General features: G+C 67.2%; 47 protein-coding genes and 1 tRNA gene (1 of these 48 cut by a window edge). 17 read left to right on the forward strand and 31 right to left on the reverse strand.

Going from position 1 to position 57,671, the window contains the following annotated elements:
• The 3 genes in view from mazG to nudE are tightly spaced (at most 14 nt apart) and all read right to left on the reverse strand, a layout consistent with a single transcriptional unit that may run on beyond the window.
• Positions 1 to 220, reverse strand: partial view of a nucleoside triphosphate pyrophosphohydrolase gene (gene mazG / locus QOL57_RS07825; RefSeq protein WP_089236522.1) — the start only. The gene continues 617 nt to the left of window position 1, outside the view; the window shows 220 of its 837 coding nt (coding positions 1-220); it begins with the start codon at positions 218 to 220; its stop codon lies beyond the left edge, outside the window.
• A gap of 14 nt (positions 221 to 234) precedes the next feature.
• Positions 235 to 1,038: a 3'(2'),5'-bisphosphate nucleotidase CysQ gene (gene cysQ, locus QOL57_RS07830; protein WP_089236523.1), complete on the reverse strand. Its 804-nt coding sequence runs from the start codon at positions 1,036 to 1,038 to the stop codon at positions 235 to 237.
• On the reverse strand, positions 1,035 to 1,598 hold the full coding sequence (nudE, locus tag QOL57_RS07835; protein WP_088100969.1) for an ADP compounds hydrolase NudE: 564 nt from the start codon (positions 1,596 to 1,598) through the stop codon (positions 1,035 to 1,037). Before nudE ends, cysQ begins: the two co-directional genes overlap by 4 nt.
• A gap of 77 nt (positions 1,599 to 1,675) precedes the next feature.
• On the opposite strand from nudE, the gene bioA reads away from it, so the two are divergent.
• The gene (gene bioA / locus QOL57_RS07840) at positions 1,676 to 3,067 is read left to right on the forward strand and encodes an adenosylmethionine--8-amino-7-oxononanoate transaminase (protein WP_220387513.1); all 1,392 of its coding nucleotides are present in this window, start codon (positions 1,676 to 1,678) and stop codon (positions 3,065 to 3,067) included.
• On the forward strand, positions 3,058 to 3,795 hold the full coding sequence (locus tag QOL57_RS07845; RefSeq protein ID WP_089236525.1) for a 16S rRNA (uracil(1498)-N(3))-methyltransferase: 738 nt from the start codon (positions 3,058 to 3,060) through the stop codon (positions 3,793 to 3,795). Before bioA ends, QOL57_RS07845 begins: the two co-directional genes overlap by 10 nt.
• Before the next feature lie 101 nt (positions 3,796 to 3,896).
• Here the strand turns inward: QOL57_RS07845 and QOL57_RS07850 are convergent, their stop codons facing one another.
• From QOL57_RS07850 to pilG, 7 genes are all read right to left on the reverse strand, one after another.
• The gene (locus tag QOL57_RS07850) at positions 3,897 to 4,361 is read right to left on the reverse strand and encodes a chemotaxis protein CheW (protein WP_089236526.1); all 465 of its coding nucleotides are present in this window, start codon (positions 4,359 to 4,361) and stop codon (positions 3,897 to 3,899) included.
• The gene (locus tag QOL57_RS07855) at positions 4,358 to 5,689 is read right to left on the reverse strand and encodes a chemotaxis protein CheB (RefSeq protein ID WP_089238062.1); all 1,332 of its coding nucleotides are present in this window, start codon (positions 5,687 to 5,689) and stop codon (positions 4,358 to 4,360) included. The genes QOL57_RS07850 and QOL57_RS07855 overlap by 4 nt, the downstream gene beginning before the upstream one ends.
• Positions 5,676 to 12,332: an Hpt domain-containing protein gene (locus QOL57_RS07860; RefSeq protein WP_089236527.1), complete on the reverse strand. Its 6,657-nt coding sequence runs from the start codon at positions 12,330 to 12,332 to the stop codon at positions 5,676 to 5,678. Before QOL57_RS07860 ends, QOL57_RS07855 begins: the two co-directional genes overlap by 14 nt.
• Positions 12,333 to 12,432: 100 nt before the next feature.
• On the reverse strand, positions 12,433 to 14,469 hold the full coding sequence (locus tag QOL57_RS07865) for a methyl-accepting chemotaxis protein (protein WP_089236528.1): 2,037 nt from the start codon (positions 14,467 to 14,469) through the stop codon (positions 12,433 to 12,435).
• Between the two features lie 41 nt (positions 14,470 to 14,510).
• Entirely contained in the window at positions 14,511 to 15,041 is a 531-nt protein-coding gene (locus QOL57_RS07870) for a chemotaxis protein CheW (protein WP_025877750.1), read from the reverse strand.
• Positions 15,041 to 15,403, reverse strand: coding sequence for a response regulator (locus tag QOL57_RS07875; RefSeq protein ID WP_025877749.1), 363 nt, complete (start codon positions 15,401 to 15,403; stop codon positions 15,041 to 15,043). Before QOL57_RS07875 ends, QOL57_RS07870 begins: the two co-directional genes overlap by 1 nt.
• 18 nt (positions 15,404 to 15,421) lie before the next feature.
• Positions 15,422 to 15,823, reverse strand: a complete 402-nt coding sequence (gene pilG / locus QOL57_RS07880; protein ID WP_005418455.1) for a twitching motility response regulator PilG — start codon at positions 15,821 to 15,823, stop codon at positions 15,422 to 15,424.
• A gap of 240 nt (positions 15,824 to 16,063) precedes the next feature.
• Here pilG and gshB point away from each other — a divergent pair, with 240 nt between their 5' ends.
• Positions 16,064 to 17,011 carry a glutathione synthase gene (gene gshB, locus QOL57_RS07885; RefSeq protein WP_089236529.1) on the forward strand — a complete coding sequence of 316 codons (948 nt, stop codon included), beginning with the start codon at positions 16,064 to 16,066 and terminating at the stop codon, positions 17,009 to 17,011.
• The gene (locus tag QOL57_RS07890; protein WP_089236530.1) at positions 17,011 to 17,895 is read left to right on the forward strand and encodes an energy transducer TonB; all 885 of its coding nucleotides are present in this window, start codon (positions 17,011 to 17,013) and stop codon (positions 17,893 to 17,895) included. The genes gshB and QOL57_RS07890 overlap by 1 nt, the downstream gene beginning before the upstream one ends.
• Before the next feature lie 528 nt (positions 17,896 to 18,423).
• On the opposite strand, the gene tsaB is transcribed toward QOL57_RS07890, so the two are convergent.
• The 4 genes from tsaB to mrcB form a co-directional block, all read right to left on the reverse strand.
• Positions 18,424 to 19,137, reverse strand: a complete 714-nt coding sequence (gene tsaB / locus QOL57_RS07895; protein WP_089236531.1) for a tRNA (adenosine(37)-N6)-threonylcarbamoyltransferase complex dimerization subunit type 1 TsaB — start codon at positions 19,135 to 19,137, stop codon at positions 18,424 to 18,426.
• A gap of 9 nt (positions 19,138 to 19,146) precedes the next feature.
• Positions 19,147 to 21,195, reverse strand: coding sequence for an ATP-dependent DNA helicase (locus tag QOL57_RS07900; RefSeq protein ID WP_089238064.1), 2,049 nt, complete (start codon positions 21,193 to 21,195; stop codon positions 19,147 to 19,149).
• Positions 21,196 to 21,777: 582 nt separating this feature from the next.
• A complete protein-coding gene (locus QOL57_RS07905; protein WP_089236532.1) occupies positions 21,778 to 22,314 on the reverse strand; it encodes a hypothetical protein in 537 nt (178 codons plus the stop codon).
• The gene (gene mrcB, locus QOL57_RS07910; protein WP_089236533.1) at positions 22,311 to 24,749 is read right to left on the reverse strand and encodes a penicillin-binding protein 1B; all 2,439 of its coding nucleotides are present in this window, start codon (positions 24,747 to 24,749) and stop codon (positions 22,311 to 22,313) included. Before mrcB ends, QOL57_RS07905 begins: the two co-directional genes overlap by 4 nt.
• A gap of 95 nt (positions 24,750 to 24,844) precedes the next feature.
• Between mrcB and QOL57_RS07915 the strand changes: the two genes are divergently transcribed.
• A complete protein-coding gene (locus QOL57_RS07915) occupies positions 24,845 to 26,944 on the forward strand; it encodes a glycosyltransferase (RefSeq protein WP_089236534.1) in 2,100 nt (699 codons plus the stop codon).
• Here the strand turns inward: QOL57_RS07915 and QOL57_RS07920 are convergent.
• Together QOL57_RS07920 and QOL57_RS07925 are read right to left on the reverse strand one after the other, a co-directional pair.
• Complete coding sequence (locus tag QOL57_RS07920) at positions 26,941 to 28,506, reverse strand: hypothetical protein (protein ID WP_089236535.1); 1,566 nt, start codon at positions 28,504 to 28,506, stop codon at positions 26,941 to 26,943. The two genes, QOL57_RS07915 and QOL57_RS07920, sit on opposite strands and share 4 nt — an antisense overlap.
• A 30-nt stretch (positions 28,507 to 28,536) precedes the next feature.
• The gene (locus QOL57_RS07925) at positions 28,537 to 30,693 is read right to left on the reverse strand and encodes a bifunctional (p)ppGpp synthetase/guanosine-3',5'-bis(diphosphate) 3'-pyrophosphohydrolase (protein WP_089236536.1); all 2,157 of its coding nucleotides are present in this window, start codon (positions 30,691 to 30,693) and stop codon (positions 28,537 to 28,539) included.
• 129 nt (positions 30,694 to 30,822) lie between these two features.
• On the opposite strand from QOL57_RS07925, the gene QOL57_RS07930 reads away from it, so the two are divergent.
• On the forward strand, positions 30,823 to 31,359 hold the full coding sequence (locus QOL57_RS07930) for a hypothetical protein (RefSeq protein ID WP_089236537.1): 537 nt from the start codon (positions 30,823 to 30,825) through the stop codon (positions 31,357 to 31,359).
• Positions 31,360 to 31,466: 107 nt separating this feature from the next.
• Here the strand turns inward: QOL57_RS07930 and hrpA are convergent, their stop codons facing one another.
• The gene (hrpA, locus tag QOL57_RS07935; protein ID WP_089236538.1) at positions 31,467 to 35,552 is read right to left on the reverse strand and encodes an ATP-dependent RNA helicase HrpA; all 4,086 of its coding nucleotides are present in this window, start codon (positions 35,550 to 35,552) and stop codon (positions 31,467 to 31,469) included.
• An 86-nt stretch (positions 35,553 to 35,638) separates the two neighbouring features.
• Between hrpA and QOL57_RS07940 the strand changes: the two genes are divergently transcribed.
• The 6 genes from QOL57_RS07940 (at position 35,639) to QOL57_RS07965 (ending at position 42,559) form a co-directional block, all read left to right on the forward strand.
• Positions 35,639 to 36,187 carry a Dps family protein gene (locus QOL57_RS07940; protein ID WP_089236539.1) on the forward strand — a complete coding sequence of 183 codons (549 nt, stop codon included), beginning with the start codon at positions 35,639 to 35,641 and terminating at the stop codon, positions 36,185 to 36,187.
• Between the two features lie 557 nt (positions 36,188 to 36,744).
• The gene (gene recQ / locus QOL57_RS07945) at positions 36,745 to 38,550 is read left to right on the forward strand and encodes a DNA helicase RecQ (RefSeq protein ID WP_089236540.1); all 1,806 of its coding nucleotides are present in this window, start codon (positions 36,745 to 36,747) and stop codon (positions 38,548 to 38,550) included.
• A gap of 164 nt (positions 38,551 to 38,714) precedes the next feature.
• On the forward strand, positions 38,715 to 39,101 hold the full coding sequence (locus tag QOL57_RS07950; protein ID WP_089236541.1) for a CopL family metal-binding regulatory protein: 387 nt from the start codon (positions 38,715 to 38,717) through the stop codon (positions 39,099 to 39,101).
• A 75-nt stretch (positions 39,102 to 39,176) separates the two neighbouring features.
• Positions 39,177 to 40,988: a copper resistance system multicopper oxidase gene (locus QOL57_RS07955; protein WP_089236542.1), complete on the forward strand. Its 1,812-nt coding sequence runs from the start codon at positions 39,177 to 39,179 to the stop codon at positions 40,986 to 40,988.
• Entirely contained in the window at positions 40,985 to 41,965 is a 981-nt protein-coding gene (locus QOL57_RS07960) for a copper resistance protein B (RefSeq protein WP_089236543.1), read from the forward strand. Before QOL57_RS07955 ends, QOL57_RS07960 begins: the two co-directional genes overlap by 4 nt.
• Before the next feature lie 81 nt (positions 41,966 to 42,046).
• Positions 42,047 to 42,559, forward strand: coding sequence for a GNAT family N-acetyltransferase (locus tag QOL57_RS07965; protein ID WP_089236544.1), 513 nt, complete (start codon positions 42,047 to 42,049; stop codon positions 42,557 to 42,559).
• Between the two features lie 6 nt (positions 42,560 to 42,565).
• On the opposite strand, the gene QOL57_RS07970 is transcribed toward QOL57_RS07965, so the two are convergent.
• Entirely contained in the window at positions 42,566 to 42,889 is a 324-nt protein-coding gene (locus tag QOL57_RS07970; protein WP_089236545.1) for a zf-TFIIB domain-containing protein, read from the reverse strand.
• Between the two features lie 143 nt (positions 42,890 to 43,032).
• On the opposite strand from QOL57_RS07970, the gene QOL57_RS07975 reads away from it, so the two are divergent.
• Both QOL57_RS07975 and QOL57_RS07980 read left to right on the forward strand, forming a co-directional pair.
• Complete coding sequence (locus QOL57_RS07975) at positions 43,033 to 43,806, forward strand: CPBP family glutamic-type intramembrane protease (protein ID WP_176429829.1); 774 nt, start codon at positions 43,033 to 43,035, stop codon at positions 43,804 to 43,806.
• A 92-nt stretch (positions 43,807 to 43,898) separates the two neighbouring features.
• Positions 43,899 to 44,321: a response regulator gene (locus tag QOL57_RS07980; protein WP_089236547.1), complete on the forward strand. Its 423-nt coding sequence runs from the start codon at positions 43,899 to 43,901 to the stop codon at positions 44,319 to 44,321.
• Between the two features lie 102 nt (positions 44,322 to 44,423).
• Here the strand turns inward: QOL57_RS07980 and QOL57_RS07985 are convergent, their stop codons facing one another.
• Entirely contained in the window at positions 44,424 to 45,362 is a 939-nt protein-coding gene (locus QOL57_RS07985) for an alpha/beta hydrolase-fold protein (RefSeq protein ID WP_089236548.1), read from the reverse strand.
• Positions 45,363 to 45,449: 87 nt separating this feature from the next.
• Positions 45,450 to 46,295 carry an alpha/beta hydrolase-fold protein gene (locus QOL57_RS07990; RefSeq protein WP_089236549.1) on the reverse strand — a complete coding sequence of 282 codons (846 nt, stop codon included), beginning with the start codon at positions 46,293 to 46,295 and terminating at the stop codon, positions 45,450 to 45,452.
• A 748-nt stretch (positions 46,296 to 47,043) separates the two neighbouring features.
• On the opposite strand from QOL57_RS07990, the gene QOL57_RS07995 reads away from it, so the two are divergent.
• Both QOL57_RS07995 and QOL57_RS08000 read left to right on the forward strand, forming a co-directional pair.
• Positions 47,044 to 47,400, forward strand: coding sequence for a hypothetical protein (locus QOL57_RS07995; RefSeq protein ID WP_089236550.1), 357 nt, complete (start codon positions 47,044 to 47,046; stop codon positions 47,398 to 47,400).
• A gap of 80 nt (positions 47,401 to 47,480) precedes the next feature.
• Entirely contained in the window at positions 47,481 to 47,789 is a 309-nt protein-coding gene (locus QOL57_RS08000; protein WP_089236551.1) for a hypothetical protein, read from the forward strand.
• A gap of 73 nt (positions 47,790 to 47,862) precedes the next feature.
• On the opposite strand, the gene QOL57_RS08005 is transcribed toward QOL57_RS08000, so the two are convergent.
• Positions 47,863 to 47,938: transfer RNA gene (locus tag QOL57_RS08005), tRNA-Lys, on the reverse strand.
• Between the two features lie 174 nt (positions 47,939 to 48,112).
• On the opposite strand from QOL57_RS08005, the gene QOL57_RS08010 reads away from it, so the two are divergent.
• Positions 48,113 to 49,126 carry a DUF2268 domain-containing putative Zn-dependent protease gene (locus QOL57_RS08010; RefSeq protein WP_089236552.1) on the forward strand — a complete coding sequence of 338 codons (1,014 nt, stop codon included), beginning with the start codon at positions 48,113 to 48,115 and terminating at the stop codon, positions 49,124 to 49,126.
• A gap of 87 nt (positions 49,127 to 49,213) precedes the next feature.
• Here the strand turns inward: QOL57_RS08010 and queC are convergent, their stop codons facing one another.
• From queC to ruvB, 10 genes are all read right to left on the reverse strand, one after another.
• A complete protein-coding gene (queC, locus tag QOL57_RS08015) occupies positions 49,214 to 49,879 on the reverse strand; it encodes a 7-cyano-7-deazaguanine synthase QueC (protein WP_089236553.1) in 666 nt (221 codons plus the stop codon).
• 77 nt (positions 49,880 to 49,956) lie between these two features.
• Positions 49,957 to 50,658, reverse strand: coding sequence for a 7-carboxy-7-deazaguanine synthase QueE (gene queE / locus QOL57_RS08020; RefSeq protein WP_089236554.1), 702 nt, complete (start codon positions 50,656 to 50,658; stop codon positions 49,957 to 49,959).
• A 139-nt stretch (positions 50,659 to 50,797) separates the two neighbouring features.
• The gene (gene ybgF / locus QOL57_RS08025; RefSeq protein ID WP_088100990.1) at positions 50,798 to 51,616 is read right to left on the reverse strand and encodes a tol-pal system protein YbgF; all 819 of its coding nucleotides are present in this window, start codon (positions 51,614 to 51,616) and stop codon (positions 50,798 to 50,800) included.
• A 3-nt stretch (positions 51,617 to 51,619) separates the two neighbouring features.
• Positions 51,620 to 52,138, reverse strand: a complete 519-nt coding sequence (gene pal, locus QOL57_RS08030; RefSeq protein WP_089236555.1) for a peptidoglycan-associated lipoprotein Pal — start codon at positions 52,136 to 52,138, stop codon at positions 51,620 to 51,622.
• 64 nt (positions 52,139 to 52,202) lie between these two features.
• Positions 52,203 to 53,522: a Tol-Pal system beta propeller repeat protein TolB gene (gene tolB, locus QOL57_RS08035; RefSeq protein WP_089236556.1), complete on the reverse strand. Its 1,320-nt coding sequence runs from the start codon at positions 53,520 to 53,522 to the stop codon at positions 52,203 to 52,205.
• Positions 53,523 to 53,772: 250 nt separating this feature from the next.
• Complete coding sequence (gene tolA / locus QOL57_RS08040; protein ID WP_089236557.1) at positions 53,773 to 54,828, reverse strand: cell envelope integrity protein TolA; 1,056 nt, start codon at positions 54,826 to 54,828, stop codon at positions 53,773 to 53,775.
• Positions 54,818 to 55,246, reverse strand: a complete 429-nt coding sequence (gene tolR / locus QOL57_RS08045; RefSeq protein WP_089236558.1) for a protein TolR — start codon at positions 55,244 to 55,246, stop codon at positions 54,818 to 54,820. Before tolR ends, tolA begins: the two co-directional genes overlap by 11 nt.
• Positions 55,247 to 55,270: 24 nt before the next feature.
• Positions 55,271 to 56,050: a protein TolQ gene (tolQ, locus tag QOL57_RS08050; protein WP_025874672.1), complete on the reverse strand. Its 780-nt coding sequence runs from the start codon at positions 56,048 to 56,050 to the stop codon at positions 55,271 to 55,273.
• Between the two features lie 10 nt (positions 56,051 to 56,060).
• A complete protein-coding gene (gene ybgC, locus QOL57_RS08055; protein WP_089236559.1) occupies positions 56,061 to 56,510 on the reverse strand; it encodes a tol-pal system-associated acyl-CoA thioesterase in 450 nt (149 codons plus the stop codon).
• Positions 56,500 to 57,540, reverse strand: coding sequence for a Holliday junction branch migration DNA helicase RuvB (gene ruvB, locus QOL57_RS08060; protein ID WP_089236560.1), 1,041 nt, complete (start codon positions 57,538 to 57,540; stop codon positions 56,500 to 56,502). The genes ybgC and ruvB overlap by 11 nt, the downstream gene beginning before the upstream one ends.
• Positions 57,541 to 57,671 lie beyond the last annotated feature (131 nt).

The following is a 57,671-nucleotide window of genomic DNA, read 5'->3' on the forward strand; positions in this document are numbered from 1 at the left end:
GGTCGCCCAGTTCATCGCAGAGGTCGTCGAGGTCGCCCCGATCGATCGCATCGGCCACTTCATAGGCTTCCTCGATCGTATAAGGGGCGATGGTGGCGAAGTTCTGTTCCAGGTCCCAGGGACAACCGCCCTGTGGGTCGCGCAGGCGCGCCATGATGGCCAGCAGGCGCTCCAGCTCCGCGCTGGCGTCGCCGGTGGCAGGGGTGTCGTGCGTGCTCATGCGTTTCTCCAGGATCAATCGGACAACCAGTCCCGCCACGGCAGGCTGGTATCGCCCAGCGCCATGAACTCACCGTTCAACAGCGTCGGCCGGCGGTTGTAGCGGAACGGCTTGCCGGTACCGACCGAAAGCACCGCACCACCGGCCGCGTGCAGCACGCACTGGCCGGCAGCGGTATCCCATTCGGAGGTCGGGCCCAGCCGCGGATAGACATCCAGTCCGCCTTCGGCGATCCGGCAGAACTTCAGCGAAGACCCCTGCACCACGGTCTCGATGTCGCCCATCCGGGCCAGCAACGCATTCGTCTCGGCTGAGCGATGCGAACGGCTGGCGGCGACCCGCAGCGGTGCAGTCGCGGGTGTACGGGTACGCAGTACGGTGTCATGTACGCCCTGCCGGCGATACGCCAGCTCGCCCCGCATCGCGTGCCAGACAATGCCGGTGACCGGCGACTGGACCACGCCGAAGGCCGGCGCGCCCTGGTAGATCAGCGCGATGTTGACGCTGAACTCGCCATTGCGCTTGACGAAATCACGGGTGCCATCGAGTGGATCGACCAGCCAGTACGCGCCCCAGTGCTGACGCTGCTCCCACGGCACCAGCGGCGACTCTTCCGACAGGATCGGCAGGTCCGGGGTCAGCTGGCGCAGCCCCTGCTGGATCACCCGGTCGGCAGCGAGGTCGGCAGCGGTGACCGGGCTGTCGTCGTCCTTGAGTGTCACGTCGAAACCATTGCTGTAGATCTGCATGATGGCCTGCCCGGCTTCCTGGGCGATGGCGATCGCGGTCTCGCGCAGTTCCGTGGTCAGCTTGATCATCGTGCTCCCTGCAGCCACTGGCGGGCGATGAACAGCGCCGCCAGCGAACGCCCTTCGGAAAAGTCCTCGCGCAGCATCAGCTGGTCCAGATCGGCTAGCTTCCACGGCACCACTTCCAGCTCCTCCGGCTCGTCTCCGGCCAGCTTCTCCGGATACAGGTCGCGCGCGACCACCAGCCAGGACTGATGGCTCATGTAGGTCGGTGCCAGGGTCATCGCGCGCAGCACGTCGACCTGCCGTGCGCCATAGCCGGCCTCTTCCTTCAGCTCACGGTCGGCGGCCTGCTCCGGCGTTTCGCCGGCATCGATCCGGCCCTTGACCAGGCCAAGCTCGTAGCGATGCATGCCGGCCGCGTATTCACGCACCAGCAGCACGGTTTCATCATCGAGCATCGGCACCACCACCACCGCGCCATGGCCACGGCTGACCAGGCGCTCGAAGCGGCGGCGTTCGCCATTGGAGAACTCCAGGTCCAGGTGCTGGCGCTGGAAGGGCCCGTTCTCCTCGTCGGTGATCCGATGGATGATCGGCAGAGGACGCCTGGCGCGGTCATCGTTCATGCGGAATCTCCGTGGCAACCGACGCATGCGCCGAGGCCGATAGAATGTGCAGGCAGCAACATGTTCATGAGCCCGAAATGCTAGCAGACCCAACCCCCTCTCCGCTGGTCCAGCACTGGCGGCAACGCGACCTCCAGGTCCTATGGCACCCGTGCACGCAGATGCGCGAGCATCCGCACACGTTGCCGCTGGTGCCGATCGCCCGTGGCGAAGGCGCCTGGCTGATCGATCACGACGGCAACCGCTACCTGGATGCCGTCAGCAGCTGGTGGACCAACCTGTTCGGCCATGCCGAGCCGCGCATCGGCGGTGCCATCGCCGCCCAGGCCGGGCAGCTGGAACAGGTGATGCTGGCCGGCTTCGGCCATGAACCGGCGATCACCCTGGCTGAACGCCTGCTGGCCCTGGCGCCGCGCCAGCCCGGCCGCGCGCCGCTGGCCAAGGTGTTCTACGCCGACAACGGCTCGGCCGGCGTCGAAGTGGCGCTGAAGATGGCCTTCCAGTATTTCCAGAACCGCGGTGAGAACCGGCGCACACGCTTCGTCTCGCTGGAGAACGGCTACCACGGCGAGACGCTGGGCGCCCTCGCACTGGCCGACATCCCGCTGTATCGCCGCGTCTATGCGCCATTGCTGGCCGAAGGCCTGTTCGCGCCCTCGCCCGACGCCTACCTGGCCGAGCCCGGGCAGAGTGCGGCCGACCGCGCACGCCAGGCCGCCGATGGCCTGGCCACGCTGTTCGACCAGCATCCGGGCGAAATCTGCGCGTTGATCCTGGAGCCGCGGCTGCAGTGCGCCGGTGGCATGCGCATGCACGATCCGGCCTATCTGCAGCGCGTGCGTGAGCTGTGCGATGCCCATGGCGCCTTCCTGATCGCCGACGAGATCGCCACCGGCTTCGGCCGCACCGGCACCCTGTTCGCCTGCGAGCAGGCCGGGGTGATGCCCGATCTGCTGTGCCTGTCCAAGGGCCTGACCGGCGGTTTCCTGCCCTTGGCTGCGGTGCTGGCCACGCAGGCGCTGTACGACGCATTCCTTGATGATTCGCGTGAACGCGCCTTCCTGCATTCGCACAGCTATACCGGCAACCCGCTGGCCTGTGCGGCGGCGCTGGCCACGCTGGACATCTTCCGCGACGACGATGTGATCGCGCGCAACCGCGGCATCGCCTCGGTGATGGGGACCCTGGCCGCACCGTTTGCCGACCATCCACACGTGGCCGATGTGCGCCAGGCCGGGATGGTGGTGGCCTTCGAACTGACCCGCAACGGCGACAAGCGCACGCCCTTCGATCCGGGGCTGAAGCTGGGGCTGCATGCCTACAAGGCGGCGCTGAAGCGCGGCGTGGTGCTGCGCCCGCTGGGCAACGTGCTGTACTGGATGCCACCGTACTGCGTGGACGACGAACAACTGGAGCTGCTGGCGCATACGACGCTGGCAGCCATCGACGAGGCGATTGCATGCGCGTGACCCGCTGCCCCATCGACCTGGCGCTGCACAGCGGCCAGACCGTGACCCTGCCGGAAGAGACGGCCAACCACCTGGTGCGGGTGATGCGCCTGCGCGAGGGCGACACCTGCGTGCTGTTCAACGGCGATGGCCACGACTACACCGCGACGTTGACGCTGGCCGGCAAACGCGAAGTGCAGGTGCGCATCGACCAGGTGCAGCCGATCGCCAACGAATCGCCGCTGACGATCACCCTGCTGCAGGGCATCGCACGCGGCGAGAAGATGGACCTGATCCTGCAGAAGGCCACCGAACTGGGGGTGAGCGCGATCGTTCCGGTGAATGCCGAGCGTACCGAGGTGAAGCTGGATGCAGCACGCGCGGAAAAGCGCGTGGCACACTGGAACAACGTGGTGCAGTCGGCCTGCGGGCAATCCGGCCGTGCGCGCATTCCGCAGGTCGGGCCGCCGCAGTCGCTGGCACAGGCCAGCGCGGCACTGCCAGCCGACACGTTGCGGTTGACCCTGGACCCGCTGGGAGCGCACCGGCTGTCGACACTGCAGGCGGCGCCGGCCGGCGGCGTGGTGATCGCCATCGGCCCGGAAGGTGGCTGGTCGCCGCGTGACCGTGAGCAGCTGGCGGCCGCAGGCTTCCAGGGTCTGCAGTTGGGCCCACGCATCCTGCGCACGGAAACCGCAGGTCTGGCCGCGATCGCGGCATTGCAGGCACGGCTGGGCGATCTGGGATAAGGCTCCGGTCCGGTGGCCGCTGCGCTCGCCGGGCATGGCCCGGCGCTACCCGATATCCGCAACGCCTGCGGTAGCGCCGGGCCATGCCCGGCGGATTCCGGTCAGGCCGTCAGCGAATCCAGCGCCGCTTCCAGCGCGTCGAGATTCGGCAACAGGGCGCTCTGTTCGCCCAGCAGCACGCGCATGTGCACGATGTCGGGCAGGGTTTCCTCGGATGCGTCGGCCAGCAGGCCATCGCGCGGTACCGAGATCAGCTGCGGGAAGCTCTGCGTCAACAGCGCGTAATAGGGGCGCTCCGGGTTGCCGCTGAGGGTCTTGAGCACCACCACCTTGTTGTGGCCGGCCACCGTCTCTTCGCCCAACCCGGAGAGCCGTGCGAACGACACCAGGGGCACCTGCCAGCCGTGCCAGCCGATCTCACCCACCAGCCAGCGCGGAGCGTCGGCCACCGCCTGCACCGGTACCCGCGACATCATCTCGGCCACGGTTGCATTGGGCAGCAGTACCCGTTCGGCACCGGCCGAGATCAGGACGCCACGGATCTCATCATTGCTGGCGTAGCTCATGCGGCATCTCCGTCGTCATCCAGGCCCCAGCGCGCGGCGATCACCTGCGCCAGTTCCTGCGGTTCACCGGCCACCATGCCGGCGGCGACCACGGCCGTCGCCGCAGCCGGGTCGTAGCAGCCTTCGCCCACCTGCCCGGCTACCCAGGCGCCGGCGGCGGCGAGGTCCAACGCCGGGCCGACATGGACCAGGTCGGCACCACTGAGCAGCACCAGCGCGCTGTGCTCGGCCGACAACGCGGCAATCGAGATGCCCTGCGCTTCGCTCTGGAAATACAGGCCATCGGCAGCAGCGTGCACGCCGATGTCATCGGCCAGCACGTGCACTTCGCCCGCGGTGGCGCGCTGGCCGGCTTCGGCCAACTGCACCGGCAGCGGCGATACGCGCGCCATCTGCTTGACCAGGTTGCCGTAGCGGCCGCCGTCCAGGCGCATGTGCACCAGCACTGGCACGGCCAGTCCGCTGGGCAGTGCCGCGAGCAGGCGGCGCAACGCATCGGGGCCACCGATACCGGCCAGGACCAGCAGCGCACCGGCGCGGCTGCCTGCGGGTGCGGCGGCGTCCAGGTCGACCAGTGAAAGATGCTCGGTGTCGAACGCCGGTTCCGGCGCCGCAACCGTCGCAGCAGCACGTGGATCTGTCGGCGCGTCACTGGCCTCGTCGACCAGCGACCAGGCCGTGTGGTCGGTGAATACCGAAGGCGCAGCTGCCGGTACCGGAGGCGGTTCCGGTGTTGCTTCCACCGGCGTCGCCGTCTCCGGCAGCACCGGTTGCAGCGCCGCCAGCGCCTGCTCCAGCGCGATCGGCTCATGCAGATGTGCCGGCGGCGAATAGAGGCCATCTGCCGGCACGTCGTCGGCCCACGAACGGGCCTGTTCCAGGTGCGGCTGCAGCGCGGCTTCCTTCGGCACCGGCGGCGTCGACGGCCGGCCCGGCTCAAGCTGCAGTGCCGGCTCGTCCTCGGCGCCCGGTGGCAGCACCTGCTGGTGGCCGTGCAGCTTGGCGGCCAGGTGGCGGCCCCAGCGCTGCGCTTCCCAACCATCGCGACGCGCGGCCAGTTCAGCCTCGTCGAACACCAGGGTCAACCCGGGCGCCGACAGCGCCGGTTCCAGGCGCTCCAGCGCATCTTCAATGGCCGCCTCCAGCGCGATCACCACGAACTGCGGGCGTGCATCATGCAGCGCCTGCGGCTCCAGCGTGATGGGATCGTCTTCCAGCACGATCTGCACGTCGGCATGGGCCAACGCCTCGCGCAGGCGCTCGCGCGCCGCGCCCGGGCGGGCCAGCAGGGCTACGGCCGGAACCGGATCGAGGTCACTCACGGACACGGGCAATCCCCAGCAAGTCGTACACGTTACGCATCAGGTCCAGTTCCTGGTACGGCTTGCCCAGGTAGCGCTGCACACCGATTTCGAAGGCGCGCTGGCGGTGCTTGTCGCCGCTGCGCGAGGTGATCATCACGATCGGCACGTCCTTGTAGCGCGGGTCGGCGCGCATTGCGGTAGCCAGCTCGTAGCCGTCCATCCGCGGCATTTCGATGTCCAGCAGCATCAGGTCCGGCACGCGCTCTTCCAACTGCTCCAGGGCTTCGATGCCATCGCGGGCGACGCTCACCTCGAAGTTGTGACGCTCCAGGATGCGGCCGGTGACCTTGCGCATGGTCAGCGAATCGTCCACCACCATCACCAACGGCACCTGCCGTTCCTGACGGGGTGCATTGACCAGCACCGGCGCGGTCGGGTTGGCCAGGAAGCGACGCACCAGCGGGGCCACGTCCAGGATCACCACCACGCGGCCATCGCCGGTGATGGTGGCGCCGTAGATGCCCGGTACCGAGGCGATCTGCAGGCCCACGGGCTTGACCACGACTTCGCGGTTGCCCAGCACCTGATCGATCGCAACGGCGGCACGCAGGTCGCCCGCGCGGACCAGCAGCAGCGGCACCTGGGCCTGGCCATCGGCGCGCGCCGGGGCCTGGCCGACCAGACTGCCGAGGTCGTACAGCGGATAGTCTTCGCCGCTGTAGCGGTAGCTGCTGTCAGCCGCTTCGAAGCGCTCGTGCGACAGCCGTCCAATGCCACTGACCGACGCCACCGGTACCGCGAAGGTGGTTTCGCCGATCTGCACGAACACCGCCTGGGTGACCGCCAGCGTCTGCGGCAGGCGCAGGGTGAAACGCACGCCCTGGCCACGCACCGACTGGATGTCGACCGAGCCGCCGAGCTGGCGCACTTCGTTGCCGACCACGTCCATGCCGACACCACGCCCCGCCAGCTGGCTGACCTGGTCGGCGGTGGAGAAGCCCGACGCGAAGATCAGGTTGTCCAGCTCCTGCTCGCTCGGCTGCGCATCGGCAGGCAACAGGCCGCGTTCGATGGCGCGACGGCGGATTGCCTCACGATCCAGGCCAGCGCCATCGTCGGCCACGTCCAGCACGATTTCCGAGCCTTCACGGTGCAGGCGGATGGCGATTTCGCCTTCTTCCGGCTTGCCGGCGGCACGACGCTGCTCCGGCGCTTCCAGACCGTGGGCAACCGAGTTGCGCAGCATGTGCTCCAGCGGCGCAACCATGCGATCAAGCACGTTGCGGTCGAGTTCGCCGTGGGTGCCTTCCAGGGTCAGGTGGACCTGCTTGCCGGTGTCCATGCCGGCCTGGCGGACCACCCGGCGCAGGCGCGGCACCAGGCCATCGAACGGCACCATGCGCGCGCGCATCAGGCCGTCCTGCAGTTCCGAACTGACACGCGACTGCTGCTGCAGGAGCGAATCGTACTGGCGCGACAGATCGTCCAGCACGCCCTGCAGGCCACCCAGATCGGCGGCGGACTCGTTCAGCGCGCGGCTGAGCTGCTGCAGGGTGGAGAAACGGTCCAGTTCCAGCGGATCGAACTTGTGGTCGGCCTGGTCCTGCTCGCGCTGGTAGCGGGCAACGATCTGCGCCTCGGTTTCCAGGTCCAGGCGACGCAGCTGGTCGCGCAGACGCGCGTTGGTGCGTTCCAGCTCGCCCATCGCGCCGCGGAAGGCGCCGAGCTGCTGTTCCAGGCGCGAACGGTAGATCGCCACTTCACCGGCGTGGTTGACCAGGCGGTCGAGCAGGTCGGCGCGCACACGCACCTGTTCCTGCTGCGGACGGGCCAGCGGGTCTTCTTCGGTGGAGCCTTCCACCGGCAACGGTGCCGACAACGGGGCGTCGACAACGGCCACGGCCGGAGTCGCCTGCGGGGCCTGCTCCGCCACGACGGCAGCAGCGGCTGCAGCGGCGCTGGCAGCGGCGGCGATGTCGGTTGTCGTGCGGGCTTCAAAGGCGTCGAGCAGATCCTGTGCCGGCTCGACAACGCGGTGTTCGCCAGTGCGGGTCAGCAGCTGGTGCAGACGATCGAAACCGCGCTCCAGCAACTGCACGTCACGACGTTCGATCTCGGTACGCCCGCCGGCGACAGCCTCCAGCAGCGATTCGATGCTGTGGCCGAGATCGCCGATGGCGTTGATGCCCGCCATGCGCGCGCCGCCCTTCAGCGTATGCAGATCGCGCTGCAGGCCGGCCAGGGCTTCGCGGTCCTGCGGCGCTTCGCGCAGTTCACTGATCAGCCCATCGCAATGATCCAGCAGGTCCTTGCCTTCCTCGACGAAGATGTCGACCAGCTCGCGGTCATAGACGCTGAAGTCGAGCAGGTCGGCGCTGTCTTCGGACTCGGTCTCAGACTCGGATTCGGTCTCGTCGTCGAGCACAGCCGTATCCGCCAGCACCAACGCGTCGGCGCTGTCGACGACGACAGGTTCGGCGTCGATCGCCGCAGCCTCCATTGCGACCGGCACCACGATCATGCCGCTGTCCGCCACGGCAGCCTGGCCCGGAGCATCTTCCAGTTCGAAGAAACGCGAGGGCGAAATGGCGTCCTGCGCCGTCTCCACGGGCCCGACATCTTCCACCGTCGCCGGGGACGGCTGGTCGGTGCTCTCTCCTTCACCGACCGCCGCCTCCCCGCCGACGTCCGCATCCTCGGCAAAGGCTTCCGCCTCGCCAGGCGCGAGTTCGCTGGCCTGCAGGCCGAGCACGGGCCATTGCCCGTCTTCGTCCCGGTCCTGCTCCTCGTCGATCACGTGAAGGCCGGCCTCGAGCGCGGCTTCCAGCGTGACCGGGTCTGCGAAGCCCGGCACAGCCATTTCATCCTGCAGGCTGGACAGCTCGCTGTCGAGCGGCACTGCAGCAGCGTCTTCATCCACCGCCGTTTCAGGTGTGAACGGCGGCGGCGCATTCAGGTCGTTTGCGACATCCAGGTCGCGGTCGTCAACCGGCAGCGCGCTGGCGTCCAGATACGGCGACAGATCGTCCACTGCAGTCAGCGCGGCGTCCTCCAACGCGGTGTCTTCCGAAGTCACCACTGCCTGTCCGGCTTCAATCTCCGCGGCAACGAGCGTGGAAGCAGCCACTTCCAACGTCGACTCCGGCGCCGGGGCGTCCGGCATCGAAGGCCATCCTGCGTCGAAGTAGCGCGACAGATCATCGCTGCCGGTCAACTCAGCGGACTCCAGGCCCGCATCGCTCAGCGAATCCTCGCTGATCTGCACTGCATCCAGCGCGTCGGCGTCGGCGACATCGGTATCACGTCCGGCTTCCGGATCGATCTCAAGCCCATGGGGCGACTCGACCACGTCGGCATCGGTGACCAACGAAGGCAGCTGGTCGTCTTCGTCCTCATCCTCGACGTCCAGCCCGGTCATCGGCCAGCGTGCTTCCGGCAGTTCACCGGCCAGCGCCTGCAGGCGCTGCGCCAGTTCAGCCTGCGACGCAATCCGCGGCTGCTCGGCCTGCAGCGCGTCCATGGTCGCGTTGATCGCCTGCGCGGTCTCGTCCAGGGCCGCCACGGCGTCATCCCCGGGCACCACCTCGGCGGCCAGCGCGCGCTTGATGTACGACTCGGCGCCGCCGGTAACGGCGGTTATTTCCGGCACTTCGGTCATCGCGAAGGCGCCGTTCATGGTGTGCACCGCACGCAGCAGTGCATCGCTGACCGGCTGCGGCGCCTGCTGCGCAGAACGCAACCAGCCCTGCAGCGTGGCCTGGTGCAGTTCCACCTCGGCTTCCAGGATCTCGCGCAGCACGCTGTCGATGTTGGCCGGCGTACCCGCCGCTTCGACAGCGCTCTCTGCCGGGGCATCGACAACCGGCTCGGCGCTGCCAACGGGCTCGACAGCATCGGCCTCTGCCACCAGCGACGGTGCAGCAGCGCCCGGCAGCGCAACGTAGAACGTCTCTTCGCCTGCAGCCACACGATCGGCGATGGCCTGCATCGCCTGCAGGTCGACGCTGACCCGCTGGCCGTCGCGCAGTGCCGCGTTCAACTGCGGCAGTGCCGTGTATGCGTGATCGACCATCGCCAGCACCGCCGGCGTAGGGGCACGGGTGCCATCGAGCACGCGATTGAGCATGCCCTCGATCTTCCACGCGAACTCACCCAGGGTACGCGCGCCGACCAGTCGGCCACTGCCCTTCAGTGTGTGGAAAATGCGCCGGATCGGCCGCAGCCGATCCATGTTGTCCGGCTGCATGCGCCAGGCCGGCAGCAGCGTGCCGAGATTGCCCAGCTCGTCGTCGAATTCTTCCAGGAACACCTCGCGGATGTCCTGGTCGATGTTTTCGGCATCGTCGTCGAAACCCGCATCGAACCCGCCCTCGGCCACAGCCGCAGGTACAGTTTCGGTCGACCCCGCAGTTGCCTGCATGGCCTGGGGATTGAAGTCGGCGGCGGCGGCGTTCAGCTCTGCAAAGAACTGCGCATCAGCTTCGCTGAAGTCGATCGGCGCGATGGTATCCACATCGACCAGCGCCACGGTCGGCGCAGCCACCGATGCTGGCAGGTCTTCGGACCCGCGCAGATCAGCGACCGGTGCGACGTAAGCCTCAGCCTCGGTCTCGGTGGTGGCGTCGGCCAATTCGGCAACGGCCAGGCCGTCGTTGAACTGCGGCACCGCAACTGCGTCAATGAGTTCCAGCGTCGCAGGCGACTCCTGTTCGTCGTCCAGCGACAGCGTTTCCATCGCCTCCAGCGACAGCACGTCATCGGCGTTGTCCAGCAGGCTGCTGTCGAAACGGAACACCACATCGTCGTTCAGTGACGGCTGGCCGTCCTGTTCGGCGGCAACCGGATCGAACGCTGGCGAAATGACCGCATCCAGCGGCGCAGCCAACGACGCCTCATCCCACGACGTCGCCAGGAAGGCGTCATCGTTGCCGTCCGCGGTGGCTACCTGTGCGTCGCCGTGTTCCAGCACCGGCGCTTCGGACAACGTCCAGGCAGCGGTGTTGGACTGCTCGGCGGACACCGGATCGAAGCTGACCGGATCGAAGCTGGCGAACGTCGGTGCACGCTCGTCGCTGTGTTCGGCAGCCGTACCTGCCGGCGCGTCGAACCCACCCAGTTCCCATTGCGGCACTTCCGGCGCGGGTGCGCTGGAGGCGGCAAACAGCAGTGGCGCCGGGGTGTCGCGCGGTTCGGCAGGGACAGCCGGCGTAGCCAGCGATCCGAACATCAGGCCGTTGTCGGCGGCCGGGGCCTCCGGCAGCGGATCAAAGGTGAAATCGGGCAGCGGCGCAGGCATGTCGCCGGGCGCCAGCGCGGCGGCCTGCACGATGGCGTCCAGCGGTTCGATCTGCAGCGGCACGGCCGGCACGGCCACGGCTTCGCGCTCGACCGGCTGCACCGGCTCGGCTGCGACCACGCCACGCTCGGGCAGCGGCCAGTAGCGCAGCGCTTCCAGGCTGCTGCGGGTGATGTCGAGGATGTCCTCGCGACCCGGACGGCGGTCGCGCAGGGCTTCCAGGTAGTACTCCAGGCTGGCCATGGCATCGGCCAGGGTGTCCAGCTGGCGTCCACTGGGCACGCGCTGGCGGCCGATCAGCTCGGCTTCGATGTACTGCTGCACGCCGTGCAGGTAGTCGGCGGCGGTGCCCAGGTCGAGCATGCGCAATGCGCCGGAGACATCGCCGAGCAGGCGTGGCACGTCCTGCAGTTCGGCGTGGTTCCAGCTGGTTTCAATGAAAGCGACGAAATGCTCGCGGGCGGCGGCGAAATTGGCGATCGCCTCGTGCGCCAGCACTTCCACCGTGCGCCGGTTCTCCACCGCGCTCGGATCATCCTGGCCACTGCCACTGGCACCGAGGTGTGCGACCTGGTCGTCCAGCGACGCGTCGACATACAGCAGCGCACCGGCGATATCCAGCAGCATGTCTTCGTCGATCTGCTGGCGGCCGTCGACAACCCCACGCAGCGCATCACGCTGCTGCACGACCACGCCGCGCGCGGCGCCCAGGCCGAGCATGCCCAGGGTATCGGCCACCGAGCCCAGCTTGGTCACCTGCTCCTGCAGCTGCTGCGGCGCGCCGTCGGTACGCAGGTGCAGGTCCAGGGCGTCCTTGACCTGCAGCAGTTCTTCCTTGACCGCGTTGCCGACGGTGTCCAGCAGTTCGCGGTTGCGGCCGCTGAGGCTGCCGCGTGCATGGTCCAGTTCCGCTTCGGTGGCGGTCACCGAATCGGGCGCGAACGCGAACAGCACGCTGTCGTTGATCAGCGCTTCGCCACGGGCAGCGCGGATCTCGTTGAGCAGCGGCTGCAGCACGATCGGAATGTCACGGTGCCCGTTCTGCAGGCGCTCCAGGTAATCGGGCAGCAACACGCTGCCGCGCATCAGGGTGGCGCAGGCCTCATCGCGCTCGGCCACCTCGCCCTTGCCGACAGCAACGGCGAGCTGTTCCAGCTCTTCGGCCACCATCGCCGGTGCATACAGTTCAACCATGCGCAGCGTGCCCTGCACCTGGTGCAGGTAGCCGGCGCAGATGCGCATGCGGCTGCTGTCGCCCGGGTCTTCGGCGAAGTACTCGACCTCGTTGCGCACCAGGCGCAGGGTCTCGTCCAGCTCGGGCTTGACCCAGCCCAGGGCCGCGTGGCTCATCGCATCGCGCAGGCTGCTCATGGATGCGCTCCGGTCGCCGCCGCGCGACGGTCGCGCGGATCCTGGCGTGGGAAATGGAAATGCTTCATCGACTGGTTCCTTGCTCGCCGCCCTGCCCGTGTCACGCCGGCAGCTTGAAGTCGGCGACCGAACGACGCAGGTCGGCCGCCAGCTGCGCCAGGTGGCCGATCGACTCGGCGGTCTGCCCGGCACCCTGCGAGGTCTGGCCGGTAATCTGGCGGATCACGCCCATCGTGCGGGTGATGTCCGACGCCGCCGACGACTGCTGCTGGGCGGCGATGGAGATGTTCTTGATGAGGGTGTTGAGTGCGTTGGACACGCGCTCGATCTCGGTCAGCGCGGTACCGGCGTCTTCGGCCAGGCGTGCACCGGACACCACTTCGGCGGTGGTCTGTTCCATCGAGGTGACCGCTTCGTTGGTATCGGCCTGGATGGCCTGCACCAGGTTCTCAATGCGTCGGGTCGCACCAGAGGTGCGCTCTGCCAGTCGCTGCACTTCGTCGGCCACGACCGCGAAACCACGACCGGCCTCACCAGCCGACGCCGCCTGCACGGCCGCGTTCAATGCCAGGATGTTGGTCTGCTCGGAAATGTCGTTGATCAGTTCCACGATCGAGCCGATCTCCTGCGAGGACTCGCCCAGGCGCTTGATGCGCTTGGAGGTTTCCTGGATCTGGTCGCGGATCTGGTCCATGCCCTGGATGGTCTCGCGGACCACGCCGGCACCCTCGGCGGCGATCACCACCGAACGCTGTGCCACGTCGGCCGACTCGGCCGAGTTGCGCGATACCTGCTCGATGCTGGCGGCGATTTCGCCGATCCGGTCCGACGCCGAGGTGATCTGGTTGGCCTGGTGGCCGGCCGCTTCGGCCAGCTGCATCGCCGTTGCCTGCGTTTCCTGGGTCGACAGCGCGACCTTGGCCGAGGTGTCGTTGATGGTGGTCACCAGGTGGCGCAGTTCATCCACCGCGTAGTTGATGGCGTCTGCGATCGCGCCGGTCATGTCCTCGGTCACCGAGGCTTTCACGGTCAGGTCGCCCTCACCGAGCGAGGAGATTTCATCCAGCAGCCGCATGATCGCCTGCTGGTTGCGGCTGTTGAACTCCACCTGGGTCTGGTAGCGCAGTTCCTGCTCGCGCGAGCGGCTGCGCACGTTGGTGGAGACGAAGCCGATGATCGCGATCAGCGACAGCGCACCGGACACCACGCCGATCCAGAAATTCGGGAACAGGCGGGTGTCGGACACCGAGCCGAACGAGGAGAACGCTTCGAACAGCTTGCGGCTGTCGGTCAGCATCTTCGCCGAACCCTGGCCCAGCGTGGCGGCAGCGGACTGCGCGGCGAACAGCTGGCGCGAGCTGGCCAGGATCGCGTCGGCGTCCTGCTTCATCGCCTCCCACTTCTGCTGCGACTGCTCCAGCGCCGCAACGGCGGCAGCGCCGCGCACGGCGGTGATGCCCAGATCCTCGTTGCCATTGCGCAGCGCATCGAGCACCTGCGAGAACACGGTGATGTCGCGGGCCAGCGCGTCACCGGCAGCGGCCGCAGCCGTGCCGCCAGCGCGTATTTCAGTAACGCGACGCGCCATCGAACCGGCCACCACCACCTGCTGCAGGGCACTGTAGACCTGCGACGCCGGGGCGCCGGAGGCGGACATCGCACGCACCAGTTCGTTCAACTGGGCCTGCAGGCCCGGCACCGCGCCGGAGAAGTTGTTGGCGTTGCCGGCCAGGGCCAGCACTGCCGGTTCACTGGCGACCAGCTGGCCTGCCTGCTTGCCCAGCGGCGTCCAGGTGTCGGCCAGGGTCGAGATCGCCCGCGACACGCCGGGCTCGTTGCCGTAGCGCCCCTGCAGGGTCGACACGTTCTGCTCGATCGCGTTGCGGGTGGCCTTGAAGGCGGTGAAGGCCTGCGCGTTGCCGCCCACCGCGTCACGCCCCTGGTTGGCCAGCTGCTGCGACAGCACCTGCAGGTCCGCGGCCTTGGAGCCGGCATCGGCCAGGCGGCTGCCCTGCCAGGTGGACACACCCGTGTTCACACCGAACAGGATCATCGACAGGGCCAGCAGCGCCAGCCAGAGGTTGCTGCCGCCCAGCCGCAGCTTGCCGGACTTGGTGGCATCCGAAGCAGTACTCATCGTTCAACCTCGATTTTCAATGCAGGGGGCGATGCCCGGCCTCAGGCCGCGGCTTGCCGGAATTCAGGGGTGCGCGACAGCAGCGAGAGCGAGAACACGCCCCAGTCGTTGCCATCGGCATGGAAAGCGCGATCGACGAAGTGCCCGTAGCGTCCTTCGGCCAGTGAGCCGGCCTCGATCTGCTGGGTCAGCTCGAAACTGCGCTGGCCGAACAGTTCGTCGATGGTCAGGGCGACGTCGCCACCGGCCTGGCGCATGATCAGCACGCGCTGGCCTTCCTGCTGGACGGTGCGCGCACCTTCCAGGAAGTACTTCAGGTCGACCACCGGGAACAGGTTGCCGCGCAGGTTGCCGACCCCCAGCAGCCACGGCTGCGCGCAGGGCACCGGGGTCACCGGCGGCATCGGCACGATCTCCACCACTTCGCGGAAATCGGACACCAGCCGGCGCTGGCCGACACGGAAACCGACGCCACGCCACAGGTCCTGGGCGAACTGCCGCCCGGGCAGCTGCACCGCGTGGGCCAGGCTGCGCCGTTCGTAGGCTTCAAGAATGTCGAAGGGCGAGCGCATCAGGCCACCAGCTCGTTGATCCGCGCGATGAGTTCTTCCTCGCGCGGCGGCTTGACGATGTAATCGGCGGCACCCTGGCGCAGCCCCCAGGCCTTGTCGGTTTCCATCGCCTTGGTGCTGACGATGATGACCGGGATGTGCTTGATCGCGGCGTCGCGGGCCATCGCCCGGGTCGCCTGGAAACCGCTCATGCCCGGCAGCACCACGTCCATCAGGACCAGCTGCGGCACCTGGTCGCGGACCAGCTGCAGGCCATCTTCGGCATTGTCCGCTTCCAGCACCTCATGGCCGGCACGGCGCAGCCATTGGGTGAACACCGCGCGGTCGGTCGGTGAATCCTCGATCAGGACGATACGAGCCATTGTGCCTTTCCCCCCTGGTCAGGCGTTGACGTACGTGCGGATGGCACCCAGCAGTTCTTCGCGCGTGAATGGCTTGGTCAGGTATTGCTCCGAGCCGACGATGCGCCCCCGCGCCTTGTCGAACAGACCATCCTTGGATGACAGCATGATCACCGGGGTCGCCTTGAACAGCTGGTTGCCCTTGATCAGTGCGCAGGTCTGGTAGCCATCCAGGCGCGGCATCATGATGTCGACGAAGATGATCTGCGGCTGCTGGTCGGCGATCTTGGCCAAGGCCTCGAAACCGTCCGTTGCGGTCACTACTTCGCAGCCTTCGCGCTTCAGTAGTGTTTCCGCAGTCCTGCGGATGGTCTTCGAGTCATCGATGACCATCACCCGGAGTCCTGCGAGCTCCCCGCCCGCAGTCGTGTTTTCAGTCATTGCCATTCCCCAAGCGCGCGGCCCAATCTTTGGCGGGAGCCGCTGCGAAAGCGTATCTATATCGCACTTCCCGCGCCCGCTTCAAGGGCGGTCCGTGGCGCGGGGCGTGGCGCCGGGCTGAACGTGACCGGATTGGCAATCACTGCGCAGCCGGGCAAGGGACGCTGCGTTGCACATTGCCGGGGAGGCGCGCAGCCGGCGTTGCCGCTACCATCAACGCCTTGCCTGACAGGTGCGCCCATGCCGTTGAACGTCATCGTGGTGATGGATCCCATCGCCCACATCAAGATTGCCAAGGACACCACGTTCGCCATGCTGCTGGAAGCCCAGCGCCGCGGCCACGCCCTGCACTACGTGCGCCCGGGCGGGCTGGCGCTGGAAGGCGGGGTGGCGGTGGCCTGGACCGCCCCCCTGCAGGTGCGCGACGACCCGGCCGGCTGGTACGAGCTGGGCGCATTCAGCCGGACTGAATTCGGCCCCGGCCAGATCGTGCTGATGCGCAAGGACCCACCCGTCGACGCGGAGTACGTCTACGACACCCAGGTGCTGGATGTTGCTGCCGCCGCCGGCGCCTGCGTGGTCAACAACCCGCAGGGCCTGCGCGACTACAACGAGAAGCTGGCCGCGCTGCTGTTCCCGCAGTGCTGCCCGCCGACCCTGGTCAGCCGCGATTCCAAGGCGCTGAAGGCCTTTGCGCTGGAACACGGCCAGGCCGTGCTGAAGCCGCTGGATGGCATGGGTGGGCGCTCGATCTTCCGCAGCGGCCAGGGCGACCCCAACCTGAACGTGATCCTGGAAACGCTGACCGACGGCGGCCGCAAGCTGGCCCTGGCCCAGAAGTTCATCCCCGACATCACCGCCGGCGACAAGCGCATCCTGCTGGTCGACGGCGAGCCGGTCGACTACTGCCTGGCGCGCATTCCGCAGGGCGATGAGTTCCGCGGCAACCTGGCCGCCGGTGGCCGCGGCGAAGGCCGCCCGCTGAGCGAACGCGACCGCTGGATCGCCGCCCAGGTCGGCCCGGAGATGAAGCGTCGTGGCATGCGTTTCGTCGGCCTGGACGTCATCGGTGACTACCTGACCGAGGTGAACGTGACCAGCCCGACCTGCGTGCGCGAACTGGACGCGCAGTACGGCCTGAACATCGCCGGTACCCTGCTCGACGCGATCGAGGCCGATCTGCACTGATGGATGCCGCACCTGCCGTCCTCGCCCCGCCGCCGCGCGAAGCGCAGCGGCTGGGAGCGACCATCGCCCTGTCGGTGCTGGTGCACGCCCTGCTGATCCTCGGGGTCGGTTTTGCCGTGAAAGGCGATGCGCCACTGGTGCCGACGCTGGAAGTGATCTTCAGCCAGACCCGCACCGCGTTGACCCCGAAGCAAGCGGATTTCCTGGCCGCCGCCAGCCAGGAGGGCGGTGGCGAACATGATCGTGCTCAACGCCCACGCGACAACCAGGCCGGCATCGTGCCGCAGGCGCAGTCCGGCATCAGCCCGGTACCCCAGCAGCAACAGTCGGCAGCGCCGGTGCCGCCACCGCAGGCGCGCGTGGTCAGCAGCCGCAATGGCCAGGACACGGTGGCCCTGGCGCAGTCGCGCCCTACCCCGTTGCAGCCCACCCCGGATGCACCGTTGACCGCGCGCGAACAGCGCGATGCCGAGATGGCGCGGCTGGCGGCGGAAGTACACCTGCGTTCGGCGCAGTACGCCAAGCGCCCGAACCGGAAATTCGTTTCGGCCAGTACGCGCGAATACGCCTACGCCAATTACCTTCGCGCGTGGGTGGACCGCGCAGAGCAGGTCGGCAACCTGAACTACCCCGACGAAGCGCGGCAGCGCCGGCTGGGCGGGCAGGTGGTGATCAGCGTGGGGGTGCGCCGCGATGGCAGCGTGGAAAGCAGCCGCATCCTGCGCTCCAGCGGCACGCCGCTGCTGGATGAGGCGGCGCTGCGGGTGATCCAGCTGGCGCAGCCGTTCCCGCCGTTGCCCAACACTGATGATCAGATCGACATCCTGCAGGTCACGCGCACGTGGGTGTTCCTGCCGGGTGGCGAACTGCGCGACGACCGGTAAGGTTTTCTGCCCGGGCCTGCGGCCCGGGACCCGCTGGAAGCAACTGCAACTGCAACTGCAACGGCAAGATCAAGAGCGGCGGTTGGTGTACTGAAGCTTGGCGGGGCGGTGTCGGGCGGCGGGGACGCCGCAAGTACATCCCTGTAGGCTTAGCCGCGGCATCCATGCCGCGGATACCCCGCCACCCGACACCGCCCCACCTCTGACAGATCGCGGCGCATCTTTGCTGTTGGTAGGTGTCGACCTTGGTCGACACGAGGCATCCACGCCATGCCTGCACGGTTGATCCACGCCATGCGTGGATGTGAGCGAAGCGATCTGCTTTTGACTTTGATTTTGTTTTGAATTTCCGTGGCGGACGCGCACGGAAACTATCCGTGGCCGGGCGGGTGGGCTGCGCAGGGGCGTGAGCCGCATGGATGCGGCGACCGAGCTTACATGGACGTACTTGCAGCGTCCCCTGCGCAGCCCACCCGCCCGGCCAACCCACGGCTTTTGATTTACACGACCAACCAAGCCACGAGGGGCTCAGCCGTTGGCTTTCGCCTTCGCGTCCCGCGCGGCCTGCTGCTCGACCAGCGTCAGCGCCACGTTGTCACGCAGGTACGCCGGCTCGACCTTCTCCGGCGCAATGCCTTCGCCGCGTGCGAACGCCGGCACCGCCAGTGTCAGCACATCTGCTGCATGCGGCAGCGCCGTCGCATCGAAGCGGCGCATACCCGCACCCAGCTGCGCGACCAGCGCGCCCTCCGCCGCGGCAAAACCGGTGCCGACACCGTAGACGGATGCGCCTTCCGGCAACGACACCGCCGTCGGTACGCATACGCGCTCGGGATCACGCGCCACCGGCAGTCCATCCACGCGCTCGAAACGTGCCACGTACAACTCACCCATCCGCGCATCGATCGCCGACAGGATCTGCTTCTCTTCCTTCGGCGCGCGCAGTGCCAGCACCTGCAGCGTCGACACCGGCAGCAACGGGCGATCCAGCGCCAACGCGATGCCCTGTGCCAAGGCGATTGCCAGGCGCACACCGGTGAACGCGCCGGGACCACGACTGAGCGCGATGCCGTCCAGCTGGCGGCGGCTGATGCCGGCCTCGGCCAGCAGCTCCTCCGCCCACGGCAGACTCAGTTCGGCATGCCGACGGGGGGCGATCTCGAAGCGTTCCAGTACCTGCCCATCGACATGCAGGGCTACGGAACAGGCTTCGGTGGCGGTTTCAAAGGCGAGCAGTTTCATCGGATCGGGTCAGAACAGGGGGAACGTGGCACCGGGAGCCGGCTCCGGGCCCGCCACGGCGGCGGTTGGGGCTGCGGCATCTGCCACGGGCGCCCATTGTGGCGCAAAGAAGGCCTGCACATCGGCCAGGGCCCGGGTTCGCCGGAACGGCGGCAGCGACTGCAGGAAAACCTTGCCGTAGCCACGGTTGAGCAGGCGCGGGTCGCACAGCACCAGCACGCCCCGGTCGGTCTCGCTGCGGATAAGCCGGCCTACGCCTTGCTTCAGGGCAATGACCGCCTGTGGCAACTGCTCGTCGCGGAACGGATTGCCGCCCTGGGTGCGGATTGCCTCCAGCCGCGCTTCATACACCGGATCATCGGGCGTGGCGAAGGGCAGCTTGTCGATCATCACCACGCTCAAGGCCTCACCGACCACATCCACGCCCTCGCGGAAACTGGCCGAGCCCAGCAGCACGCCATTGCCGGATTCACGGAAACGCTGCAACAGGGTCGCTCGCGGCGCTTCGCCCTGCACGAACAGTGGCCAGGGTCCATCACGCAAGGCCTCGGCTGCTTCGCGCAGCGCACGATGCGAAGCGAACAACAGGAACGCCCTGCCCTGCGACGCCTGCAGCACCGGGCGCAGCACCTGGATCAGTGCGGTTCCGAAACCGCGGGCGGCCGGATCGGGCAACCCTTCAGGCAGGTAGCACAGCGCCTGCTCGGGCCAGTTGAACGGGCTGGGCTGTACCAGCGTCTGTGGATCATCCAGGCCCAGGCGCGTGGCAATGTGCTCGAAGCCACCGCCAACGGTCAGCGTGGCCGAGGTGAAAATCCATGCTGCATGGCTGCGCTCGCGATGTTCGCGCAACGGCGCGGACACATCCATCGGCGTGCGCTGGCAGCGGAAACCGCGCGGGGTCAACTCGTACCAGAGCACGTCGCCGGCGGCGGCAGTCGCTTCGGCGGGATCGGCATCGAAATCGAGCGCGGGTTCTTCATCGCCCAGCCAACGGCCCAGCCGCGAGATCGCCTCGCGCGCGCGCGCATGGCAGGCATCCAGGCCGGCAGCGGCTTCGCGCAACGGTTGCAGTGCCTGCTCCAGCACCACCAGGTTGGACATCACCGCATCGAAACCCTCGCGTACCTGCGGCATCGCCAACGCCCGCCACTGCGTACCGCGTGCAGGCAGCCCCTCCATCGCAGCACGCAGCGCAGACAAGGCCTGCTGCAGATGATCAACCGGTTCCTGCAATGCCGACTGCGCGCCACCCACGCCGCGCGCTTCAACCAGGCAGTCACGGCCCAGCTCCTGCCAGGGGCGCATGCCGAAGCCCTCGCCGAAGAACTGCGCGGCCAGCTCGGGCAACTGATGGGCCTCGTCGATGACGAAGGCCTGCGCACCGGGCAACAGCTCGCCGAAGCCCTCCTGCTTCAGCGCGAGATCGGCGAGCAGCAGATGGTGGTTGACCACGACCAGGTCGGCGGCCTGAGCACGCTGGCGGGCACGCACGACGAAGCAGTCATCCCAGAAGGGACACTCGTTGCCCAGGCAGTTGTCGACGGTGGAGGTGACCATCGGCAGCAGCGGCGAGTCGTCGGCCAGGCCATCGAGTTCAGCGATATCGCCCGAATCCGAGCGGCCGGACCAGGCCAGGATGCGCTGGAACTGTGCCGCCTGTTCCGGGCTGGAGAATCGGGGTTCACCGCGTGCCTGCTGCAGGCGATAACGGCACAGGTAGTTGCTGCGTCCCTTCAGCAGCGCGCTGCGCAGGCCGACGCCCAGCGCCTGGCGCACGCGCGGCAGGTCACGGTGATAGAGCTGGTCCTGCAGCGCGCGGGTACCGGTGGAAATGATGGTGCGCATTCCGGACAGCAGCACCGGCACCAGATAGGCAAAGGTCTTGCCGGTGCCGGTACCGGCTTCGGCGAGCAGCAGGTCGCGCTGCTGCATCGACGCTGCAATGGCCTCGGTCAGGCGCAGCTGCGCAGGACGCGGGACGAATGCATCCAGGTGGGAGGCGAGCGCGCCGCCTTCGCTGAGGGCTTCGCGGCTGGCATGGACAAGGTCGGACATCAGGTGGAAAGGATACCCGGCCGGGCGCTGCCCGGCACCCGTTTCAGGCCAGAGCACAGGCACAGGCAAAAGCAACGGCAACAGCGTTTGTTCATGGCTCTGGGTTGCTACGTGCTGGGGCGGGTCGGACAGGGCAGGCAGGACACGCCGTGAACCCATCCATGGGGGCTCGATGGCGCCATCCATGGCGCCAACGGTCCTGCCTGCCCTGCCCGCCCCACCCTCGACAGTTTCCCGGTGACGGAGGCAAAGGCGGAGCAGAAGCGGTTGGTGTAACGGGGAAAGTAGAAGGGGTCGGAGCCGTTCTCCTTGGGAAAACGGCTCCGACCCCTCAGCGAGCGCGCGCAGCGCGCGACCCGCGTTTGATTTTGATTTTCTTCTCCGTGGCTGGCCGCACACGGAAAGTGTCAGAGGTCGGGCGGGGTGGGCTCGCGGGGGTGTCCGCGGCATGGATGCCGCGGCCAAGCCCCCATGGACGGGTTCACGGCGTCCCCCGCGAACCCACCCCGCCCGGCCAAGCGCGGCTTTTGCATTACGCTGCCAAGCAGCCAGCCACGAGGGGCTGCGCCGTTGGCAGGAAACCTAGTACCGCTTGATCCCCGGCACCGTGCAACCTTCAATCTGCGCATGCGCCGACACCGCATTCTCCTTCTCGCCCCGCGCCAGGCGCGCCTGCTCGATCGTCGCCCAGTGCCGGCGGCACAACGGCCCCGTCTTCGAACCCAGGTCCACGGCCTTGCGCGCGAACGTTTCCGCCTCTGTCCACTTGCCCTGCAGCAGCGCCAGTTCCGCGCGTTCCTGCAGTACCGACGGATCACCGGCCACGATCTGCAACGCCTGGTCCAGGCTGCCGGCCGCGCCGGCCAGATCGTTGGCCTGGCGCTGGGTCAGCGCAGTCTGCCGCAGATCCTCGACCTGCGAATCGCGCAGCGGCTGCACCGACAGCTCCTTGTCATCCGGGCCAGCTGCTGCTTCCACGGCTGCCAGCCGCTGTGCGGGCGTGGTGGTGTCCACCGGCTTGACCACCTGCGGCGCGCTGCTCACGCAGGCCGCCAGGGCCAGGGTGAGGCCACTCAGGACCAGGGGCTGGAACAGCGTACGGATAGTCATCGGCATCATCGGCTTGGAGGAGGAGTCGCTGCAGCGGGTGCTGCGGCAGGTTCAGCGGCGGGTTCCGGTTTACGGTCAAGGCCGAACCAGCTGCGCCAACCGCCGCCCTCGCCTTCGGCACCGCCCTGCGCGTCCGGCACCGCGGCCGGTGCACACGGCTCGTAAGCAGGCGCATAGCCCACCACGAACGGGAATCGCCGCGCGCCCGGGCAGCCTTCATCGGTACTGTTGGTACCGGTCGCTGCAACCGGTTGCCAGTCGAGGCCCTTGTTGCTGACCTTCAACGGCGCCGTCGGCAGGCGCTGGAAAATACCCGACCACACCCGCATCGCGCCGGTGGCGCCATACAGCCCGGCCTGTTCGTTCTGGTCGTTGCCCATCCAGATCACCGCAAGGTGATCGCCGGTGTAACCGGCATACCAGCTGTCGCGGCCATCGTTGGTGGTGCCGGTCTTGCCGGCCGGCTGCAGGCGGCCCAGGCCATCGGCATTCAAGCGCTGCGCGGTACCACTGGCCACCACCTGCTGCAGGCCGATGCTGATCAGGTTGGCGGCGATGGAGTCACCTTCCTGTGCCGGTGCAGGCGTCTTGTCGTAGCGCTTGAGCAGCTTGCCCTGCGGATCAAGGACGCCACGCACTGCGTGCAGCGGCTGGATCTCGCCACCCGATGCCAGGAACTGGTACAGCTGCGCCATCGCGTACGGGCTCTGGTCGGTCGAGCCGAGGATCACCGCCGGATTCGGCTCGGCCTTGATGCCGGCCAGCACATGGATCAACTGGGTCACCCGCTCCGGGCCAACCTGCATGCCCACGCGTACCGTGGCCTGGTTGTAGGAATGGGCCAGCGCGTCGATCAGGCGCACGGTGCCATGGCTGCGGTTGTCCGCATTGCCGGGATTCCAGTTGCGACCGCGGCTGAGCTGCACGGTCACCGGCGAATCGTCGACCCAGCTGGCCAGCGAATAGCGGTCCGGCTGCGCGAGTGCCAGCAGGTACACGAACGGCTTGAGCAGCGAGCCGACCGGGCGCTGCGCCTCGATGGCACGGTTGAAGCCGACCTCGGACACTTCGCGGCTGCCGATCACCGCCACCACGTCACCGTTGTGCACGTCGGTCATCACCAGGCCGGCCTGCAGCTCGGGGCGACGCTTGCTTTCAAGCGATTTGATGGTGCGCGTGACCGCGCCTTCGGCATACGCCTGCGCGGAGGGCGACATGCCGCTCATCACGCTCAGGCCGGCGCCCTGCAGGGCAGATTCCGGATAGTCGTGGCCAAGCTGGCGACGCACCAGGTCGACGTAGGCGGGGAAGCGGTTGGCCGCCACCAGGCCCGGGGTCTTGGGCACGCCCAGCGGCGCCTTCAACGCACGCTGGTACTCGGCATCATCGATCAGGGTCGCCTCGTGCAGTTTGCCCAGCACGAAGTTGCGACGGTCCAGCGCACGCTCGGGATTGCGCCGCGGGTCGTAGTACGACGGCCCCTTGACCAGGCCGATCAACAGCGCGATCTGCTCGGTTTCCAGCGAGGAGAGATCACGGCCGAACCAGAACTCGGCACCGGAGGACATGCCGTGGATCGCCTGGCTGCCGCGCTGGCCCAGATACACCTGGTTGAGGTAGGCCTCGAAGATGGTGCGCTTGTCATAGCGCGCTTCCATGATCAACGCATACAGCACTTCGTTGAACTTGCGGGTATAGGTCTGTTCCTTGCCGATACCCAGCAGGCCACTGCGGGCCAGCTGCTGGGTCAGGGTGGAAGCGCCCTGCCTGCTCTGCCCACCGGAGCGGACCGTCACCCAGACCGCGCGCGCGATACCTGACAGATCGATGCCGTGATGGCGGTTGAAATCCTTGTCCTCGACCGCCTGCAGGCCAGTGACCAACAGGTCCGGCGCCTCGTTCATGCGGATCAGGCGGCGCTCTTCCTGCTTCTGCCCATACAGCGTGGCGATGCGCGCAGGATCCATGCGGGCCGCCTTCAGCGCCTTGCGGCTGTCGGCGTCGCGCAGCGAAGCAATGCTGCCGCCGGACAGCGACAGCTCGACCCGACGCGCGGCGACCTGGCCATCGACATCGTTGTAGCCGCGGCTGGAGATGACGAAGCGGCCGCCCTGCACCGCATAGGTTGCCGGTTCCTTGCCCTGGCCATCATCGCGATAGGCCGAGGCGGCCAGTTCGGTCTTCAGGGTCGCCGCATCCATCGCCTTGCCGGGCATCAGCACCAGCGGGCGTGCATAGACGCGCGTCGGGATCTGCCAGCGCAGTTCACCGAAACGTTGCGTCACCTGTTGGTTCAGGTACAGCGTATAGGGGATCAGGAAACCCAATCCCAACGCGACCGCCGCCATGCTCCAGGTGATCAGCCGGCGGCGCCAGAGCGGACCGGTGTCCTGCTGGTCGTCGTCGAAATCGTCGATATCGTCTGAATCGTAGCGTCGGGGCACGGGAATGCGACAATGTAGGGTCTGGCGAGTCTACCCCAGCCGCTGCGGCAGGCGAATTCTCCCGGCCCCCCTGCTTAAGCTGGAGTTGCAACCGGATGGCGATGTCCCTGGCCGAAATCCGCTACCTGATCAATCGCCTGACCGGGCTGGCCCGCCGCAGCCTGGCCAGCCTGCGCACCCGCGGCTGGCGGGCCACCTGGCAGCGCATCCGCGTGCACAGCCAGCGCGCCGTTCCAGCACCGCGCAAACCGCTGTACCTGCCACCGGCACAGCCGTTCGCTCCCTTCGCGGTGCCGACCAGCGATACGCCGGACGTCAGCATCGTCATTCCGGTCTACAACCACGTCGACCATACCCTGGCCTGCCTGCGTGCCCTGGCCGCGCACCCGCCGTCGGTGGCCTGCGAGATCCTCGTGGTGGACGACGGCAGTAGTGACCCAACGGTGCAGTGGATGCCGCAGATCAGCGGCCTGCGCTACGAAGTGCGCGAGCGCAACGGTGGCTTCATCGAGGCCTGCAACGACGGCGTGTCGCGCACCCGCGGTCGCTACGTGGTGCTGCTCAACAACGATACGGTGCCGCAGCCGGGCTGGCTGGAGGCATTGCTGGACACCTTTGCGACCGTCGCCGATGCCGGCCTGGTCGGCAGCCAACTGCTGTATCCCGACGGCCGCCTGCAGGAATCGGGCGGGGTGATCTTCGGCGATGGCAGTGGCTGGAGCTACGGCCGCTTCGAAGCGGCCGATGATCCCCGCTTCGCCAGCCTGCGCGACGTCGATTACTGCTCCGGCGCCGCGCTGATGCTGCCCCGCGCACTGTGGCAGCAGCTGGGCGGCTTCGACACCCGCTACAAGCCCGCCTACTACGAAGACACCGACCTGGCCTTCCGCGTGCGTGCACAGGGCCTGCGCGTGCTGGTGCAGCCGGCCAGCCGGGTGATCCACGATGAAGGCACCAGCAACGGCACCGATACCGGCAGCGGCGTGAAGGCCTACCAGGTACGCAACCAAGGTGTTTTCGCAGCCAGATGGGCGGCTGAACTGGCCGCCCGTCCGAAGGTTGGCGAAGTGCCTTCGCCGGCGCTGCTGCTGCGCGGCCGTCGCCAGGTGCTGATCCTGGATGAGGAAGTGCCGCGCCCGGAGCGCGACTCCGGCTCGCTGCGGCAGGTCAACCTGATCCGCCTGCTGCTGCAGGGCGGCGCCCACGTGGTGTTCGTGCCCACCCGGCGCGAACATGGCGGCGTGGCGACCGAAGCCCTGCAGCGGATGGGCGTGGAAGTCTGGTACACACCCTTCCTGGACGGTGTTGCAGGCTGGCTGCGCAGCCACGGCACCCGCTTCAACGTGGTGATGATGGTGCGCCACCACGTCGCCAACGAATGCCTGCCGCTGCTCAAACGCTATGCACCGCAGGCCCGCACCGTGTTCGACACCGTCGACCTGCACTACCTGCGCGAACGCCGTGGTGCGGAAGTGGCCGGCGATGCTGGCCTGCTGCGCAACGCCGAACGCACCCGCGCCAGCGAACTGGCAGTGATGGACCGGTGTGACATCACCGTGCTGGTCAGCGCCGCCGAGCGCGAACAGCTGCAGGCCGATGCACCCCAGGTGCGGGTGGAGCTGATCTCCAACCTGCATGAGGTCGCCGGCACGGGCGCACCGTTCGCACAGCGCCACGACCTGGTGTTCGTCGGCGGCTTCCGCCATCCGCCCAACCTGGATGCGATGGAGTGGTTCATCGGGGACGTGTTCCCGCACATTCACGCGGCGCTGCCGCAGGCGCGCCTGCATTGCATCGGTGCCGGCGCACCGGACACGCTGCTTGCCCTGGCAGCCAACCAGCCGGGCGTAGTGATGCATGGCTTCGTTGAAGACATCGTTCCGTACATGGACGGCGCCCGGATCGCCATCGCGCCGCTGCGTTTCGGCGCCGGCGTGAAGGGCAAGATCAACCTGAGCATGGCCCATGGCCAGCCCGTGGTCGGCACCACCTGCGCGGTGGAAGGCATGCACCTGCGTGCCGGCCAGGATGTGCTGGTGGCCGACGATGCAGCGGGCTTTGCCGAGGCGGTGGTCCGCCTGTATCAGGACCCTATGCTCTGGCAGCAGCTGGCCGCCGCTGGCCTGGCCAACGTGGCCGAGCATTTCTCGCTGGATGCCGCATCGGCAACCGTGCAGCGGGTGTTCTTCGACTAATCGATGTGACCGCCTGCGTGCCGCAGGCGGTCCTCGAACGCGGCAAGCTCGGCCAGATCCGGCTGCAGCCGCCGCACCTGCTCCACGGCCGAGGCCGCAAATTCAACATCACCGCGACCCAGCCGCTCGCTGCCGATCGCCAGCCAGCGCTGCGCCAGACGGGCTCGCGCATCGGGCAATCCCGCAGCCGTCGGCGCCAGGGTCTGCCAGGCCTGCAGGCACGCACCTGCCGCCTGCACCCGGTTCTGTCGCAGGTTGTCATCGAAGCAGGACCTGCTGGCGGGCAGCAGGCGCGCGGCCGCCGCCTTGACCCGGTTGTCGCGCGGCGCCAGTGCCTGCGCTTCGCGCAGCGCATCGAAGGCGCTGTGACCGGGGGGGCTGATCAACTGTCCGGCACGCTCCGCACGATCGATCTGGCGCAGCCGATCACGCAGCTGGCGCTCACGCTGGGCCGTGCTGATGCCCGGCTGCTGCAATGACTGGCGCGCCTGCCGCGCACGCTGCAGGCGCTGTGCCAGCTGCTGCTGCGCTGCCTGCGAAGCACCAAGCCCTGCCGCCAGCGCAGCATCCTTGTCGGCCGCCTCGAACTGGAAATCGTCGGCCCGCTTCTGGCTGCGTGCCAGCAACGCCTGCACGGTCTGCTCGCGTCCACGAAGTGCAGTGGGATCATCGGACGTGACCGCGAGCACGGCCTGGAAACTGTCTGCAGCCGTCTCAAGCTGCTGCCGTTTAAGCGCACGCTGACCCTGCTGCAGCCGCTGATCGACGGCCTGGGCCAGCGCTTCCTGGCTGGCAGGAAGCTCGGAATGACCTGCATCGAACTGGCGTGCACGCTGCAGGATCGCGGCCGCCGTGGCCAGCTCGCCGCGCGCGGCCTGTGCTCGCGCCTGCTGCAGCAGATCGCTCAATGCGTCCTCGCGCCCTTCCAGTGCAGGCAGGTTGTCCGGTTGCAGCGCCAGCACACGCTGGAACAACGGCAACGCGCTGCTGTCGCCGTCGTCCAGACGCCCCGCAGCAAAAGCATTGCGGGCCTGCGCAAGCAGCGCGCCGATGCCAGCCCCGGCGCGACGACGTGCCTGCAGCTGCTGGGCCACCGCGTCCGCCTCGGCGCGCGGCACCTGCAGCTCACGCGCCAACGCCAGCGCCTTTGCGCAGCCGTCAAGGTCGCCCGCCTGCAGTCGCTCACGCGACTGCTGCAACGCTGCCGCGCCGGTGCGGGCCAGGCCCTGCCGCGCCTGCGGCCGGTCGCCATCCAGGGCCAGCACCGCCTGGTAGCGTTCGCGCGCGCCACTGCCGTCGCCCGCGGTCAAGCGCCCTTCGGCCAGCGCGCGATCGCCCTCGGCCAGCAGTTGTTCTATCTGTGGCTCGTCCCAGAACCAGTCGGCCAGCGGCTTGCGCACCAGCACCAGCAGCACGAACACCGCTGCAGCAGCCAGCAGCGCCCAACGCCACACCCGGCGTGCATGGCGCGCCTGCAGCCACCACCAGCGGCTTTCGCGGCGAACGCGATCGAGCGCCGGATGTGCGGCGCCGTGTGAGCGATGCGGGGGCTCGCGTTCCATGCGTGCAGGGTAGCCGGGGCAGCGTGAAGCTCAGCCCAGACGACGCGCCTCGCTGACGCCGGGCAGCGCATCGAGCTTGCCCAGCAGATTCGACAACTGGCCGTAGTCGCTGACCTTCAGCCGCAGGCGCAGATGCGCGCGGCCACTGTTGCGGACGTTGTCGCTGTGGATGTCCAGCACGTAGGCGTCTTCCTGTGCGATCAGGTTGGTGATGTCCTTCAGCAGCCAGCGGCGGTCGACCGCCTCGACCACCACGTCCACTTCGTAGCCACCGCCGGCCTGGCCCCATTCCACCGGCAGGATCCTTTGCGGGCTGGTCGCGGCCAGTCGCGCCAGTGCGACGCAGTCTGCACGATGCACCGTGACACCCCGGCTACGGGTCAGGTAGCCGACAATCGGTTCGCCTGCCACCGGCTGGCAGCAGCGCGCCAGCTGCACCAGCAGGTTGCCCACGCCCTGTACGGTGAACTTGGACTTGCCCAGGTTCTCGCGGCGCGCGGTCGGCCGCGGCAGGGTCGGCGGTGCGACCGGCTGGCTGGCCGCACGCTCGGCTTCAAGCAGCGAACGGCTGACCTGGTTGGGGCCAGTATCGCCGAGGGCGACCTGGATATAGAGGTCGTCGACACTGTCGGCATGGAACTTCTTCGCCGCTGCGGACAGGTCCGAATGCTGCAGGCCCAGCCGTTTCAGTTCGCGCTCCAGCAGCTCGCGCCCTGCCTGCACGTTGCGCGCACGGTCCAGCTTGTGGAACCAGCTGCGCACCTTCTCGCGCGAGCGGTTGCTGGCCAGGAAGCCGTTGGCCGGCATCAGCCAGTCGCGGCGCGGGTCGGCCTCCTTGCCGGTCAGGATCTCGACCCGATCACCGCTGCGCAGCCGGTAGGTCAACGGCACGATGCGGCCGTTGACCTTGGCGCCACGGCAGCGGTGCCCGACCATGGTGTGCACCTGGTAGGCAAAATCCAGCGGTGTGGCACCCTGCGGCAGGTCCAGCACCTCGTCCTTCGGGGTCAGCGCGTACACCCGGTCCTCGGTCAGCTCGGCATCGAGCGCCCCGGCCAGTTCATTGCCCTGCCCGTCCTGTGCCTGCTCCAGCAGCTGGCGCATCCAGGTGATCTTGCGATCGAACGACTTCTCCGCGCCCTTGCCGCCTTCCTTGTATTTCCAGTGCGCGGCCACGCCCAGCTCGGCCTGCGCGTGCATGTCGTGGGTCCGGATCTGTACTTCGATGGTGCGCCCTTCCGGGCCAACCACCGCCGTGTGCAGCGAGCGGTAATCGTTGGCCTTGGGCCGGGCGATGTAATCGTCGAACTCGCTCGGCACCGGCGCCCACAGCGCATGCACCACACCGAGCGCGGCGTAGCAGGCGGCCACGTCGTCGACCATTACCCGTACCGCACGGATGTCATACAGCTGGTCGAAGGCCAGGCGCTTCTTCTGCATCTTCCGCCAGATGCTGTAGATGTGCTTGGGTCGGCCACTGACCTCGGCGTGGATGCCCTGCACGCCCAGTTCACGCGACAGCACCTTCTTCACGTTCTCGACGTAGCGTTCGCGGGCGATGCGGGTTTCGTCGACCTCGCGCGCGATGCGCCGGTAGGTTTCCGGTTCCAGGTGGCGGAACGCCAGGTCTTCCAGTTCCCATTTCAACTGCCAGATGCCCAGCCGGTTGGCCAGCGGCGCATGGATGTCACGGGTCAACTGGGCCAGCGCGCGGCGCTGCTCTTCATCGAGCTTGTCGGCCGCGCGCATGCGCGCCAGCTGCCGGGCCAGCAGGATTGGTACCACCCGCAGGTCGCGGATGATGGCCAGCAGCAACCGGCGCAGGCCTTCACTGTTACGGCCCGCCTCGCGACCGGCATGCAGGGCCCACACCGGGTCGGCCGCATCCTGGCCATCGAGCAGGCCGATCACCGCCGCTTTGTGGCTACCCAGCGGCAACGCGTCGAGGTGAACGCGCAGGCCCGGCAGATCGAACAGCAGGGCCGCCACCACAGCGCCCTCGTCTGCCGAGAGCATCGCCAGCGCGTCCAGGGTATCGCCCAGCACCGACCAGCTGGCACGCATATGCGGGTCGCAGTCCGGCGCCTCCCAATGCCCGCGCAGGGCCTGGCGCAGCGGAGCAGGCAGCACGGCTGCCGAGGGACGGTTCAACAAGGCATCCAGGCCGGGGACGGAAGCGCGGTTCACAGCATCGAGCAGGCAAGACAGAAGCCCCTACACTAGCGCCGCAGCCGTTCAGGAACAATCGCCGCGGCCACCATCGCCGGGAATGTGGACATGCCGCTACACTCGCCGACATCCACGGGAGAGTTCCGCATGCCTTCGATCACCCAGCCTTTCCGCCCGCGCCTGCTGGCCTGTGCCGCCGTGCTGCTGTCCCTGTCGGCGCCCGCGCTGGCCCAGCGCGTGGTGCAGGGTGACCTGCAGCAGCAGATGTCAGCGGCCGAATTCAAGGCCGCAGGCTTGGACAAGCTCAATGCCGCCGAGCTGGCCACGCTGAACCGTTGGCTGCAGGGCAAGGTTGAAGCCGCCACCACCAAGGCCGTCGCTGCGGTGCGCGAAGAAGCGCGCGAGGAAGGCCGCCAGGAAGTGATCGTGAAGAACCGCGGCTTCTTCGACTTCGGCAGCAAGGAGCCGATCAGCGGGGCGCTGCAGGGCGAGTTCCGCGGTTTCGGCAAGGGCCGGATCTATGTGCTGGACAATGACCAGCAGTGGGAACAGACCGATACCACCTCGGTTTCCGGCGTGCGCAAGCAATCACCGAAGGTCAGCATCAGCCCCGGCGTGATGGGCGTGTGGTACCTGAAGGTCGAAGGCGTGAACGCCCAGCCCAAGGTGCGCCGCACCAAGTAACGGCGCCATCGGCCGCTACCGCCGAGACCCGCGGTAGATCCACGCCATGCGTGGATGGCATTCCGCTTGACCCCACCGGCGAGCACCCGGCGGGGTCGGGCCAAGGGTTACGAGGCCTGGCGCAGTGCGGTCACCCGCTGCGCCAGCTTCTTCGCCGAAACGCCGGTGCGTGCGCCCAGTTCCTGCGCGAACAACGACACCCTCAGTTCTTCCAGGTCCCAGCGCAGTGCCTGCCACTGCGGCCGCTCGCGCAGGCCCTGCTGCTCACCCACCTGCAACGCCTCCAGGAACGGGTGCAGTTCCAGCATGCGCGCCTGGTCTCGGGGTGGATCGCGCTTTGCACGTTCGGTGCGCAGGATCATCGCTTTCAGGTAACGCGGGTACTGCGCCAGAGCGTCAGCCGGCGTGTCGCGCAGGAAGCCGGGATGGATCAGCCCAACCAGCTGCGCTTCCATGTCATCCAGATTGCCGCGCGCCCAGCCCATCAACGGCGCTTCCAGCATCGGCTTCAACTCGGCCACAAGGGCAAGGATCGACTCGGCCAGTTTCAACCGCTGCATGGCTTCGCCGAACAGCGTTTTTGCTGCGTGTTCGCGACGCTGCTCGAATGCCGCCGCATCGCGGATATCACCCAGGCCGTCGGCCAGCACGGCATTCATCGCCGCATCGACCAGATCGCCACGCAGGCGCTCCTGGGTTTCGATCGAGGCGTACAACAGGCCGGTTTTCGCTGCGACCGGCAACTGCTTGCGTGCCTGCTTGATCTTCTCGCCCAGGCCGATCTCCAGCAGTCGGCGCACACCAAGCGGGTGTGATTCCTCGGCCTGTTGGCGATCGGCGTAGATACGCAATGCGACGCTGTCACCCTCATCCTTCAGCGCGGGATAGGCCGGCACGCCGGCTTCGCCCGGCACCTGCAGCGGAATCGGCGTGGCCGGGAACGTGCGCAGACCATCGGCCGCCATCTCGCGCCCGGCACGCGCGGCGAACGCATCGCCGGCACGGCCGCCGAACGTCGCACGCAGGACATCGAGGTCGCGCGACGTCGCCAGCACCTTGCCCTGCTCATCGCGCAGGCGCAGGTTCATGTGCAGGTGCGGCTCGATTGAACCGGGATCGAAATCGGTCGCGGCCACCGTTGCCCCGGTTGCCCGTGACAGGAAGCGCGCCAGCTCACCGGTGATCGCATCGGCGCTGGGTTGCGAGAACGCTTCGTAGAAGGCGCGCGCAAAATCCGGCGCCGGCACGTAGTTGCGCCGCATCGCCTTGGGCAGGCTGCGGATCAATGCCGCCGCCTTGTCGGCAACGAAACCGGGCGCAAGCCATCCCAACTGCACCGCATCCAATGCATTGAGCAGATGCAGCGGAACGTCCAGGGTCACGCCGTCATCCTCGGCACCCGGCTCGAAGCGGTAGTGCAGCGGCAGCCGCGCCTGGCCCAGTGCCAGGTACTTCGGGTAGCGCTCCTGCTCGCTGCCTTCGCCCGGCAGCAGATCCAGCAGCGACCAGTGCAGTCCCTTGCGTTGTTCCGGCGGCAACGCCTTCCACCACGCATCCAGCCCGGACGCGGAGTGGATCTGCGGCGGCACCCGGTCCAGGTACCAGCGTGCCTGCCAGTCCTCGTCGGCGACGATGCCGGCACGGCGCAGCTTGGCCTCTTCCTCGCGGGCCTGCTCCAGCACCTTCTGGTTGTCCGCCACGAAGCTGGCACGGGTGTTGATTTCACCGGTCACCAGTGCCTGGCGCACGAAGATGTCGTGCGCTTCGCCGGCATTGATGCGGCCGTAATGCACCGGTTTCTTCGGTGCCAGCACCAGCCCGAACAGGCTGATCTGTTCGGAGGCCAGCACCTGGCCCTGCGCACGCGACCAGTGCGGATCGAAGTGCTTGCGCAGCAGCAGGTGCGGCAGTTCGGCGATCACCCAGTCCGGCTCGATTGCCGCCAGGGTCATGCCCCATACCTTCTGCGTATCCAGCAGGTTGGCTGCCAGCAGCCACGGCGGCGGCCGCTTGGAAAGCGTCGAGCCGGGGAACGGCAGGAAACGGCGTTGGCGCGGCGCCTGGAAATCGCCCTTCTCGCTGCGATGGCCGATCTGCGTGGGCAGGCCCGACACCAGCGCCCGATGCAGGGTCTGGTAGGCAGCAGCGCGAACGCGTTCGCTGTAACCACCGCCGTCGGGCACCTGGTCCTTCTGCGCACGCGCGGCGACCGGCGCGGGCGCCGTTTCCGCCTTGCCCTCGCGGGCCAGGCGCGCGGCGCGGTGCAGCTGGCCTCGGGTCGCCTTCACCGCAGTGGCATCGTCGCGTGCGGCTGGCGGGGCACTGCTGCCAGCCAGCAGCGGCGCCATCGATACCTCATTGGTCTCTTCTTTCCAGCCCAGTTCCTCGCACAACAGGCGCAGCTGCCGATGCAGCTCGCGCCATTCACGCATGCGCAGGAAACCAAGGAAATGGCGGCCGCACCAGTCGCGCAGCTTGGACTGGGTCAGATCCTCATGGGACTGGCGATAGGCATCCCACAGACGTAGCACACCGACGAACTCGGAGCGGCCATCAGCGAACTGCGCATGTGCGTTATCGGCCGCGCCACGCGCTTCGGGCGGGCGCTCGCGCGGATCCTGGATGCCCAGGAACGAGGCGATCACCAGCATCGGCCGCAGGCAGCTGACCGCCTGTGCGGCAACCAGCATGCGTGCCAGCTTCACGTCCACCGGCAGGCGCGCCATCTGCTTGCCGATCGCGGTCAGATGGCGCTCGCTGTCGATCGCCCCCAGCTCGGTCAGATGCTGCCAACCATCAGCGACGGCCCGCTCATCCGGCGCCTCAAGGAACGGGAAGTCCTCGATGCGGCCCAGGCCGAGCTGCAGCATGCGCAGGATCACCCCGGCCAGGCTGGAGCGACGGATTTCCGGATCGGTGAACTCCGGCCGTGCCTGGAAATCGGCCTCGGCATAAAGGCGATAGCAGATACCTTCAGCCACACGGCCACAGCGGCCCTTGCGCTGGTTGGCACTGGCCTGCGAGATCGGCTCGATGTGCAGGCGGTCAAGCTTGTTGCGCGGGCTGTAACGTTTGACGCGGGCGAAACCGGGGTCGACCACATAACGGATGCGCGGAACCGTCAACGAGGTCTCGGCCACGTTGGTGGCCAGCACGATGCGCCGGTTCGGACCCGGGTTGAACACCCGGTCCTGGTCCTGGTTGGACAGCCGTGCGTACAGCGGCAGCACTTCGGTGTTGCGGTACTTGCGCCGTTCCAGCGACTGGTGCGCATCGCGGATCTCGCGCTCGCCCGGCAGGAAGATCAACACATCACCGCGCGAATCCAGCCGGGTGATTTCGTCGATGGCCGAGACGATCGCATCATTGACCGTGCGCTCGCCCTGGTCTTCGCCCTCGCCTTCCAGCGCGCGATAGCGCACCTCCACCGGATAGGTACGGCCTTCGACGCTGATCACCGGCGCGTTGTCGAAATGCTGGGCGAAACGCTCGGTGTCGATGGTCGCCGAAGTGACGATCAGCTTCAGGTCCGGGCGTTTGCACAGCAGCTGCTTGAGATAGCCGAGCAGGAAGTCGATGTTGAGGCTGCGTTCGTGCGCTTCGTCGACGATGATCGTGTCGTAGTTCGACAACCAGCGATCACTGGCGATTTCAGCCAGCAGGATGCCGTCGGTCATGAACTTGATGCGGGTGTCTTCGCCGACCTTGTCGTTGAAGCGCACCTGGTAGCCCACCAGCTGGCCCAGCTCGCTCTGCAGCTCCTGCGCGACACGGCTGGCGACCGCACGGGCGGCGATCCGTCGCGGCTGCGTGCAGCCGATCATGCCCGCCTGGCCACGGCCGGCGGCCAGGCACAGTTTCGGCAGCTGCGTGGTCTTGCCCGAACCGGTTTCGCCGGCGATCACCACCACCTGATGGTCTCGGATCAGCTGGGTGATGGTCTCGGCTTCACGCGCAATCGGCAGCTGAGGGTCCAGAGTAATGGCCGGCTGTTGTTGCGCCCGCGCCTGCCGGCGCTGCACCGAAACCTGCAAGGCCTGCTCGAAACTGGCGGCCAGCGCCGCATCCTGTGGCTTGGCTTGGCAACGCGAGAGCATTCCCAGCAATCGTCCACGGTCGCGGCTCATGGCGCCGTCGATGGCGGCACGCTGTTGGCGCTGGCGGGACTGCGGCATTTTGTCGATAGCGTTCATCAATCGGTTCGTTTAAAACTTTGAATGCGACCAGTCATCAAGACTGATTTATTGTGAAGGCCAACGATTCCACAAGGAGGAACCCCATGGCGAAGACCAAGAGCACGACCAAGCCCAAGACCGGCAAGCAGAAGCTTGCGGCTTCCGCGCCGTCGGCCCCGAACATCGATATCGGGATCACCCAGGGCAACCGCAAGAAGATCGCCGACGGTTTGGCGCGGTTCCAGGCCGATGCGTTCACGCTCTACCTGAAGACCCACAACTTCCACTGGAATGTCACCGGGTCGATGTTCAACTCGCTGCACACCATGTTCGAGACGCAGTACACCGAGCAGTGGGCGGCACTGGACGACGTGGCCGAGCGCATCCGCGCACTGGGCTTCAATGCCCCGGGCTCCTACCGGGAATTTGCTGCGCTGACCTCGATCGTCGAGGAGCCGGGCCTGACCGACAGTGCGGACTGGCGTGAAATGGTACGCCAGTTGGTGGTCGCCAACGAAGCGGTATGCCGTACGGCACGTGAAGTGCTGGATGTGGCCGACGACGCTGACGACGCCCCGACCGAGGATCTGATGACCCAGCGCCTGCAGACCCACGAGAAGTACGCGTGGATGCTGCGTTCCCTGCTCCAGTAAGGGGTGGGGGTTCGGCAGGGCGGCGCCCTGCACCCGCAGAGGCAACTGCAACGGCAACGGCCGAAGCAAAAGCTGGGTTCCTGTGGGTAGGCGGGGTGGGTCCGGTGGCAGGGGACGCCGTAAACCCGTCCTTGGGGGCTTGGCCGCGGCATCCATGCCGCGGACACCCCTGCCACCGGACCCACCCCGCCTTCGACAGATTTCCGCGATCTGTCGGACCATCTTGGGGTCAGATCCGTTTTCCGCAGGAAAACGGATCTGACCCCATTTTGTTTGTCGATATCTGACAGATTTGATCCACGCATGGCGTGGATGGCCCAACCGTCACCGGGAAACTGTCGAAGGTGGGGCGGTGTCGGATTGCGGGGTGTCCGCGGCATGGATGCCGCGGCCAAGCCCCCACGGACGGGTTTACGGCGTCCCCGCAATCCGACACCGCCCCGCCAAACCACGGATTACCCCAGAGCCGGCTGTTGCCTTTGACGTTGATGTTGCTCTGGCTCATAGCGGGTGCCGGGTGCAACCCGGCCGAACCCCCGCCGGGGTAAACTAGCCGGATGGCTTCCCGTCCCGCGCACGACCTGCTCCGCCGCGTCTTTGGTTACGACGATTTCCGTGGTCCGCAGCAGGACATCGTGGAGCATGTGGCTGCCGGTCACGATGCCCTGGTGCTGATGCCTACCGGTGGCGGCAAGTCGCTGTGCTACCAGGTGCCCGCCCTGCTGCGAGACGGCTGTGGCATCGTCATCTCGCCGCTGATCGCCTTGATGCAGGACCAGGTAGAAGCCCTGCGCCAGCTCGGCGTGCGCGCCGAATTCCTGAACTCGACCCTGGACGCCGAAACGGCCGCCCGGGTCGAACGCGAACTGCTCGCCGGTGAGCTCGACATGCTCTATGTCGCCCCCGAGCGCCTGCTGACCGGCCGCTTCCTGTCGCTGCTGTCGCGCAGCCGGATCGCCCTGTTCGCCATCGACGAAGCCCATTGCGTGTCGCAATGGGGCCACGACTTCCGCCCCGAATATCGGCAGCTGACCGTCCTGCACGAGCGCTGGCCGGAGATTCCGCGGATCGCCCTGACCGCTACCGCCGACCCGCCGACCCAGCGCGAGATTGCCGAGCGTCTGGACCTGGCCGAAGCACGACACTTCGTCAGCTCTTTCGATCGCCCCAACATCCGCTACACCGTGGTGCAGAAGGACAACGCCCGCAAGCAGCTGAGCGATTTCCTGCGCAGCCATCGCAGCGAGGCCGGCATCGTCTACTGCATGTCACGGCGCAAGGTGGAGGAAACCGCCGAGTTCCTGTGCACGCAGGGTTTCAACGCCCTGCCCTACCACGCCGGCCTGCCCTCGGAAGTGCGTGCCAACAACCAGCGCCGGTTCCTGCGCGAGGACGGCATTGTCATGTGCGCCACCATCGCCTTCGGCATGGGCATCGACAAGCCGGACGTGCGCTTCGTCGCCCACACCGATCTACCCAAGTCGATGGAAGGCTATTACCAGGAGACCGGCCGCGCCGGCCGCGATGGTGAAGCCGCCGAGGCCTGGCTTTGCTACGGGCTGGGCGATGTGGTGCTGCTCAAGCAGATGATCGAGCAGTCCGAGGCCAGCGAGGAGCGCAAGCAGCTGGAGCGGTCCAAGCTCGACCACCTGCTGGGCTACTGCGAATCGATGCAGTGCCGCCGCCAGGTGCTGCTGGCCGGTTTCGGTGAAACCTATCCCAAGCCCTGCGGCAACTGCGACAACTGCCTGACCCCGCCTGCGGCCTGGGATGCCACCATCCCCGCGCAGAAGGCCTTGAGCTGTGTGTACCGCAGTGGCCAGCGCTTCGGCGTCGGCCACCTGATCGACGTCCTGCGCGGCAGCGAGAACGAGAAGGTCAAGCAGCAGGGCCACGACAAGCTGAGCACCTACGCCATCGGCCGCGACCTGGATGCGCGCACCTGGCGCAGCGTGTTCCGCCAGCTGGTGGCTGCCAGCATGCTGGAAGTGGACAGCGAGGGACACGGCGGCCTGCGCCTGACCGATGCCAGCCGCGACGTGCTGACCGGTCGCCGCCAGATCAGCATGCGCCGTGATGCGGTCAGTGCCAGCACCGGGCGCGAACGTAGTGCGCAGCGCACCGGCCTGTCGGTGCTGCCACAGGACCTGGCCCTGTTCAATGCGCTGCGCGGCCTGCGCGCCGAGCTGGCGCGCGAGCAGAACGTACCGGCCTTCGTGATCTTCCACGACAGCACCCTGCGCAACATCGCCGAACAGCGCCCGACCTCGCTGGACGAGCTGGCCCGGGTCGGTGGCATCGGCGGCACCAAGCTCAGCCGCTATGGTCCGCGCCTGGTGGAGATCGTGCGCGAGGAAGGGTAGCGCCAACCGTACGCTGATGCCCCTGTAGAGCTGAGCCCACGCTCGGCTGCCGTTCGCGCAGAAGCGCCGAGCATGGGCTCGGCACTACATTGGTGCAGCTCCAACCTTGAACACACCATTCAGCATGAAGTGCATCCGGCCCCGCTTGCGGCTAAATTGACGCCATGTCCCTCGCCTCGACCCTGCTCCGTGTCGTGCTCATGCTCAGCCTGTTGCTCAACGGGCTGAACGCGGCCATGGCCAGCGGGCACGAAGAGATGGGCCGCATGGCCCACGCGATGACCTCGGCCATGACCGATGAGGGCGATGCGGACTGCCACCACCACGCCGGCATGACCGCCGACGAGGCGCCGCAGGCCAAGGCCCCCGCCCATGACGCGCACTGCCAGATCAAGGACTGCGTGCGCAGCTGCGCCCAGCATCCGCTGCTGGCGGTGCAGGCACTACCGTTCCTGGCCGGCCCCGGTCTTTCCTTGACCCCGCAGCCGATGCCTGCCAACGGCCGCCCGGCACCGCCGCTGCCGCCGATCTCACGCCCTCCCATCGGCTGATCCAACACGCCTCGTGCGCGCTGCGCACCGAAGCCGGCCCTGCGCTGGCGTCTTTCCGTGTTTGGAGTCACCACCATGAGTACCCGTATTCCTCCCGGCCCGGGCGCTGTGCCCATGCCGTCGCGTCGTCTTTTCGTGCAGGGCATCGCCGCTGGCGGCGTGGTTGCCGGCATCGCCGCAGCCGGCGTCCCGCAGCGTGCGCTTGCCGCCGCCTCTGCCGCGCCACGCCTGGCCGGCGCGCCGGCGGTCATCAGCGATACCCGCGTTGAACTGGCCATCGGCGAGTCGCTGGCCAACTTCACCGGCCGCACCCGCCCGGCGATCACCGTCAATGGCTCGCTGCCGGCACCGATCCTGCGCTGGCGCGAAGGCCAGACCGTGGACCTGTTCGTGCGCAACACGCTCGGCCAGCACCCCACCTCCATCCACTGGCACGGCATCCTGTTGCCGGCCAACATGGATGGCGTACCCGGCCTGAGCTTCAACGGCATCGGCCCCGGCGAGACCTACCACTACCACTTCAATCTCAAGCAGTCCGGCACCTACTGGTATCACAGCCATTCGCTGTTCCAGGAACAGGCAGGGCTGTACGGTGCGCTGATCATCGACCCGGCAGAGCCGGCGCCGTACCACCACGACCGCGAGCACGTGATCATGCTGTCCGACTGGACCGACATGGACCCGGGTGCGTTGTTCCGGCGCATGAAGAAGCTCGCCGAGCACGACAACTACTACAAGCGCACCCTGCCCGACTTCCTGCGCGATGCGAAGCGCGACGGGTGGTCGGCCGCACTGTCCGACCGCGGCATGTGGGGCCGGATGCGGATGACGCCCAGCGACATCTCCGACATCAACGCGCACACCTACACCTACCTGATGAACGGGACTGCGCCTGCCGGCAACTGGACCGGGCTGTTCCGCAGTGGCGAAAAGGTGCTGCTGCGTTTCATCAATGGCGCGTCGATGACTTACTTCGACGTGCGCATCCCCGGCCTGAAGATGACCGTGGTCGCCGCCGACGGCCAGTACATCCATCCGGTCAGCATCGACGAGTTCCGCATCGCCCCGGCCGAAACCTACGACGTACTGGTGGAACCCAGCGGCCAGGATGCCTTCACCATCTTCTGCCAGGACATGGGCCGCACCGGCTATGCCGCCGGCACCCTCGCCGTGCGCCATGGCCTGCAGGCACCGATTCCCGCGCGCGACCCGCGCCCGCTGCTGACGATGAGCGACATGGGTCATGACATGGGCGGCGGGGGCCACGGCGGCCACGACATGGCGGCGATGAAGGGCATGGAAGGCGGCTGCGGCGCCAGCATGGGCCACGGTGCGCATGGTGGCGGCGATACCGCCAGCAAGGCACCGAAGCATCCCGCCAGCGAGCGCAACAACCCGCTGGTGGACATGCAGAGCTCGGCCACCGAGCCGAAACTGGACGACCCCGGCATCGGCCTGCGCGACAACGGCCGCCAGGTGCTGACCTATGGTGCGATGCGCAGCCTGTTCGAAGACCCCGATGGCCGCGAGCCGAGCCGCGAGATCGAGCTGCACCTCACCGGCCACATGGAGAAGTTCTCCTGGTCGTTCGATGGCATTCCCTTCGCCGGTGCCGAGCCACTGCGCCTGAACTACGGCGAGCGCATGCGCATCGTGCTGGTCAACGACACCATGATGCAGCACCCGATCCATCTGCATGGCGTGTGGAGCGATCTGGAAAACGCGCAAGGTGAATTCCAGGTGCGCAAGCACACCATCGACATGCCGCCCGGCACCCGCCGCACCTATCGCGTGCGCGCCGATGCACTCGGCCGCTGGGCCTACCACTGCCATCTGCTGTACCACATGGAAGCCGGCATGATGCGCGAAGTGAGGATCGAAGAATGAGCCGCTCACTCCTTTCCCCCAGCCTGCTGGCCTTGGGCCTGGCTGCTGCATTGCCGGTATTCGCGCAATCACATGCAGGCCATGACATGGCCGCGATGGACCCGCCGGCGAAAACCGCGAAGGCGCCGGTCGAACGGGTCGATCATTCGAAGATGGACCATTCGAAGATGGACCATGGTGCGATGGAACCGGCGGCGATGGACCATTCCACGATGGACCATTCCCAGATGGATCACGCGGCGATGGGCCATGGCACGCCCGCACCTACCGAGCCACGCGAGCCGATCCCGGTCCCCACCGATGCCGATCGTGCGGCCGCATTCCCGCCCATCGCGCATGGTGCGATGGAGCACGCTCCGGAGATCAACAGCCTGTTGCTGATCGATCGCCTGGAACACTGGGATGGAAAGAACGGCAACGGCCAGGCCTGGGAGGCCAGCGGTTGGATCGGCGGCAACATCAACCGCCTGTGGCTGCGCACCGATGGCGAACGCAGCGAAGGCCGCACGGAATCGTCAGGCGTGGAAGCACTCTACGGGCGCGCCATTTCGCCGTGGTGGGACGTGCTGGTCGGCGTACGCCAGGACTTCCGCCCCGCCGACTCACGCACCTGGGCGGCGATCGGCATCCAGGGGTTGGCGCCGTACAAGTTCGAAAGCTCGGCCACGCTGTATGCCGGCTCCGGTGGCCAGCTGATGGCCAAGGCCGAAATCGAATACGACGTGTTGTTGACCAACCGGTTGATCCTGCAGCCCCTGCTGGAAGCGACCGTGGCCAGCAAGGATGAACCCGAGTACGGCATCGGCCGCGGCCTCAACAAGGTCGAAGCCGGCCTGCGCCTGCGCTACGAATTCAATCGCCGCTTCGCACCGTACATCGGCATCAGCCACGAACGCGCGTTCGGCGACACGGCAGACTATGCCGGCGACCATGCATGCGATACGCGCTGGGTCGCCGGCATCCGCATGTGGTTCTGAGCAGGCAATCGTGAGCACTAGCCAGCCCCGGCAACCACCGGGGCCGGCTACACTGCCGCACGTTCCATTGCAGGCTGCACCATGTCGTTGCATATCCGCCGCGCCACCCTGGCCGACGTCGACGTCTTGTCGGCGATCGCCATCGCCACCTACACCGAAACCTGGGGCGATTCCTATCCGCCGCAGGACCTGCGCACCTTCCTGCAGGATCACTACGGCAGCGCACCGCAGCGGGTCGAACTGTCCGACCCGCGCAGCGCGGTGTGGCTGCTGCTGGATGGCGAAACGGTGGTGGGCTATCTGGCCGCCGGTGCCAACACCCTGCCGCATGCGGACGCGCGCGACGGCGACGTCGAACTGAAGCGTCTGTACATCCTGGCCAGCCACCAGAACGGCGGCCACGGCGCGCGGCTGATGGATGCGTTCATGGCCTGGCTGGACCAGCCACAGCGCCGCACCCTGTGGGTGGGCGTGTGGGAAGAGAACTTCGGTGCGCAGCGCTTCTACGCGCGTTACGGCTGCAGCAAGGCCGGCGAGTACGACTTCATCGTCGGCGACAGCCGCGACCGCGAATTCATCCTGCGCCGGCCCTGAGCGGCGTCAGAAATCAAACAGCTCGGAGAGGAAGCTCTCCTTCTTCTTTTTCTTGTAGCCCTGGCTGTACTGGCCACGGTTGTCATCATGGCGCTGGCCGAGATGACGGGTATCGCGGTGCATCACCGGCGGCGGCGCGGCCTGCGGTTGCACAGGCGCGGGCCCTGGCGGCGGCATGGCGGCACCAGCACCGTCGGTGGCGCGTTCGATGATCTTGTCCAGTTCGCCACGATCCAGCCATACCCCACGGCAGCTCGGGCAGTAGTCGATCTCGATGCCATGGCGTTCGGACATCTGCAGGGTCTGGGTCTTGCACACGGGGCACAGCATTCGCATTGCTCCTGTCGGTCTGGCCTCGACTGTACCTGCGTGCGGATGACTGTGCGGCAACGCATGACCGATGGCAGAGGGACTTCCGGCGCGTGCCGCCCCATCCCCCGCCCTGCAGACTGCCCGCTCCCCCGCTGCAAGGAATGCAGATGACTGCCCGCGACTCGATTCCCACCGGCATGCGCCTGTTGCTGGTGCTGCTGGGCGTTGGCCTCGGCCTGAACGTGCGTGACATCAGTGCCGCGCTGGGAGCTCCGATTCCCGCCCTGCCCATGCCCTACGGTGGCAGCCTGCTGGACAACGCGCTGGCGGTGCTGGTGGCGCTGCTGCTGGCCGCGCTGCTGCGCCCCCGCGGTGTGGGCGTGCTGGCCAGCCTCGGCCTGCGGGGAAACGGCAGCGGCGGCCCGTTGTGGGTACTGCTGGCCAGCCTGCCGTGCTGGCTGGGGCTGGCCATGCTGGGGACGGCCAACACGGCGCTGACAGCACTGGATGCCGCGATGCTGGGCGTGCTGTTCCCGCTGGCCGAAGAAGTGCTGTTCCGCGGCCTCGGCTTCGCCCTGCTGGTACGCATCGTGCGCGGCCCGTGGCCGCTGCTGGCGCTGCCGCAGGCCCTGCTGTTCGGCATGGTGCACTGGCTGGGCTTTGGTGGCCTCGACGGCGGCGGCATGGCCCTGTTCGTCGGCGTAGTGATCGCCTTCGGTGGTTTCATCTTCGCCTGGCTCGACCACCTCGACGGCAACACCCTGTGGTGCGGTCTGGCCCTGCACATATCGATGAACCTGGCCTGGAATGTATTCAGCCTCGACGACGCCGTTGCGCTCGGCTGGCAGGCCACCAGCCTGCGCATCGGCACCGCACTGCTGGCGGTCGCAGCGCTGGCCTGGCAGGTTCGCCGCCGGCGCCAGCATCGGCTGTAACGCTCACTTAGCCTGGCGTGCACGCCGGAATCACCCCCGGCTTGCGCATACTTGCGCGCCTTTCATGCCCTGCCGTCCGGAGTTGTTGCGTCATGCTGCTGTCCAAGCGCCACGTTGAACCACGCGTCCTGCTGATCGAAGACGCCGAGGAAACCCGTGAACTGAGCCGGATGGCGCTGGAGAGCCAGGCCTGCCACGTCGCTGGCGTCAGCAGCGCCGAAGCCGCGCTGGGCCTGTTGGCGGCCGGTGAGCGCTTCGACCTGATGTTCACCGACGTCAATCTCGGCCGGGTCAGCGGCATCGAGGCCGCCAACCGCGTGCGCGGCCTCTATCCCGAGCTGCCGATCCTGGTGACTTCAGGCATGGACCAGCATGCCGTGCTGCCGCAGTTGCACGACGGCATCCACTTCCTGCCCAAGCCCTACAACATGAGCGAGCTGCTGGATGCGATCCGGCTGTGCTTCCGGCATGCGGATGTCGGCGTGTTGACCGCGGCGGATGCACAGGCCGCGTGAGGCATTCATCCACGCATGGCGTGGATCTACTGCGATGCGCACCGTTGCGTGAACGGAAAATGCTGCCAGTAGATCCACGCCATGCGTGGATGGAGCCGGCCGTCAACCGCCGGTATACGGCCCCTCACCCGGAAGCACCTGCAGCAGCGCACGGGTGATCACGCGCGGATACACAGTGAGATGGTCTTCGTCATCAATCACGATGTTCTCCACCTGCAGCTTTCGCCCACTGCCCTGCAGCTGGCCGGTGAAGTCGGCGGTCTGCCGCAGCATGTCATTGCCCGTTGAATAGCGTGGCCCCGGCTTGACCGTCTCGTAGCCGCCCACCGACAGCAGCACACGGGTGGGCTGCGAAGGCATTACCGCGGCGTCCTGCATGCGCGGCAGCAGGCCCTGGTCGAACCACAGCGACGGACTGGACAGGATGTAGGTGCCGAACATGTCGGGCTGGGTCGTCAGCACGTAAGCACCAAACAGCGCGCCATAGGAATGACCCGCGAACACGCGCCGGGCCGGATCGGTACGGTAGCGCGCATCGATCATCGGCAGCGCGTGGTCAGCCAGGAAGTCGCGGTAGTGGGCCGCGCCGCCATAGGTGACGTCATCGCTGTAATAGCCGGCAGGCGTGCGGACAGGATCACTGGGGGTGTAGTCGCGCGAGCGGCTCTGCTTGGACGTCAGGCCTTCCTGCGGCGGCAACCCGACCAGGATGAAATCCTCGATGTTGACACCCTGCTGCCCCACCAGGTTGCGCACGCTGCGCACCAGCGGAAAGCTGTACAGCGCATCGGTCACGTACAGCACCGGGTAGCGTTTTTCAGGATGCGCGGCATAGTCGGCCGGCAGTGCCACCCAGATCGGATAATCACGACCAACAGGATCGTGCACGCGCAGCGCTTCGGTATCCGGCAGCACCACGCCCGGCACAGCGGTGGCCGCGCTCTCCTTCGCTTCACCCTGCGCGGCTGGCGGCGCCACCGCCATCGCACAACCACTCACGGCCAGGCAGACCGCCACACTCCATCCACGTAAACGCTGCATCCGTTCGCTCTCCCGTTGCGGGCGGCGCACCCAGATGGCGCCGCTACCGCATCCTCACACGCCGCGTTGCTGCACGCCAAGCCACTCTCAGGGCGAGGCCGGCGGCGGTGCCGGGAACAGCGTGCGCAGCGCCTGCAGCGCCGCCGGGTGGTAGATCGTCGCGTGGGTCTCTTCCGGCAGCGGCTGGTATTTCACCAGCGTTGCCGGTGATGCCTGCTGCAGCTCCGCCGCCAAGCGTGCACTTGATGCGGCCAGTTCCGGCTGACCACTACTGGCCAGGAACAGCCGTGCGCCACTGCGGGCAACTGACGGCAACTGCTTGCCTGCGCCAGACAGCAAAGCGCTGCGGTTCCACCACAGGCTGGGGTCCAGCGCGATATAGCTGTTGAACAAGGTCGGCTCCTGCAGCAGCGTCTCGACCACGAACAGGCCCGCCAACGACTCACCGATCAACGCGCGCTCGTCGGTGGTCGGGTAGCGCTGGCGCACCTGCGGCATCAGTTCATCGCGCAGGAAATCACGGTACGCCGCTGAGCCACCAATGCGTGGCGCGATCTTGCGATCCTCCGCCACGTTGCTGGGGCCGGTCATGTCGCGGCGGCGCTCGGTGTTCTCGATGCCGACCAGCAGGAACGGACGCATGCTGCCGTTGCCGGTCAGCACCTGCACCAACCCGGCCACGTGCAGGAAATCCTCGCCGATGCCGCCGTCGGGCATGTATAGCACCGGCAGCGGCGTCTTCGGGTCCAGGCCCCACGGTTGCGGGCGGTACACGTTGATGCGGCGGGTTTCGCCCAGCGCCTTGGATTGCACGGTGAAGGTTTCGCCGATGGTCAGCGGCGAAGCGACCACCGGCTGCGACGCCGGTTCGGCGGCCATCAGCGGCGTGGCGGAGACAGCGGACAACAACAGCGACAGCACGATCAAGCGCATTCGGGCGCCCCATCCAGGGAAAGATGCCGAGCATAGCGTCCGGAGGCAAGCGTTGGCGGCTGCGACATGCTTAACATCCCTCTTAACATCCCTGCCAGATGCGTAGATCCACGCCATGCGTGGATGACTTGCCGTGACTCACGCCCGCGTACGGCCCCCCATACCGCGCGTGCACCGCCACGTGTCGCGTTTGAACCGCCAAGGACGCCTCTACCGTCGCACCTGCACCGAAATGCGGTGGGTACACAGGAACGCACAGAGGACATTGACGGCGAAAGCGAAGCCAGCTTTACACGCGCTGGTTCACGACAGATGCGCCGCCATGTGCGGTTTGCGGCATTCTCCAACGCGATCGACCACGCGCGAGAACGAATGCGTAGTGTACTGACGCTTGCTGCGCAGGGCACGCCTGCGCCACCATCGCCGCGCGCCTGGATTCCGCATTTCCTTCCGGAAATTTCTGATTGAAATCCAAGCGCGAGCGTAAACACCATGCTGCGCCACCGACAACGGGTGGCACCGGGCCTGCAAGCCCGTAACGACTATCAAGCACGTTGTTTGCGCTCGCCCGTCGGCACTGTTTCCGGACCGTGCCGGCGGGTGATCCGTCGGCCTCTATGGCGGGCGGTGCGTGGGGGTCTTCGGGCCCGCCGGTCAATTGCTTGATGTCATTCCGGCTTGCAGCCACGCACCGTCCGCCACCCGCTCTGCGCGGTGGCATTCCCACCCCAGAGCCGAGGAAGCCGAGATGACCGAACGTCCGTCCTATGCCTCATATGTAGCCAGCGTCAACGACGACGATGACAACCCCATACCCGAACTAAGCACGTTTCTGGGCTGCCTCGAACGCATCCGGGCGGGCGAAGGTGCAGACGGCCAGCCCTGGCCTGATGCAAGCCTTCCCGCAGGGCGCAGGGTGGCACTGTCACGCGTGGAGCGGGCTGCCGTCGGCATGCTGACCGTGGCAGAGATGCTGCACGCCATCGATCGCTGCCGATCGATGGCAACGCCGGATCGGCATCTGGATGACGGCGTGGTCGAAGGGCTGTTCTTCGCCTGCCGCGGGCTGGCGGAGCTGGTGTGCCGGGATATCCGGCCTGAGTAGGCGCACCTGCACCACAATCCAGCCCATACTCGGGCCGGGTTCGTCCCGAGTTCCATCGACACTGACACAAGGAGGTTCGCATGTTGAATGCCATGATCATTGCCGCACTGGCCGCAAGCCCGGCCGCGTCCGTACCGTACGCCGACTGCCTGCTCGGCAACATCCAACCCGGCCTGTCCGACCGTGCCGTGCAATTGGTGCAGCAGGCATGCGCCGCGAAGCATCCCGACAGTTTCATTGCCTCGCTGGAACTGGAGCGCAATTACAGCGCCCAGCGGCAGGCTCGGTTCGACGCTGAACGCGCCGCAGTAGAGCGTGCTGCGAATGCTGCCGCCAAGGTAGAGGCAGACCTCGAGACAGCCCGTTCCCAGGGCGCGAAGTCCAGGTAGGACTCCACGTTCCGCAACAAAAAAGGCACCGCTTCGCGGTGCCTTTTTCTATGACCGAAGTCATTGCCTGCAATGGTGGGCCGTGATGGATTCGAACCATCGACCAAAAGATTAAAAGTCTTCTGCTCTACCGACTGAGCTAACGGCCCATGCAAGGCCCCGGCCTTTCGGCGGGGTGGGCATTCTACCGTACTTTTCCGGGCTGGGTGAAGCCGGGGATCTATCAGGTTGCCGGCCAGCGGCCGGCACCGCCCAAACTGCGGGCGTCTAAACCTTTCCGCCGCCCGCCGCATCTCACCTGCGACCCTGCCCCGGAGCGATGGATGCGCCTGCCACTGCCGCTGATGCTCGCCCTGTTGCTGCCGTTTGCCGCCTCTGCGGCATCGCCTACACAGGTGCGGACCGACGATATCGACCGCTTCTGGGCTACCTACGATGCGGTGCTTGCCGAACCCGATGCCGCGCAGCGGGTGGCCCTGGTCCAGCAGCGCTACATCGATCCGGGCAGCCCCGGCCTGCATGCGCTGATGAAGGTGCGCAACTACACCGCCGCCGAGTACGCCGACGCCATGCTCGCCTGGCCGCGCTTCTGGGCCTCGGTGCGGCCGCTGACCACCAACGTACAGCAGGCCAGCGCCACGCTGGAGCGGGATCTGGCGGCGTTCCGCAGGCTCTACCCCGCCCTGCGCCCGGCCAGCATCACCTATGCGGTGGGCGTGCTGCGCACAGGTGGCACCACGCTGGGCAACCAGGTGCTGATCGGCGCGGAAATGGCACTCGGCGATGCAAGCGTGGATGTCAGCGAACTGCCGGAGCCGTTGCGCAGCCGCCTGCGGATCTTCTACGACAGCATTCCGGGCGCGAACAATGCGCAGAACAACCTGCATGAGTACGTGCACACCCAGCAGCGCGAGACCACCGGTTCCCTCGCGCAGTACGCGGTGCGCGAGGGCGTGGCCGAGTACATCGCCGAGCGGATCAGCGGGCGCCGACCGGCACTGCCGCTGTATGCCTACGGGCCGTTGCACGAATCGGAGATCCGCCTTCGCTTCATCGCCGAGATGGACGGCGATGACCTGGACAACTGGCTGTACAACAGCGCCCGCAATGCGTTCGGGGTGAGCGATCTGGGCTACTACGCGGGGTATCGCATCGCGCAGGAGTACATGCGCCGGCAGCCTGATGAGCAGGCGGCGATCGCACGGATGATCGAGCTGGATTACGAGGATCCTGCAGCGGTGCGCGGCTTCATCGAAGCATCGGGTTGGTTGCGGCCTGCGCGCGCCAATGAGGCTGCCGGCCAGCGGCCGGCACTACCGGAATCCAAGCGCCGGTAGCGCCAGGATAGGGAGTGCCAACCAAGGTTGGCACCTACCAGTATCAGACCACCCGGTGGTGCCGGGCCATGCCCGGCGGCCCGCGTCTCAGGCGTACAGCGTCGGGTCGGCCACGCCGGCGTCGGTGAAGCCCTGCGCGCGCAGTCGGCAGGCGTCGCAGTGGCCACAGGCCGCGCCGCTGGCATCGGCGTTGTAGCAGGACACGGTCAGGCCGAAGTCCACGCCCAGGCGCACGCCTTCGCTGACGATCTGGCCCTTGCTGAGGAACTGCAGCGGCGCGTGCACGGTGATGCCCGCGCCTTCCACGCCCGACTTGGTCGCCAAGTTGGCCAGCGCCTGGAAGGCGGCGATGAACTCGGGGCGGCAATCCGGGTAACCGGAGTAGTCCACGGCGTTGACGCCGCAGAAGATGTCGTTGGCACCGAGTACTTCGGCCCAGCCCAGCGCCAGCGACAGCATGATGGTGTTGCGCGCCGGCACGTAGGTAACCGGGATGCCCTCGCCGCCCGCCTCGGGCACGTCGATATCGTCGGTCAGCGCCGAGCCGCCGATGCTGCGCAGGTCCACGTCCACGGTCTTGTGCACGATCACGCCCTGGGCCTTGGCCACGCGCGCGGCGGCATCCAGCTCGGAGGTATGGCGCTGGCCGTAACGCACGCTCAGGGCATGCACGGCGAAGCCCTGTTCCTGGGCCATGGCGATGACGGCGGCTGAATCCATGCCGCCGGAGAGAAGCACGACTGCCTTCTTCATGGGTAAATCATCCGGTTTGGGGGAAAAGCCAGCACGCTGTCCCGCGCCGGAACTACATCAAGGAACAACGGACGGGCTCAGCGGCCCGGTTCGTCATTCCAGAGAATCTTATGCAACTGCATCTGGAAGCGCACCGGCAACCGGTCTTCCACGATCCAGTCAGCCAGCTGGCGGGCGGTGATCTCGCCCTTGCTGGGCGAGAAGAACACCATCGTGCGCTGCACCAGTTGGTGCTCGGCGACCATGGCCTTGGCCCAGTCGTAGTCTTCGCGGTTGCAGATCACGAACTTGATCTGGTCGCGCGCGGTCAGCAGCGGCAGGTTTTCCAGCTTGTTGCGCGCGACCTCGGCCGAGCCGGGGGTCTTGATGTCGACCACACGCGATACACGCGGATCGACCGCGCTGACGTCCAGCGCGCCGGACGTTTCCAGCGACACATCCAGGCCGGCATCGCACAGCTTCTGCAGCAGCACCAGGCAGCGCTTCTGTGCCAGCGGCTCGCCGCCGGTGACGCATACATGGCGCACACCCTGCGCCAGCACCTCGGCGACGATGTCATCAATGTCCCACCAGGTGCCGCCGTGGAAGGCGTACGCGGTGTCGCAGTACTGGCAGCGCAGCGGGCAACCGGTCAGGCGCACGAACACGGTCGGCCAACCGGCGGTATCGGCCTCACCCTGCAGCGAGGTGAAGATCTCGGTGATCTTCAGGCGCGGCAGTGGCGACTGCACGATCTCGCTGGGCGTGGCGACGGCGTTGGACGGAGTGACGGCGGTCATGGCAAACAATTCTTCATGGGGCGGGCGACGGATGTATCGGCGCCGGAAACGAAAGCAGCCGAGCATGGGCTCGGCTCTACAGGAGGCTGCCGGGAGTCAACCCAGCGCCAGGGGGCGTATTGTACGCCCGGTCAGCGGATCAGCGGATCTGATTGCCGAGGCGGATCGACTGCAGGCGGTCCTGCGCGGTACGCGCGGCATCCGAGCCCGGGTATTGCGCCACGACGGTCTCCAGCGTCTGCTGGGCCTGGTCGACCTTGCCCTCGCCATACTGCGAGAGGCCGACCTTGAGCAGGCCACCTGCGGCCTTGTCGTGGGTGGGATAGCGCGAGAGCAATTCGCGGAACTGGGACTCGGCCATCGGGAAATTGCGGGTGGCGTAATAGCTCTCGCCCAGCCAGTACAGCGCATTGGGGGCGTAGACGCCGTTCGGGTACAGCTCCAGGAAGCTCAGGAACAGCTGCGCCGAATCATCGTACTTGCCTGCCTTCAACGCATCGAAGGCCACGTTGTAGGACGTACGCTCGTCACCGGTGACGGCCAGGCTGCCCGGGTCACCATGGACGGAAGGCGGCCGCTCGGAAGTGGCCGCCGCTGCGGGTTTTGCCGGGGCTGCAGGAGCCTTCGGTGCGCTCGCCGGAACAGCAGGCAGGGCCGGGGCGGCAGAGCCCCCTTCCAACCGGTTCAGGCGGCTGTCCAGATCCAGGTACTGGTCCTGGGCGGACTGCTTGAGCTGGGCGTTGTCGTGCTGGAGTTGCTCGATCGAGGCCTGCAGGCTGGTGACCTGCTGCCGCAGCTGATTGATCTGGTTCAACAGGTCCTGGTTGGCACTGTTGTTGTACATCTGCTGCTCGAGCGAACCGACACGGTCGGCCAGACTCTGACGTTGTGCATGCGCCGGTGCGGCAGCCACGAGGGCTGCCGCAACGACCAGCATCAGTTTGATGCCAAGGCGCATGGATTACTGCGCGGTGTAGACGATTTCGACGCGACGGTTCTGCGACCAGCAGGACTCGTTCGACTCGGTGCAGACCGGACGCTCTTCACCGTAGGACACGACGGTCAGCTGCGAAGCCGAGCCACCGTTGGCCTGCAGCGCCGAGTTGACGCCGTTGCCACGACGCTCGCCCAGGGCCTGGTTGTACGCGCGCGAACCGCGCTCGTCGGTGTGGCCCTGCAGGGTGATGCGCGAAGACGGACGGTCACGCAGGTACTTGGCGTGGCAAGCCATGATGGCCTGGAATTCCGGCTTCACTTCTTCCTTGTCCAGGTCGAAGTAGACAACGCGCTGACGCAGGCAGGCATCGGTGTCCAGATCGCCCGGGCCGTACAGGCCGGAGGTGGACGGACCGGTCGGGGTGGTGGTCGAGGTGCCGGTATCGACCGGAGCCGGAGCTTCTTCCTTGACCTTCTTCGAGCAACCGGCCAGGACGGCCACGGACAGCAGGGAAACAAGCAGAACGCGGGTGGACTTGTTCATGGCGATACCTTTGTGGCTCCTAAGCCGATGAGGGGTTCAATACAGAGAAAATATTAACACTCTTTTAGCGCTGGGTACGGTATGGGGACCATGCCGGCTCGCGCACATCACCGTCTGCCAGAACCAGGCGCTGGCGCACGCGCGCGTCGGCCGAGACGGCGTACAGCACACCACGACCACCCTCACGGGCGGCATACAGCACCATGCTCGCGTTGGGCGAGAAGCTCGGCGATTCGTCCAGCGAACCCGGCGACAGCGTGCTCCAACGGGGCGAGCCCAGCGAGCTGTCCATCAGCGCGATCTTGTAGCTGTTGCCCGAACCCTGGGCCACGGCGATCTTCTTGCCGTCGTAGGACACCGAGGGCTTGGCGTTGTAGTTGCCCTGGAAGGTCACGCGCTCGGCGCTGCCACCACCGGCACCGACCTTGTAGACCTGCGGGCGACCGCCGCGGTCGGAAGTGAAGTACACCGCGCTGCCGTCCGGGGCCCAGGTCGGCTCGGTGTCGATGGCGAAGTGGTTGGTCAGCTGGGTCAGCTGCTTGCTGCCCAGGTCCATCACGTAGATTTCCGGGTTGCCCGAACGCGACAGGGTCAGGGCCAGCTTGCGGCCGTCCGGCGAGAAGGCCGGGGCGCTGTTGATGCCGCGGAAACTGGTGACCAGTTCACGGGCGCCGGTGGAGATGTTCTGGATGTAGATGGCCGAGTTGCCACGTTCGAAGCTCACGTAGGCCAGCTTGTTGCCATCCGGGCTCCACGACGGCGACAGCAGCGGCTCGGCCGAACGCACGATGGTCTGCGGGTTGAAGCCGTCCGAGTCGGCGACCATCAGCGCATAGCGCATGGCGTCGCCCTTGCCGCTGGCGGTCACGTAGGCGATGCGCGTCCAGAAGGCGCCGCGGACACCGGTGATCTTCTCGTAGATGGCGTCGGCCATCTGGTGGGCGACGTCACGCATGGCATTGCCGCGCGCGGTCATCGCCAGGCCCAGCAGGCGCTCGCCCTTGGGCACGTCGAACAGTTCGTACTCGACGCGGTAGGCGCCGGCACCGGCGTCCATGACCCGGCCGACGACGATGTAGTTCTGCTTCAGCGCGCGCCAGGTGGCGAACTGGATGTCACCGCCACGGATCGGCTTTTCGACGATCTGCGCTTCGGGCAGCGTGCGGAACTGGCCCGAACGTTCGAGGTCGGCACGGACCACACCGGCGACGTCGGTCTGCGGGGCAGCGGCCGAACCCTGGTAGGGCATCGGCACGATGGTAATCGGCAACGCGGAGGCATTGCCGCCGATGATGTCGATATCCAGCCCCTTCTGCTGCGCGACGGCAGCGAAAGGCAACAACAGGGCCGCAAACACGGCAAGCCAGCGAGGCATCTTCTTCATGGAGCGCTCAAATAGGGGGAACCGGAACGAGGGATAACAAAACGGCAGTGAACCGCTTCGCAATCATGAACCAAGGGTACGTGAATTCCGGGTCAGTGCCAGCCAGGTCTCTCACATGCCGTTAACGTCGCGGCCAACTTCCGTGCGGATGACTCGTCCAAAGCATGGCTTGGACGGCACCGTACGATCCAGAGTCAGAGGCGTCATCGCATAACGGGACAGCCCCACAGGGCTGCCCTGCCCCTGCGCCTCAGCGATCCTGGGCGGTGAAGGTGAAGTTGATCGTGCGCGCGAACACCTGCTCGAAGCCTCGGTACGGCAAGGGCTGGGCGTTGAGCACCGCAGCCTCGATCGAGCGCTTGCCGGCCTCGTCGAACGGGCAGCCGGCGCTGACCGTGGCGCTGCGGACGGTACCGCCCGGCAACTGATTGATGGTGATCTGGCAGCGTTGGCCCAGCGGCACGCTGTCCGGACGCACCCACTGCGCCAGCACCTTGGCCTGGATGGCCGCCGCGTACTTGGCAGACAGATCGTCACTGCTGCCGCCACCACCGGCAGCCGGCTGTGCGGCGCCGCTGGCACCGGCAGCGGCGGTGCCTGCGGCATTGCGCGCGGCAGCCACCTGGCGCAGCTTCTGCTCGGCCAGCTTGGCTTCCTTCTCGGCCTGCTCGCGGCGGGCACGGATGTCGGCGATCTTCTTCTGCTTCTCGGCCTCGGCCTTGTCGGCCGCCAGACGCTCCTGCTCGGCCTGCTTCTTCTTGGCGTCCGCTTCCTGCTGCTTGGCCAGGCGCAGCTTCTGCTCGGCTTCTTCCTGGCGCTTGCGTTCGGTCAGGTCGATCTGCTCCTGGCGGCGCTTGGCTTCCTGCTCCTGCTTGGCCTTCTCCTGCGAGATGGCCAGCGCGCTCACTGCGTCCTGGTCCTTGGTGTCCGGCTGCGCGACACGCTCCTGCGCCTGTTGCTGCTGCGGCGTCGGCGCGTCCTGCGGGCGCGGCTCTTCAATCGGCTGCGGCGGCGGGATGGTGTCTTCCGGCACCGGGATCGGCTCGGCCACCGGCGGCGGCAAGTCTTCCAGCTTCTCCGACTGGCGCAGGGCCTGGCGGGCGGCGGCGGCTTCGGACGCGGACAGCGCCAGGCTGGCCTCGACCGAGGGATCGCCTGCGGCGGCATCGGTATTGCGCTGCGGTGACCACAGCCAGGCGCCGATGAAGATCAACGCGACCAGCAGGTGCACCAGCACGGCCAGCAGCAGGGGCTGGCCCCAGCCGGGCTCCTGCTTGTGCGGTAGCGGCAGGGCGTCAGTTCGCATCGGTGGCCAGGCTCACCTTGTCGACGTGGGCGCGCTTGATCACATCCATTGCCGCGATGACCTTCTCATAGGCCACGGCACGGTCGGCGGCGACGATCACGCGCACGTCCTTGTCCTGCGCGGCGATGCCGGACAGGTGGCCCTGCAGTTCATCGGCGGTGACGGCGGTGGGTTCCTTGGCGTCGGGCAGCTTCAGGCTGAGCTGACCGTCCTGGCGCACCGAGACGATCAACGGATCCTGCTTGCTTTCCAGCGCCTTGGCGTTGGAATTGGGCAGGTCGACGTCGAAGGTCAGGGTGAGCATGGGCGCGGTGACCATGAAGATGATCAACAGCACCAGCATGACGTCGATATAGGGAACGACGTTGATTTCCGATTTCAGCTTGCGGCGCTTGCGGCGACCGATGGCAGCGGACATGGCTTGGACTCCCGGGTCTGGCGCTTACTCGTCGCCAGCGCTCTGGCGCTGCAGGATCGAGCTGAACTCGTCGGCGAAGGTCTCGAAACGCACCGACATGCGCTCCACGCGGGTGGTGAAGCGGTTGTAGGCCCACACTGCCGGAATCGCCACGAACAGGCCGATGGCGGTGGCGAACAGCGCTTCGGAGATGCCCGGGGCGACGGCGGCGATACCGGCCTGGGCACCGCTGCTGATCATGTCGTGCATGGTCACCATGATGCCGAACACGGTACCGACCAGGCCCACGTACGGGGCGGTCGAGCCGATGTTGGCCAGCAGTTCCAGGTTGCGTTCGAGCTGGTCGACTTCGCGGGTGTAGGTGGTGCGCATCGCGCGCTGGGCACCTTCCAGCTGGGCGCGGCCATCCAGCCGGCGCTTGTCACGCAGGCGGGTGTACTCGCGGAAACCGGCTTCGAAGATCGCTTCCAGGCCGCCGACATTGCGGCTGCGGTCGGTGGCCGAGCTGTACAGCTTGCCCAGGTCGGCACCGGACCAGAAGCGGTTCTCGAACTCGTCGGCTTCGCGGGTGGCCTGCTTGAAGATGCGGGCCTTGCGGAAAATGATCACCCAGCTGACGAACGAGCCGACCAGCAGCGCCAGCACGATGATCTTCACCGGCAGGCTGGCCTTGGCCATCAGTTCGAGGTAGTTGATGCCGCCGCCGGTGGTGGCCTGGGCAAGGGTCTGGGTCGCGGCATTGCTGACGTCAGCCGGCAAAGCCTCGGTGACCGTGGCCTGCAGGGCCAGGAGCGTTGCGATCATCCGTTGTTCCTCAAGAGTTCTGTTCGGATTCGGGGTGGAGGTGGGGTTGCAGCGCGGCAAGGACCATATCGTCCATGCCACGCGGGCGGAAACTGGCCGCGTCCAGTGCGGCGATGCGGACCTGCGCGGACAGCAGCAGCTGGCCGTCACGCAGGACCTGCTGGTCGAAGACCATGCTGGCCTTCTTCAGCTGGACCAGGGTGGCGCTGACCTGCAGCTGGTCATCCAGCCGTGCCGGCTTGATGAAATCCATCTGCATGGAGCGCACCGCGAAGACCATGCCGTGCTCGGACCGCATGCGCTCCTGGCCGTAGCCCAGCGCACGCATCCATTCGGTCCGGGCCCGTTCCATGAAGGCCACGTAGCGGGCGTGGTAGACCACGCCGCCAGCGTCGGTATCTTCCCAGTAAATGCGTGTCGGCCAACTGAATCGGGGTTCAACCGAGGGTTCAACCGACATCGGGGACCTCGGCAAACAGATCCTGCGGCGGGTTCTTCGGCTTCAGGCCCAGGTGCCGGTAGGCTTTGTGGGTGGCCATGCGGCCGCGCGCGGTGCGCACCAGGTAGCCCTGCTGGATCAGATAGGGTTCGACCACGTCTTCCAGCGTGCCGCGCTCTTCAGACAGCGCCGCAGCGAGCGATTCGATGCCGACCGGGCCACCGTCGAAGTAGTCGACCATGGTCTTCAGCAGCCGACGATCGAGCTCGTCGAAGCCCTCCGGGTCGACCTTGAGCATCTGCATCGCCGCCTGGGCTACGGTCTGGTCGATGTGGCCACCGGCCTTGACCTGGGCGTAATCGCGCACGCGGCGCAGCAGGCGGTTGGCGATACGCGGGGTGCCACGCGCGCGGCGCGCGATCTCCCCTGCCCCGTCGGCGGTGCAGTCGATGGCCAGGATGGCGGCCGAGCGACGCACGATGCGGGTCAGTTCTTCGACGCTGTAGAACTCCAGGCGCTGGACGATGCCGAAACGGTCGCGCAGCGGCGCGGTCAGCAGGCCGGCGCGGGTGGTGGCGCCGATCAGGGTGAACGGCGGCAGATCGATCTTGATCGAGCGCGCTGCGGGGCCCTCGCCGATCATGATGTCGATCTGGAAATCTTCCATCGCCGGGTACAGCACTTCCTCCACCACCGGTGACAGGCGATGGATCTCGTCGATGAACAGCACATCGTGCGGCTGCAGGTTGGTCAGCAGCGCGGCGAGGTCCCCCGCCTTTTCGATCACCGGGCCGGAGGTCACGCGCAGGGCCACGCCCAGTTCGTTGGCGATGACATGGCTGAGGGTGGTCTTGCCCAGGCCGGGCGGGCCGAAGATCAGCACGTGGTCCAGCGCATCGCCACGACCCTTGGCGGCCTGGATGTAGATATCCATCTGCTCGCGCACCGGCACCTGGCCGAGGTAATCGGCAAGTCGCTTGGGTCGGATGCTGGCGTCGGCGGCGTCATCCTCGCGGGTGGCGCCGGCGCCGATGATGCGGTCGTCGGTCATGTGCTGATTATGCGGCAAAAGCGGGGGGATTCGGCCGGGCTGCGCCCGGCACCTGCAGAGGCCAAAGCAACGGCAACAGCCGAAGCAAGAGCAGAAGCAGGTTTCCTGAGGGATGGCGGGGTGGGCCCGGT

Origin of the sequence: Stenotrophomonas sp. yr243, from assembly GCF_900184195.1 — a bacterium.
Taxonomy (GTDB): domain Bacteria; phylum Pseudomonadota; class Gammaproteobacteria; order Xanthomonadales; family Xanthomonadaceae; genus Stenotrophomonas; species Stenotrophomonas lactitubi.

Coding starts and splice junctions, on each gene's coding strand:
- ruvB (WP_089236560.1), bottom strand. CDS start 57,540: ATGACCGACGACCGCATCATCGGCGCCGGCGCCACCCGCGAGGATGAC.
- tolR (WP_089236558.1), bottom strand. CDS start 55,246: ATGTCCGCTGCCATCGGTCGCCGCAAGCGCCGCAAGCTGAAATCGGAA.
- QOL57_RS08010 (WP_089236552.1), top strand. CDS start 48,113: ATGCGCCTGCCACTGCCGCTGATGCTCGCCCTGTTGCTGCCGTTTGCC.
- QOL57_RS07985 (WP_089236548.1), bottom strand. CDS start 45,362: ATGCAGCGTTTACGTGGATGGAGTGTGGCGGTCTGCCTGGCCGTGAGT.
- queC (WP_089236553.1), bottom strand. CDS start 49,879: ATGAAGAAGGCAGTCGTGCTTCTCTCCGGCGGCATGGATTCAGCCGCC.
- nudE (WP_088100969.1), bottom strand. CDS start 1,598: ATGAACGATGACCGCGCCAGGCGTCCTCTGCCGATCATCCATCGGATC.
- QOL57_RS07900 (WP_089238064.1), bottom strand. CDS start 21,195: ATGTCCGACCTTGTCCATGCCAGCCGCGAAGCCCTCAGCGAAGGCGGC.
- QOL57_RS07960 (WP_089236543.1), top strand. CDS start 40,985: ATGAGCCGCTCACTCCTTTCCCCCAGCCTGCTGGCCTTGGGCCTGGCT.
- tsaB (WP_089236531.1), bottom strand. CDS start 19,137: ATGAAACTGCTCGCCTTTGAAACCGCCACCGAAGCCTGTTCCGTAGCC.
- QOL57_RS07915 (WP_089236534.1), top strand. CDS start 24,845: ATGGCGATGTCCCTGGCCGAAATCCGCTACCTGATCAATCGCCTGACC.
- QOL57_RS07905 (WP_089236532.1), bottom strand. CDS start 22,314: ATGATGCCGATGACTATCCGTACGCTGTTCCAGCCCCTGGTCCTGAGT.
- QOL57_RS07850 (WP_089236526.1), bottom strand. CDS start 4,361: ATGAGCTACGCCAGCAATGATGAGATCCGTGGCGTCCTGATCTCGGCC.
- pal (WP_089236555.1), bottom strand. CDS start 52,138: ATGAACAAGTCCACCCGCGTTCTGCTTGTTTCCCTGCTGTCCGTGGCC.
- ybgF (WP_088100990.1), bottom strand. CDS start 51,616: ATGCGCCTTGGCATCAAACTGATGCTGGTCGTTGCGGCAGCCCTCGTG.
- tolQ (WP_025874672.1), bottom strand. CDS start 56,050: ATGATCGCAACGCTCCTGGCCCTGCAGGCCACGGTCACCGAGGCTTTG.
- QOL57_RS07975 (WP_176429829.1), top strand. CDS start 43,033: ATGCAGATGACTGCCCGCGACTCGATTCCCACCGGCATGCGCCTGTTG.
- QOL57_RS07870 (WP_025877750.1), bottom strand. CDS start 15,041: ATGCGCTCGCCCTTCGACATTCTTGAAGCCTACGAACGGCGCAGCCTG.
- QOL57_RS07990 (WP_089236549.1), bottom strand. CDS start 46,295: ATGCGCTTGATCGTGCTGTCGCTGTTGTTGTCCGCTGTCTCCGCCACG.
- QOL57_RS07845 (WP_089236525.1), top strand. CDS start 3,058: ATGCGCGTGACCCGCTGCCCCATCGACCTGGCGCTGCACAGCGGCCAG.
- QOL57_RS07940 (WP_089236539.1), top strand. CDS start 35,639: ATGGCGAAGACCAAGAGCACGACCAAGCCCAAGACCGGCAAGCAGAAG.
- queE (WP_089236554.1), bottom strand. CDS start 50,658: ATGACCGCCGTCACTCCGTCCAACGCCGTCGCCACGCCCAGCGAGATC.
- QOL57_RS07980 (WP_089236547.1), top strand. CDS start 43,899: ATGCTGCTGTCCAAGCGCCACGTTGAACCACGCGTCCTGCTGATCGAA.
- QOL57_RS07890 (WP_089236530.1), top strand. CDS start 17,011: ATGGATGCCGCACCTGCCGTCCTCGCCCCGCCGCCGCGCGAAGCGCAG.
- hrpA (WP_089236538.1), bottom strand. CDS start 35,552: ATGAACGCTATCGACAAAATGCCGCAGTCCCGCCAGCGCCAACAGCGT.
- QOL57_RS07995 (WP_089236550.1), top strand. CDS start 47,044: ATGACCGAACGTCCGTCCTATGCCTCATATGTAGCCAGCGTCAACGAC.
- cysQ (WP_089236523.1), bottom strand. CDS start 1,038: ATGATCAAGCTGACCACGGAACTGCGCGAGACCGCGATCGCCATCGCC.
- tolA (WP_089236557.1), bottom strand. CDS start 54,828: ATGCGAACTGACGCCCTGCCGCTACCGCACAAGCAGGAGCCCGGCTGG.
- pilG (WP_005418455.1), bottom strand. CDS start 15,823: ATGACTGAAAACACGACTGCGGGCGGGGAGCTCGCAGGACTCCGGGTG.
- QOL57_RS07875 (WP_025877749.1), bottom strand. CDS start 15,403: ATGGCTCGTATCGTCCTGATCGAGGATTCACCGACCGACCGCGCGGTG.
- tolB (WP_089236556.1), bottom strand. CDS start 53,522: ATGAAGAAGATGCCTCGCTGGCTTGCCGTGTTTGCGGCCCTGTTGTTG.
- ybgC (WP_089236559.1), bottom strand. CDS start 56,510: ATGTCGGTTGAACCCTCGGTTGAACCCCGATTCAGTTGGCCGACACGC.
- QOL57_RS07950 (WP_089236541.1), top strand. CDS start 38,715: ATGTCCCTCGCCTCGACCCTGCTCCGTGTCGTGCTCATGCTCAGCCTG.
- QOL57_RS08000 (WP_089236551.1), top strand. CDS start 47,481: ATGTTGAATGCCATGATCATTGCCGCACTGGCCGCAAGCCCGGCCGCG.
- QOL57_RS07860 (WP_089236527.1), bottom strand. CDS start 12,332: ATGAGCAGCCTGCGCGATGCGATGAGCCACGCGGCCCTGGGCTGGGTC.
- QOL57_RS07920 (WP_089236535.1), bottom strand. CDS start 28,506: ATGGAACGCGAGCCCCCGCATCGCTCACACGGCGCCGCACATCCGGCG.
- QOL57_RS07955 (WP_089236542.1), top strand. CDS start 39,177: ATGAGTACCCGTATTCCTCCCGGCCCGGGCGCTGTGCCCATGCCGTCG.
- bioA (WP_220387513.1), top strand. CDS start 1,676: ATGCTAGCAGACCCAACCCCCTCTCCGCTGGTCCAGCACTGGCGGCAA.
- recQ (WP_089236540.1), top strand. CDS start 36,745: ATGGCTTCCCGTCCCGCGCACGACCTGCTCCGCCGCGTCTTTGGTTAC.
- QOL57_RS07865 (WP_089236528.1), bottom strand. CDS start 14,469: ATGAGTACTGCTTCGGATGCCACCAAGTCCGGCAAGCTGCGGCTGGGC.
- QOL57_RS07970 (WP_089236545.1), bottom strand. CDS start 42,889: ATGCTGTGCCCCGTGTGCAAGACCCAGACCCTGCAGATGTCCGAACGC.
- gshB (WP_089236529.1), top strand. CDS start 16,064: ATGCCGTTGAACGTCATCGTGGTGATGGATCCCATCGCCCACATCAAG.
- QOL57_RS07965 (WP_089236544.1), top strand. CDS start 42,047: ATGTCGTTGCATATCCGCCGCGCCACCCTGGCCGACGTCGACGTCTTG.
- QOL57_RS07930 (WP_089236537.1), top strand. CDS start 30,823: ATGCCTTCGATCACCCAGCCTTTCCGCCCGCGCCTGCTGGCCTGTGCC.